Source organism: Aurantimonas sp. C2-5-R2 (assembly GCF_036549495.1).
Lineage (GTDB): Bacteria > Pseudomonadota > Alphaproteobacteria > Rhizobiales > Rhizobiaceae > Aurantimonas > Aurantimonas coralicida_A.
Window position 1 is genome coordinate 56,556 of sequence record NZ_JAZHLJ010000007.1, and the last position, 57,147, is coordinate 113,702.

Genomic DNA, 57,147 nt, shown 5'->3' on the forward strand with positions numbered 1-57,147 from the left:
CGGCCTGGCCACACGCCAGAAGGTCAAGCGCCAGCTGCTCGATGCTCTCGACGAAACCTATGATTTCGCCCTGCCGGAGAAGCTCGTCGAAGCCGAGTTCACCAATATCTGGACCCAGGTCGAAAACGAGCTGAAGCAGAACGGCAAGAGCTTCGAGGACGAGGACACGACCGAGGAGGACGCCAAGGCCGAGTATCGTCGCTTGGCCGAACGTCGCGTCCGGCTTGGCCTGGTTCTCTCGGAGATCGGCGAAAAGGCCGGCGTGCAGATCACCGACGAGGAACTGCAACGCGCGATGTTCGAGCAAGTCCGTCGCTATCCCGGGCAGGAGAAGGAGGTCTACGAGTACTTCCAGAAAACTCCGGACGCCGTGGCGAGCCTCAGGGCGCCGCTCTATGAGGAGAAGGTCGTCGATCATCTCCTCTCCGAGGTCGACGTCACCGACAAGACGGTCAGCAAGGAAGAGCTGATGGCCGAGGACGAAGACGACAAGGAAGCGGCTCTCGCCTCCTGATGCGCCCCGTGTGGTGAGGCGAAATGTCACGGGGGCCGGCGAAAGTCGGCCCCTTTTTGCGTCGCGCTGCCGGCTGCGGGCCTCAGTCTCGTCAAAGCCACGGGTGATAGACCGGCGCCGAGATTGGAAGGCGGCGGCTCGCGCCAAAGGACTTAGGCTATATCCGGCATGCAGCGATTTACGACGACCGGCATCATCGCATTGTTCATCGGCATTCTCGTTTGGGCGGGAACGAGCGCGGCCCAGATTCCCGGCCTTCCGAGCACCTCGTCAGCCGCCAACGATACTGGCGGGCAGGGCGGCGATACCGCCAATCTCGATGATCTGATCAAGATCCTGGAGAATGACGAGACCCGTGCCAAACTCGTCGAATCGCTGAAAGCCGCCGCCTACAAGGCGCCGGGAGGCGAGGGCGAGGACGGTGGGGATGCCGCCATCGTCCCAACGGGCGCGGAGGTTGTGCGGACGCTGCCCGGCGAGATCGCCGACTCCACGCGCGCACTGATCGGCGGCCTGTCGGAAACTTGGGAAACGCTGCGAACGAATACCGCCTCCGCGCTCGATATGCTGGCCGGCGTCGGCAGCATCGACCTGCCGAACGTCCTTGCGACGATACTGCCGGTCGCGCTCGTCGCCATCGTGGTGTTCCTGGTGCTGGCCGCAAGTCGGCTTGTAAAGGCACCAATTTTCCGCCGAATGGCCGAGCGCGCCGAGCATTCAGGCCCGCTGCGCAAGCTGATGCTGCTGGTCGTTTCGGCCCTCGTCGACGCTGCGTCGATCATTGTCAGCTGGGCGGGCGGCTATGTGGCCGCGACGATTTTCTTCGGCGGTCGGCCCGGCATCAATCAGGCTTTGTTCCTCAACGGCTTCTTGCTGATCGAGATGATCAAGGTCACCCTCGGGACTTTCGTCGCGCCGACCTATCCCAGGCTTCGCCTGACCCCGTTCTCGGACCGTCAGGCAAGTTATTGGTATTTCTGGATTTCGCGGCTGATCTCGATCCTGGGCTACACCTTCCTCTTCGTAGCCCCGATCATGCAGCGGTCTTCCGGGGCTGCGGCGGCCGACGCGACGCGCCTTATCGGCGTGGTGCTGTCGCTGATTCTGGCAGTCTGGCTCATTCTGAAGAACCGCGGCGTCGTACGCGAGCGTCTGAAGCGCGCCAGGCAACACGGCGACAAGAGCCTTGGCGCCCGCTTCAATGCGTTTGTCGGCCAGATCTGGTGGGCGCTCGCAATCGGGTTCGTGCTGACGCTGTTCGCGGTGTGGCTGCAGAGTCCCGAGATCGGCTTGACCTTCGTCGCCGTCTCGATACTCGAGTCAATCGCGGCGATGGCCTTGGGTGGTCTCGTCGTCTCGATTCTGTCCCGGTGGATCGCCAAAGGCGTTCCGATCCCCGATGACTGGAAAGAGCGGATTCCGCTTCTGGAAAGACGGGTGAACTCATTCATTCCGAAAATGCTCACCGTCTTTCGAGTCCTGGTGATGCTCGTCGTGCTCGGCGCGATCCTGCAAGCGTGGAATCTGTTCAGCTTCTCCGATGAATTTGGTCGACTGGCAGGCCAACGCTTCGTCGGCAGCCTCATCGGCGCTGGTGTGATCCTTGCCGTTGGCGTGGCGATCTATATCGGCATCTCGTCCTGGATCGAATATCGGATGAACCCGAATTTCGGCACCGTTCCGACGGCACGCGAACGCACCCTCCTGTCGCTGTTTCGCAACGCCTTCACCATCACCATGGTGGTGATCGTGTCGATGCTGGTCCTGTCGCAGGTCGGCATCGATATCGCGCCGCTTCTCGCCGGTGCCGGCGTCGTCGGTTTGGCGATCGGTTTCGGTGCCCAGAAGTTCGTTCAGGACATCATCACCGGCGCCTTCATCCAGATCCAGAATGCCATGAACGAGGGCGATATCGTCGAACTGAACGGCGTCTCCGGCGTGGTGGAACAGCTCACCGTGCGGTCCGTCGGACTGCGCTCGGTCGACGGAACATGGTATCTGATCCCGTTCTCTTCGGTCGATCAGGTCGCCAACTTTTCCAAGGATTTCGCTTACTACGTTGCCGATATCGGGGTGGCTTATCGAGAGAATGTCGAGGACGTGAAACAGATGATGCACGACGCCTTCGAGGAGCTGAAGCAAAGTTCGGTCGGTCCCAACCTGATCAGTGATCTCGATATGTGGGGCGTGCAGGAATTGGGCGATTCAGCTGTCGTCGTGCGTGCCCGTGTCATGACCAAGCCCAGCACTCAATGGGGCGTCGGCCGCGCCTATCGCGAGATCGTGAAGCGCCTTGCCGACGAACGCGGCATTGAAATTCCGTTCCCGCACATGACGGTCTGGTTCGGCGAGGACCGGGGTGGCAAGGCTCCGCCCGTTCGTATTGCGGAGGAGGATTCTACGGTGCCGCAGGGCCGCGTGATCGACGAGGCCGCCACGCCGAGCGAGGCGACGCGGGCGACGCGCGAAACAAGCGGCTCGGACTACGGCTCCACCGACGCGACCGGGCGGCCAATTCCCCCCAGCGGCGGCGACATTGATAGCGCCGGCGGAGACCGCGGCTGACGCCGGCAAGGGCGGTGGCGAGGCGGAATTCGGTCATATCCGCGGCATCGACGGACCGAACTGCGATAATGCCGTTGGCGGATGGCTTGCATAGGCCCTTTGCCAAGCCCTATCTACGGCGTCAGAAACGAGCATCGATTCTCACAGGCGGGGCCGTCCGGTACCGCTCCACCCGAGCAAGCAGCGAGACGACGACTGATGAAGCACCCCTTGGAAACCGCGATGAATCTCGTCCCGATGGTCGTCGAGCAGACCAATCGCGGCGAGCGCGCCTATGACATCTTCTCGCGTCTCCTTAAGGAGCGGGTGATCTTCATCACCGGTCCGATCGAGGATTCGATGGCGACGCTGGTTTGCGCCCAGCTGCTGTTCCTCGAGGCCGAGAACCCGAAAAAGGAGATCGCGCTCTACATTAACTCGCCGGGCGGCGTCGTCACCAGCGGCATGGCGATCTACGACACCATGCAGTTCATCCGGCCGGCGGTCTCGACGCTGTGCATCGGCCAGGCGGCCTCGATGGGCTCGTTGCTGCTTTGCGCCGGTCAGAAAGATATGCGGTTCGCGACGCCGAACGCGCGCATCATGGTGCATCAGCCCTCAGGCGGCTTCTCCGGGCAGGCCTCCGACATCGAGCGTCATGCGCAGGACATCATCAAGCTGAAGCGCCGTCTCAACGAGGTCTACGTCGAGCATACCGGCCAGGATTACGAGACCATTGACCGCACCCTCGACCGTGACCATTTCATGACGGCAGAAGAAGCCAAGGAATTCGGCCTGATCGACACGGTGTATTCGTCGCGGGCCTCGCTTGAAGCCGATGTAACTAAGTAGCGCATAGCATTTGCCACGTCGCGGCCACAGTCGGCGGTCGATAGTGGGAGGCGCCGCGTTAAGCGCTGCTCAAGCAATCGACGTTATGTCGGATGATGTGCATAGGTGCGTAGGACGCCTCTTCCGCGACCCGTGAGGGCCGAAGTCGCTTTGCCGACAGGCCTTATTGGGTTTACGCTCGGCGGAGATATCAAGAAACGGATCCCTGGAGGGGACCGGATCGGAAGGAAAGACGAATGAGCAAAACGAGCGGCGGCGATTCCAAGAACACGCTCTATTGCTCTTTCTGCGGAAAGAGCCAGCACGAAGTCCGTAAGCTGATCGCCGGGCCGACGGTATTCATTTGCGACGAATGCGTCGAATTGTGCATGGACATCATCCGGGAGGAAAACAAATCCTCCATGGTGAAGTCCCGCGAGGGCGTGCCGACTCCTCAGGAGATCATTGCGGTCCTGGACGACTACGTCATCGGTCAGGCTTTCGCCAAGAAGGTCCTGTCGGTCGCGGTGCATAACCACTACAAGCGCCTGGCCCACGCGGCCAAGAACAACGACGTCGAGCTGGCCAAGTCGAACATCCTGCTGATCGGTCCGACCGGCTGCGGCAAGACGTTGCTGGCCCAGACTCTGGCCCGCATCATCGACGTGCCGTTCACGATGGCGGACGCAACGACGCTGACCGAAGCCGGTTATGTCGGCGAGGATGTCGAGAACATCATCCTGAAGCTGCTGCAGTCGGCCGACTATAATGTCGAGCGGGCGCAGCGCGGCATCGTCTATATCGACGAGATCGACAAGATCAGCCGCAAGTCCGACAACCCCTCGATCACCCGCGATGTGTCGGGCGAGGGCGTGCAGCAGGCGCTGTTGAAGATCATGGAGGGCACGGTGGCTTCCGTGCCGCCGCAGGGCGGACGCAAGCATCCTCAGCAGGAATTCCTGCAGGTCGATACGGCGAACATTCTGTTCATCTGCGGTGGCGCCTTTGCCGGCCTCGACAAGATCATCTCCGATCGCGGCCGCAAGACCTCCATCGGCTTTGCCGCGAATGTCGCCGCGCCGGACGAGCGGCGCACCGGCGACGTGTTCCGCCAGGTGGAGCCCGAGGATCTGCTGAAATTCGGTCTGATCCCGGAATTCGTCGGCCGTCTGCCGGTTCTGGCCACGCTGGAGGACCTCGATGAGGTTGCCCTCGTCCAGATTCTGGAACAGCCGAAGAACGCTCTGGTCAAGCAGTACCAACGCTTGTTCGAGATGGAGAACGTCGAGCTGTCGTTCCATGAGGACGCGCTGAAGGCGATTGCCCGCAAGGCGATCGAGCGCAAGACCGGCGCGCGCGGACTGCGCTCGATCATGGAGGCAATGCTGCTCGACACGATGTTCGATCTGCCGACGCTGGAAGGCGTGCAGGAGGTCGTGATCTCCGAGGACGTGATCGATGGCAACGCGCGTCCGCTCTATATCTACGCCGAGCGTAACGGCGAGAAGGAAAACGTCAGCGCGTAACAGTCTCGATTTTCGGGGAATTGACGGACGGCATCAGAGCCCGTCCCGGCTTCCCGCCGGGGCGGGCTTTTTGTTATCGGGCGGGAATGTCGGGCAACCGCATTGCGGCTCGGTTGCAGTCCGAATCGCTTGAATTGCCGGACATTGACGCCCACATTGACGATCGATGAAGGCGTCGGCACCGAGTGCTTGAACAAGGCTCGAAGCGGACGGCCGTAGACGGCATATGCCGTGGAAAGGAATCTCATGACCCAGACGCCAGAACGCCAAGGAGCCGGAGAGGCTTTGCTGTATCCGGTCCTGCCGTTGCGCGATATCGTCGTGTTCCCGCACATGATCGTTCCGCTGTTCGTCGGTCGGGAAAAATCGATCAAGGCGCTTGAAGAGGTGATGGGCGCCGACAAGCAGATCCTGCTTGCGACGCAGAAGAATGCCAGCGACGAAGATCCGGCGCCCGACGCAATCTATGACGTCGGCACCGTCGCCAACGTCCTGCAGCTGCTGAAGCTGCCGGACGGGACGGTCAAGGTTCTCGTCGAGGGCATCGGCCGCGCGCACATCGACACCTTCACTCCCCGCACCGAGTGGCACGAGGCCTCCGCGCGCATCATTGAGGAGGCCGAGGAGGACCCCGTCGAGATCGAGGCGCTGGCGCGTTCGGTCGTGTCGGAGTTCGAGAACTACGTCAAACTGAACAAGAAAATCTCGCCCGAGGTCGTCGGAGCGGCCGGCCAGATCGAGGACTACTCGAAGCTCGCCGATACGGTGGCGTCGCATCTGGCGATCAAGATTTCCGAAAAGCAGGACATGCTGACCCTGGTCAGCGTGCGCGAGCGGCTGGAAAAAGCGCTCGGTTTCATGGAATCGGAAATTTCGGTGCTGCAGGTCGAAAAACGCATCCGCTCGCGCGTCAAGCGCCAGATGGAGAAGACCCAGCGCGAATATTACCTTAACGAGCAGATGAAGGCGATCCAGAAGGAGCTCGGCGACGGCGAGGAAGGCCGCGACGAGATGGCCGAACTGGAGGAGCGGATCAAGAAGACCAAGCTCTCCAAGGAGGCGCGCGAAAAAGCCAACGCCGAGATGAAGAAGCTCAAGCAGATGTCGCCGATGTCTGCCGAGTCGACCGTCGTGCGCAATTATCTCGACTGGCTGCTCGGTCTTCCGTGGGGCATCAAGTCGCGGGCCAAGATCGACCTGAAGAAGGCCGAGGAAATCCTCGACGGCGATCATTACGGGCTCGAAAAGGTCAAGGAGCGGATCGTCGAGTATCTCGCTGTGCAAAGCCGGCAGTCGAAGCTGAAGGGACCGATCCTTTGTCTCGTCGGCCCTCCGGGCGTCGGCAAGACCTCGCTCGCCAAGTCTATCGCCAAGGCGACTGGGCGCGAATATGTGCGCATGGCGCTCGGCGGCGTGCGCGACGAGGCCGAGATTCGCGGTCATCGGCGCACCTACATCGGCTCGATGCCCGGCAAGGTTATCCAGTCGATGAAGAAGGCCAAGAAGACCAATCCGCTGTTCCTCTTCGACGAAATCGACAAGATGGGCACCGATTTCCGCGGCGATCCGTCGTCGGCGCTTCTGGAGGTGCTCGATCCGGAGCAGAACTCGACCTTCATGGATCACTATCTCGAGGTGGAATATGACCTGTCCTCGACGATGTTCGTGACCACGGCGAACACGATGAATATTCCCGGTCCCCTGCTGGATCGCATGGAGGTCATCCGGATCGCCGGTTATACCGAGGACGAGAAGGTCGAGATCGCCCGGCGGCACCTGTTGCCGAAGGCGATTCGCGATCACGCGTTGAAGGAGGAGGAATTCTCCGTCAGCGCGGACGCCCTGCACGAGATCGCCAGGCGCTACACCCGTGAGGCCGGCGTTCGTAATTTCGAGCGCGAGCTGATGACGCTTGCCCGCAAGGCCGTGACGCAGATTCTCAAGGGCGAAGCCACCAAGGTGGAGGTCACCGCGGCCAACATCGGCGACTTCCTCGGCGTGCCGCGGTATCGTTACGGCGAAGCCGAGCTCGAGGATCAGGTCGGTGTGGTCACGGGGCTTGCCTGGACGGAGGTCGGTGGCGAATTGCTGACGATTGAGGGCGTGATGATGCCCGGCAAGGGCAAGATGACCGTGACCGGCAACCTCAAGGAGGTGATGAAGGAATCGATCTCCGCAGCCGCCTCCTATGTCCGCTCGCGGGCGCTGGATTACGGCATCAAGCCGCCCTTGTTCGAAAAGCGCGACATCCACGTCCACGTGCCGGAAGGCGCTACGCCGAAGGATGGCCCGTCGGCTGGCACGGCGATGGCGACCGCGATCGTCTCAGTGATGACCGGCATACCGGTTCGCAGGGATATCGCCATGACCGGCGAAATCACCCTGCGCGGCAGGGTGTTGCCGATCGGCGGCCTGAAGGAGAAGCTGTTGGCGGCGCTGCGCGGCGGCATCAAGAAGGTCTTGATACCGGAGGAGAACGCCAAAGACCTCGCGGAGATCCCGGACAACGTCAAGAATCAGCTCGAGATCGTGCCGGTTGCGCGGATGGGCGAGGTGCTGAAGCACGCGCTCGTCAGGGAGTTGACGCCGGTCGAATGGTCGGAGGTCGACGAGCCCATGACGGGCCGCGCCGACGTCGAGGACGGCGCCACGGCTGTTGCCCACTAGGCGCACCGTTAAGATTTGTTGAAAATGCCGCCAATTTTGGCGGCATTTTTTTTGCAAAGCCCGCGAAATCGGGCATCTTGCCGTTGCCGAAGGCGTTTCGATCCGCGAAGGTCGCGCACCGTGCTCACGGAGTCGTTATTGCCAAAGAATCAGGAGGGTATCCTAATGAACAAAAATGAACTCGTTTCTGCTGTCGCGGAAAAGTCTGAACTGTCTAAACAGCAGGCTAGCTCCGCAGTGGACGCTGTCTTCGAAGCTATTCAGGGGACGATGGCCAAAGGCGATGATATTCGTCTGGTCGGCTTCGGGACGTTTTCCGTGTCCCACCGCGCCGCATCGAAGGGGCGCAACCCGTCGACTGGCGCCGAGGTCGACATCCCGGCGCGCAACGTGCCGAAATTCGCGGCCGGCAAGGGTCTCAAGGACGCCGTCAACAACCGCTAACAATTACATCTCGAGATGTCTCAAATGTCGGCCGGGCGTCAGCGCCCGGCCGAAATGCGTTCGGGCCGTCGTGTGCGGTTGACGGACCAGTCCGATATTCAGGAATCGCGGGATGTGACTAAAGCGCTGCCGGTCATGCGGCGAGTCCGTCATCGCGTGACGATCGGGCTTCGCCTCAATCCTCGATCTCTCGGCGGAGCAGGGCAGGGGGCTCGCGACGGCGAAGCGGTGGGGGCCATGCCCGAATCGGACGGCTGCGTCTTGACGCGTCGGGAACCATGGTGGGCGATGAGAGACTCGAACTCCCGACATCCTCGGTGTAAACGAGGCGCTCTACCAACTGAGCTAATCGCCCGCCGACGCTTCGTCTAAGCGTTCGAGGTCTCGCTGGCAAGCAGGTCGGTGTGCGCGAACAGGCAAACGAGCCCGATAAAAGGGGTGATTTGACCTGTTCGTGGCCTGAGGCCGCAACAGCGGGAATGACCAGTATTGCGAGCGTCCCGAACTTCCTGCGAACTGCCCGAGAAACTTTGCCCGGTTCTGCTTGACAGCATAGGGGGATGCCCGTAAACGACCGCCTCACAAGCCGCATCGAGCGGCCGAGCGCGGGTGTAGCTCAGTCGGTTAGAGTGCCGGCCTGTCACGCCGGAGGTCGCGGGTTCGAGTCCCGTCACTCGCGCCATTTTTATTCAGAACAATCGAGATCGATGCCGAATCCCCTGATGGGAAATCGGCATTATGCTCGCCGCAGCGGTTCGCGCCGCCTCGGCGCTCAAATCCCCGATCCGGCCTCCTCCTGAAAATCGCTTTCGAGGGCCGGCTCCGGCCAGTCGACAGCGGGATCGCTTGCGGTTTTTCCAGACGGCGGCGCCGGCATCGGCATCCAGGCCAAGAGTTCGTCGTCCTGATAGGTGACCGGGAACTGGGGATCGCAATCCGTAGCGATCCAGCATTTTTCCGAGGCGTTGCGGGGCGTCGTCCAGCGCACCGTGTCGACTTCCGCCGGGCCTTGTTCGCTCGCCCGAAGCGTCACGAGAATGCGGTTGCCATCGCGTTGCGCGCTTCGCATCGACTGCCATTGCGGCGTCTCACCGGGGGTCATCGCTCTCTCCGTCGTTGCTGCGCCAGAAGTTTGCCGACGCACCTCGCATTCGGCCAGCCGCGCACCGCGACCGCCGGCCCGATCGCCAATCTAGCTTCTGCCTGGGCGTGAACACCAGAGGCCACACGCCCGCGCTTTCCACGCCTCAAGCGTTGATCGCCGGTTGCATCGCGATCGGTCCTCGACCATCGGGTCCAGAAGCCTTGCCTCGACAGAAGGAAGGCGATAATCCTCGCCGCAATGCGAAGAAGCGCCCGGTCTCTTCGCCGCATTGAACAGCGATCGGGAGGCATGATGCCGTGTGCCGCGGTGGCATCATGCGGTGGCGGTCGTCGTCAGGACCGTCGCGATTTTCAAGCTGTCCGTCAGGGATTGGAATATCGAGATGCCGGAGTTGCTTGCATCCTATCTGCCGATCGTCATCTTCGTCGGTGTCGCCCTCGTCATCGGTCTGGCGCTTCTGGTGTCGCCGTTTTTGCTCGCCTTCAAGGCGCCTGACGACGAAAAGCTCTCCGCCTACGAGTGCGGCTTCGACGCTTTCGATGATTCGCGAATGAAATTCGACGTGCGATTCTACCTCGTGTCGATCCTTTTCATCATCTTCGACCTGGAAGTGGCGTTCCTGTTTCCCTGGGCCGCGAGCTTCGGAACCCTCGGCTGGTTCGGCTTCTGGTCGATGATGGTCTTCCTCGGGGTGCTGACGGTTGGCTTCATTTACGAGTGGAAGAAGGGGGCCCTGGAATGGGATTGAGTGACGGTTTCCGGCCGCTCGTGGCGCACGCGCCGTCGACCGGGGTTGCGAGCGCGGGCGCCGTCGCCCCCACGCATGACCCGTTCGTCACCGACATCAACAATGAGTTGGCCGACAAGGGCTTTCTGGTCACCTCGACCGACGATCTCATCCAGTGGGCCCGGACCGGCTCGCTGATGTGGATGACCTTCGGGCTCGCCTGCTGCGCCGTCGAGATGATGCAGATGTCGATGCCGCGTTACGACGCCGAACGATTCGGCTTCGCGCCGCGCGCCTCGCCGCGTCAGTCCGATGTGATGATCGTCGCCGGCACGTTGACCAACAAGATGGCGCCCGCGCTGCGCAAGGTCTACGACCAGATGCCGGAGCCGCGTTATGTCATCTCGATGGGCTCCTGCGCCAATGGCGGGGGCTACTACCACTATTCCTATTCCGTGGTCCGCGGCTGCGACCGGATCGTGCCGGTCGACATTTACGTTCCCGGTTGTCCGCCGACCGCCGAGGCGCTGCTTTACGGCGTGCTTCTGCTGCAAAAGAAAATCCGCCGCACCGGCACCATCGAGCGCTGAGGTTGACGATTGTGATGCGCGAATTCGCGACCGAGGATTTGGCCGACTACGTGGCCGAAACGCTGGGCGAAAGCCTCGTGGAGCACCAGATGGCGTATGGCGAACTGACGCTGGTCGTCGCGCCCGGGGATATCTTGAGCGTGCTGACATTCCTGCGCGACGATCCGCAGACCCAGTTCGTCAATCTGACGGACATTTGCGGGGTGGATTATCCGGAGCGGGAAAAGCGTTTCGATGTCGTCTACCATCTGCTGTCGCCGCGGCAGAATCAGCGCATCCGGGTAAAGGTGCGGGTCGGGGAGGACGATCCCGTCCCGTCTATCTGCGACGTTTTCGCCGGGTCCGACTGGTTCGAGCGCGAGGCCTATGATTTCTACGGCATCCTGTTCACCGGTCATCCCGACCTTCGCCGCATCCTCACCGATTACGGCTTCGAGGGGCATCCGCTGCGCAAGGACTTCCCGCTGACCGGCTTCGTCGAGGTGCGTTACGACGAGGAGAAGAAGCAGGTAGTCTACGAGCCGGTCGAGCTCAGGCAGGAGTTTCGCAATTTCGACTTCCTCTCTCCGTGGGAGGGAACGGAATACGTCTTGCCGGGCGACGAGAAGGCTAAACCGAGCTGAGGCCGAAGATATGAGTGAGGCATTACCCGGCGGATGTCTGTGCGGCGCGGCGCGATTCTCGGCGGTTCCGCAAAAAATGGAAATGGATGTCTGTCATTGCCGCATGTGCCAGAAGTGGAGCGGTGGTGTTTTTATGGCCGTTCCTTGCACGGATGTGGCGATCGAGGACACGACGCAATTCGGCGTCTATGTTTCGTCGGACTGGGCCGAGCGTCTGTTCTGCAAGAGCTGCGGATCGAGTCTCCTCTGGCGACTGCGGGACGGCGGTCACGTGGCCGTTTCCATGCAGAGCTTCGACGATGCATCGCGCTTTGCGTTCACCGAGGAAATCTTTATCGACGAGAAGCCTGAGACTTACCGCTTCGCCGACGCGACGCGTAAGATGACCGGGGCGGAAGTCGTGGCAGCCTTCGCTGCCGGGCAGGATAGCTAGACATGGCCGAGATCGACGTCCGCAACTTCAACATCAATTTCGGGCCGCAGCACCCGGCCGCCCACGGCGTTCTCCGGCTGGTGCTGGAACTCGACGGCGAGGTGGTGAAGCGGGTCGATCCGCATATCGGGCTTTTGCATCGCGGCACCGAGAAGCTGATCGAACACAAGACCTATCTCCAGGCGATTCCCTATTTCGACCGGCTCGACTACGTCGCGCCGATGAACCAGGAGCATGCCTTCTGTCTCGCCATCGAGCGGCTGGCGGAAGTCAGTGTGCCCCGGCGCGGTCAGCTGATTCGGGTGCTCTATAGCGAAATCGGCCGCATTCTCTCGCATCTTCTCAACGTGACGACCCAGGCCATGGACGTCGGCGCACTGACGCCGCCGCTCTGGGGTTTCGAGGAGCGCGAGAAGCTGATGGTGTTCTATGAACGCGCGTCCGGCTCGCGCATGCATGCGGCCTATTTCCGGCCGGGCGGCGTGCACCAGGACTTGCCGCAGCAGCTCGTCGACGACATTGGTGCCTGGTGCGATCCGTTCCTGAAGGTCTGCGACGACATCGAAGGCCTGCTGACCGACAACCGCATCTTCAAGCAGCGCAATGTCGACATCGGCGTCATCGGCCTCGACGATGCCTGGGCGCTCGGCTTCTCTGGCGTGATGGTACGCGGCTCGGGCGCGGCTTGGGATTTGCGCAAGTCGCAGCCCTACGAGTGCTACGACGAGATGGATTTCGACATCCCCATCGGCAAGAACGGCGACTGCTACGACCGCTATCTCATTCGTATGGTCGAGATGCGCGAATCGGTGAAGATCATGAAGCAGTGCATCGAGCTGCTGTCGGGTCCCGAGCGAGTCGGCCCGGTCTCGTCGGCCGAAGGCAAAGTCGTCCCGCCGTCGCGTGGCCAGATGAAGCGTTCGATGGAGGCGCTCATCCATCACTTCAAGCTCTACACCGAGGGCTTTCATGTGCCGGCGGGCGAGGTCTATGCCGCAGTCGAGGCGCCAAAGGGCGAATTCGGCGTCTATCTGGTCGCGGACGGGAGCAACAAGCCGCATCGCTGCAAGATCAAGGCGCCGGGCTTCGCCCACCTCCAGGCGATGGACGTGATGTGCAGGGGGCACATGCTCGCCGATGTCTCGGCTATTCTCGGCTCGCTTGATATCGTCTTTGGTGAGGTCGACCGCTGATCACGATCGGGCACCGCCGATTGTCAGCGTCGAGCCACTTCTGGACATCTGAATCGTCGCCGCCCGGACAATCGGGCGACGGAGGAATCATACGGCTTAAAGCCACTGGCCTTTTGCCGATCGTGTGATAGAACGCACCGCAATATCGCATGTAGAACCGCTTCTAGAGCCGAGGTCCGATGTCTGTCAGACGTCTCGCGGAAGATGCCATCCAGCCCAAGAGCTTCGCCTTCACCGACGAAAACACGGCTTGGGCACAGGCGACGATCCGTAAATATCCGGAGGGTCGTCAGCAGTCGGCAGTGATTCCTCTTCTGATGCGCGCACAGGAACAAGAAGGCTGGGTCACCAAGTCCGCGATCGTCCATATCGCCGACATGCTGGCGATGCCCTTGATCCGCGTGCTCGAGGTCGCGACCTTCTACACTCAGTTTCAGTTGAAGCCGGTCGGAACAAGGGCGCATGTCCAGGTTTGCGGTACGACGCCCTGCATGTTGCGCGGCGCGGAGGATTTGAAAGCCGTCTGCCGGTCGAAGATCCATCCCGAACCCTTCCATGCCAACGAGTCGGGAACGCTTTCGTGGGAAGAGGTCGAGTGCCTCGGCGCCTGCGTCAACGCGCCGATGGTCATGGTCTCCGAGGATACGTATGAGGATCTGACACCGGAGCGACTTGAGGAGATCATCGATCTTTTCGAGGCGGGGCGCGGCGGGGAAGTCGAGCCGGGACCGCAGAACGGACGCCATCTGTCGGCTCCGATCGGCGGTCTGACGAGCCTGACTGGCGATTACGACGATCTGATCAAGGATTTGCCGGCTGATAAGCCTCGGGCGTCCGAGGCATCCGCGCCGGCGCGCGGTAAGGCGGGTGGGCAGGCTATCTCCACCGCCGCTTCCAATGCCGGCCGGCCGAACACGGACGCTGCGGAAACCGATCCGACCATCGCGGCCCCGGGCAAAGCCAGCGGCGACAAGACGCCGCCATCGGCCGAGAAGCATGTCAGTGACGATCTGGTCGCCAACGGCCATCGACCGGGCTCGGGCCGTACCGGCGGAGCCGTCGACGGCGCGACCGGAGAAGCCCAGCGAGACGCCGCCGAAGCCGATCAGGTTTCGGCTGACACGCCGGCAGCCACGGCGCCGACCGGCGGGACGCTCCGCCAGAAGGAAGCCGCTGCCCGCGCGGCGACGGTCCCGGACGTCGCGCTGACTCCGAGCGATAAGTCCAAAGAGCCGGGCGCCACAGACGCGACGATCGATCTCTCCGGAAAAGACGGCGGCGCAAAGCTGGAGGGCCAGCGCCGGACGACCTCCGATACCAGTTCCGGGCCCATGGATGGGGCCGCCGCAGGAATTGCCGCGCAGGCGAGCCAACCCGGCGAGAAGCCCGCAGGTCTCCTGAGCGCGCCGGAGGGCACGCCGGACGATCTGAAGCAGATCAAGGGCATCGGTCCGGTGATCGAGGCCAAGTTGAACGAACTCGGTGTCTTTCATCTCCGGCAGATCGCAAAATGGCGGGAGTCCGAGCTTGTCTGGGTCGACGATTATCTGAATTTCCGTGGCCGCGCCGTTCGTGACGGCTGGACCGCTCAGGCCAAGGCCTTACAGGCCGCGGCTGCGCGCGCTCCGGGCCGGGAATGATGCGGACGAGGAGACACTAGATGCTTCAGGACAAGGACCGCATTTTCACCAACATTTACGGCCTCAGGGACAAAAGCCTGAAGGCCGCGATGAAGCGCGGGCATTTCGACGGCACGGCCGACATCATCGGCAAGGGTCGCGACTGGATCATCAACGAGATGAAGGAATCGGGCCTGCGCGGGCGTGGCGGCGCCGGCTTCCCGACCGGTCTCAAATGGTCGTTCATGCCGAAGGAGCCCGGCGAGCGCCCGCATTATCTCGTCATCAACGCCGACGAATCCGAGCCCGGGACCTGCAAGGACCGGGAGATCATGCGGAACGACCCGTTCACGCTGATCGAGGGGTGCGTCATCGCCGGTTTCGCGATGGGCGCGCACGCCTGTTACATCTACGTTCGCGGCGAGTATATCCGCGAGCGTCAAGCGCTCCAGCGGGCCATCGATGAGTGCTACGAGGCCGGTCTGCTCGGCAAGAACAACAAATGCGACTGGGACTACGACATCATCGTCCATCACGGCGCCGGCGCCTACATCTGCGGTGAGGAAACCGCGCTGCTGGAAAGTCTGGAAGGCAAGAAGGGCCAGCCGCGCCTCAAGCCGCCGTTCCCGGCCAATGTCGGGCTGTACGGCTGCCCGACCACGGTGAACAACGTCGAGTCGATCGCGGTCGCGCCAACGATTCTTCGCCGCGGCGGTGGCTGGTTTGCCGGTATCGGCCGGCAGAACAACACCGGCACCAAGCTGTTCTGCGTCTCCGGCCATGTCGAACGGCCTTGCACGGTCGAGGAGGCGATGGGCATCTCCTTCCGCGAGCTGATCGAGAAGCATTGCGGCGGCGTTCGCGGCGGCTGGGCCAATCTCTTGGCGGTCATCCCCGGCGGATCATCCGTGCCGCTGGTTCCGGGCGAGGACATCATCGACGCGCCGATGGATTTCGACGGCCTGCGCGAGATCAAGACCTCGCTCGGCACCGCCGCCGTCATCGTCATGGATCGCTCCACCGACATCGTGAAGGCGATCGCCCGAATCTCGTATTTCTACAAGCATGAGAGCTGCGGCCAGTGTACGCCCTGCCGCGAGGGCACCGGCTGGATGTGGCGGGTGATGGAGCGCATGGTCACCGGCAATGCCCAGAAGCGCGAGATCGACATGCTGCTCGACGTGACCAAGCAGGTCGAGGGCCATACGATCTGTGCGCTTGGCGATGCGGCGGCCTGGCCGATCCAGGGGCTCGTGCGCCATTTCCGCGCCGAGATCGAGCGGCGGATCGACGAGTTCTCGCGCAATGCCGACGCCGATCGCCGGCCCGTGCTCGAAGCGGCGGAATAAGCAGGATAGGTCCATGACCAAACTCAAAGTCGACGGCAAAGAGATCGAGGTCCCGGACCACTACACGCTGCTGCAGGCGGCGGAGGAGGCGGGGGCCGAGATTCCGCGCTTCTGCTTCCATGAACGGCTGTCGATCGCCGGCAATTGCCGCATGTGCCTCGTCGAGGTGAAGGGCGGACCGCCGAAGCCCGCCGCCTCCTGCGCCATGGGTGTCCGCGATATGCGGCCGGGACCAAACGGCGAATTGCCGGAGGTCTTCACCAACACGCCGATGGTCAAGAAGGCCCGCGAAGGCGTGATGGAGTTCCTGCTGATCAACCATCCGCTGGACTGCCCGATCTGCGATCAGGGCGGCGAATGCGACCTGCAGGACCAGGCGATGGCCTTTGGTGTCGATTCGTCGCGCTATCGGGAGAACAAGCGCGCGGTCGAGGACAAATATATCGGCCCGCTGGTCAAGACGATCATGACGCGCTGCATCCACTGCACGCGCTGCGTCCGCTTCACCACCGAGGTCGCCGGCATTTCCGATCTGGGCCTCATCGGCCGCGGCGAGGATGCCGAGATCACCACCTTCCTCGAGCAGGCGATGACGTCGGAGCTGCAGGGCAACGTCATCGATCTGTGCCCGGTCGGCGCGCTGACCTCGCGGCCCTACGCATTCCAGGCGCGGCCGTGGGAGCTGACCAAGACCGAGACGATCGACGTGATGGATGCCGTCGGATCGGCGATCCGCGTCGATACGCGCGGTCGCGAGGTCATGCGGATTCTTCCGCGCATCAACGAGGAGATCAACGAGGAGTGGATCTCCGACAAGACCCGCTTCGTCTGGGACGGCCTGCGGACCCAGCGTCTCGACAAGCCCTATGTGCGCGAGAACGGCCGCCTGCGTCCGGCGAGCTGGCAGGAGGCCTTCGCCGCGATCAAGGCCAAGGTCGTTGGCGTCGAGGGTGCGCGACTCGGCGCGATCGCGGGCGATCTCGCCGCCGTCGAGGAGATGTGGGCGCTGAAGCGCCTGATCGGCGAGCTCGGCTCGACCAATCTCGACTGCCGCCAGGACGGCGCCAAGCTTAATCCGGCCGACGGCCGCGCCTCCTACCTGTTCAACACGACGATCGCCGGTATCGAGAATGCCGATGCATTGCTGATCGTCGGCGCCAATCCGCGCTTCGAGGCCTCCGTCCTCAACGCCCGCATCCGCAAGCGTTGGCGCATGGGCGACTTCCCCATCGGCGTGATCGGCGAGAATGTCGATCTGCGCTACGAAACCACCTATCTCGGCGCCGGCACCGAGACGTTGTCCGATCTGGGCGGCGCCAATCGCGGCTTCTTCGATACGCTGAAAGGCGCCGAGCGCCCGATGATCATCGTCGGTCAGGGCGCGCTCGCCGGCGAGAACGGTGCGGATGTGCTGGCCTCGATCGCCGCGCTGGCGCGCGAAATCGGAGCCATCACCGAGGGCTGGAACGGCTTCAACGTCCTGCATTCTGCGGCATCGCGGGTCGGCGGCCTCGATATCGGCTTCGTGCCGGGTGAGAGCGGCAAGACCACAGCCCAGATGGGCGATGGCGAGGTCGACGTGCTGTTCAATCTCGGTGCCGACGAGATCGAGATCGCAGCCGGGCCCTTCGTCGTCTACATCGGCACCCATGGGGATCGGGGCGCGCACCGCGCCGACGTGATCCTGCCGGGCGCGGCCTACACCGAGAAATCGGGGACCTGGGTCAATGTCGAGGGCAGGGCGCAGACTGGCAGCCGGGCATCCTTCCCGCCCGGCGACGCGCGCGAGGACTGGGCGATCATCCGGGCGCTGTCCGCCGTTCTCGGCAAAACGCTGCCGTTCGATTCGCTTGCGGCGCTGCGGCGCGAACTGTATCAGTCGCACGCCTTCATGCGGTCGGATCGGATCGAGTCGGCCGACCCGGCGGTCATCACCGGACTGGCCGATCGCGCGAAATCGCTGGGCACTGGAATGTTCGCGTCGAATATCGGCGACTTCTACCTGACCAACCCGATCGCCCGCGCGTCGAAGGTGATGGCCGAGTGCTCGCAGCTCGCAATCGCCGAGCACCTCGAAGCGGCAGAATAAAGGACGGCTGGCAGTGGCTGAATTCTTCTCCCTCTATGTCTGGCCGGGCCTGATCATTCTGGCGCAGAGCCTTCTGTTCCTCGTCGTTCTGCTCGTCCTGGTCGCCTATATCCTTTTGGCGGACCGCAAGATCTGGGCTGCGGTCCAGATGCGCCGCGGACCCAATGTCGTCGGTCCTTGGGGGCTGTTCCAGTCCTTCGCCGACCTGTTGAAATTCGTGCTGAAGGAACCGGTGATCCCGGCCAGCGCGGACAAGGTCGTGTTCCTGCTCGCGCCGCTGGTCGCCGTGACGCTGGCGCTTGCCACCTTCGCCGTGGTGCCGGTCGCCGAAGGCTGGGTGATCGCCGACATCAATATCGGCATCCTCTACGTCTTCGCGATCTCCTCGCTGGAGGTTTATGGCGTCATCATGGGCGGTTGGGCGTCGAACTCGAAATACGCCTTCCTCGGCGCGCTGCGGTCCGCCGCGCAGATGGTCTCCTATGAGGTCTCGATCGGCTTCGTCATTGTCACCGTGCTTTTGGCCGTCGGCTCGCTCAATCTCACCGACATCGTGTTGGCCCAGCAGACCGGTCTCGGCACCATGGCCGGCCTGCCGAACACCTTCCTCGACTGGCACTGGCTCGGCCTGTTCCCGATGTTCGTGGTGTTCTTCATCTCTGCGTTGGCCGAGACCAACCGGCCGCCCTTCGACCTGCCGGAGGCCGAATCGGAACTCGTCGCCGGCTTCATGGTCGAATACGGCTCGACCCCGTACATGATGTTCATGCTCGGCGAGTACGCGGCGATTACGCTGATGTGCGCGCTGACGACGATCCTCTTTCTCGGCGGGTGGCTACCGCCCTTCAACTTCGCGCCGTTCACCTGGGTGCCGGGCGTCATCTGGTTCCTGTCCAAGGTCGCGCTGGTCTTTTTCATGTTCGCGATGGTCAAGGCCTTCGTGCCCCGCTACCGCTACGACCAACTGATGCGGCTTGGCTGGAAGGTGTTCCTGCCGATCTCGCTCGCAATGGTGGTGATCGTCGCCTTCGTCGTGCAGTTCATGGGTTGGGGCGCCGCGGCCGCATGACCGATCCGGCGCTCATCGGTGCTCTGGTCGGCCTCGCCATCGGCCTCGCGGACTTCTTCGTGCTTGGCTATGTCATCGACGCTATGGCTCGGCGCCGGCCTTCCGAGCGCGTCGGAGCCGGGGCGGCGCTGAACATTGCCCGCGTTTCGCAGTTCGTTCTCTTCCCGGTTGTCGGCTGGTTCGCCGGCCCGGTCATCGCCTCGAACTTGGGAGGCTAGAGTCTCTTGAACGCCATCGCCCAGACCGTCAAATCCCTGTTCCTTATCGAGTTCATCAAGGCGTTCGGCCTGTCGATGCGCTATTTCTTCGCAGCGAAATCGACGGTGAACTACCCGTTCGAGAAGGGGCCGCAGAGTCCGCGTTTTCGTGGTGAGCACGCCTTGCGGCGCTATCCCAACGGCCAGGAGCGCTGCATTGCCTGCAAGCTTTGCGAGGCGATCTGCCCAGCCCAGGCGATCACCATCGAGGCCGGACCGCGACGCAATGACGGCACCCGCCGGACGGTGCGCTACGACATCGACATGGTGAAGTGCATTTATTGCGGCTTCTGCCAGGAGGCCTGCCCGGTCGACGCCATCGTCGAGGGCCCAAATTTCGAATTCGCGACCGAGACCCGCGAGGAGCTTTACTACGACAAGGAGCGGTTGCTCGCCAACGGCGATCGCTGGGAGCGGGAGATCGCGCGCAACATTGCGCTCGACGCGCCTTACCGCTAAGCGGGCAGGGATTTTTTCGGCCGGAGGATCGCCAGACCGGGCGCGAATCTCCGCCTGATTTGACAAGATCGAGGTGGCAGGGCGACGACCGTCAGGCCGCATCCGATACCACTACAAGGAGCCCGAGGATGCTGGGCCTTCAGGCACTGTTTTTCTACATCTTCGCGCTGATCGCAGTCGGCGCGGCGCTGATGGTCGTTTTCTCCAAGAATCCGGTCCATTCGGTGCTGTTTCTGATTACGACCTTTGTGAGCGCCGCCGGGTTGTTCCTGCTGACCGGTGCCGAATTCCTGGCGTTGATTCTCGTCGTCGTCTATGTGGGTGCCGTTGCCGTGCTCTTCCTGTTCGTCGTCATGATGCTCGACGTCGACTTCGCCAAGTTGAAGCGTGGCGCGCTGCAGTACGCGCCGTTTGGCGCGATCGTCGGAATCGTGCTGCTCGCCGAGCTGATCATCGCGGTCACCGGCAATTATTACGAGCCGCAGCTGTCCGTCGCGACGGCCATGCCGACGCCGCCATTGACCGAAATGTCGAACATCGAGGCGCTCGGGGCGGTGCTCTACACCCGCTACATTCTGTTTTTCCAGCTTGCAGGGCTGATCCTGTTCGTCGCGATGATCGGTGCGATCGTTCTGACCCTTCGCCACAAGGAAGGCATCCGGCGTCAGTCGATTCCGGCGCAGGTCGCGCGGAACCCGGCGACGGCGATCGAAATCCGCAAGGTCGAGAGCGGCAAGGGCATCTGAGAACGAGGAAATGAGCGCAATGGAAGTCGGTCTCGGACACTACCTTACGGTCGCGGCGATCCTGTTCGTCACGGGCGTTTTCGGCATCTTCATGAACCGCAAGAACATCATCACGATCCTGATGTCGGTCGAGTTGATTCTCTTGGCGGTGAACCTGAATTTCGTGGCGTTCTCGGCGTTTCTGAACGATCTGGTCGGGCAGGTCTTCGCGCTCTTCGTGTTGACCGTCGCAGCCGCTGAAGCGGCGATCGGCCTCGCCATCCTCGTCGTCTTCTTCCGCAATCGCGGCTCCATCGCCGTCGATGACGTCAACACGATGAAAGGCTGATCGGGCGTGTATCAGACCATCGTTATCCTGCCGCTCGCCGGCTTCCTGATCGCCGGCCTCTTCGGCAACGCGATCGGCGCCAAGGCGTCCGAATATATCACCTCCGGCTTTTTGATCATCGCGGCGATCATGTCGTGGATCGCCTTCATTTCCTTCGGCTTCGGCGAAGGCGAGACGCTGCGGTTGACGCTGTTTCAATGGATGCAATCCGGCGGCCTCGAGGTCGCCTGGTCGTTGCGGATCGACCGCCTGACCCTGGTCATGCTGGTCGTCGTCAACACGGTCTCCTCGCTCGTGCATGTCTATTCGATCGGCTACATGCATCACGATCCGTATCGGCCGCGCTTCTTCGCCTATCTGTCTCTGTTCACCTTCGCCATGCTGATGCTGGTGACGTCGAACAATCTCGTGCAGATGTTCTTCGGCTGGGAGGGCGTCGGCCTGGCCTCGTATCTCCTGATCGGCTTCTGGTACAAAAAGCCGTCGGCCAACGCGGCCGCGATGAAGGCCGTCATCGTCAACCGGGTCGGCGATTTCGGCTTCGTGCTCGGCATCTTTGGCATCTTCGTGCTGTTCGGCTCGCTCAATCTCGACACCATCTTCGCCGGCGCGGCCGATATCGCCGGCCAGATGGGCGGCGAGGCGGGCGAGGCTGCTCCCGCGCTCGGCGACACTGTCCTCAGCTTCGCCGGCTACTCGCTGTCGATGGGCGGCGCGCTCACCGTCATCTGCCTGCTCTTGTTCATGGGCGCCATGGGCAAATCGGCCCAGATCGGGCTCCACACCTGGCTGCCGGACGCGATGGAAGGCCCGACGCCGGTCTCCGCGCTGATCCATGCCGCCACGATGGTCACGGCTGGCGTCTTTCTGGTCGCCCGCATGTCACCACTGTTCGAGCTGAGCCAGACCGCATTGACCTTCGTCACTTTCATCGGCGCGACGACGGCGATCTTCGCCGCCACGGTCGGGCTGGTCCAGAACGACATCAAGCGGGTCATCGCCTATTCGACGTGTTCGCAGCTCGGCTACATGTTCGTCGCCCTCGGCGTCGGCGCCTACAGCGTGGCGATCTTTCACCTGTTTACCCACGCCTTCTTCAAGGCGCTCTTGTTCCTCGGCGCTGGCTCCGTGATCCACGCTGTCTCCGACGAGCAGGACATGCGGCGCATGGGTGGGCTCAAGAAGCATATCCCGGTCACTTACTGGTTGATGGTGATCGGCACGCTGGCGCTGACCGGCTTTCCGTTCACGGCGGGTTATTTCTCCAAGGACGCCGTCATCGAAGCGGCTTTCGTTGGCGATAATGCCTTCGCGACCTATGGCTGGGGTCTGACGGTTCTGGCGGCACTGTTGACCAGCTTCTATTCTTGGCGCCTGATTTTCATGACGTTTCACGGCAAGCCGCGTGCCTCCGCGGACGTCATGCATCATATCCACGAATCGCCGATGGTGATGCTGGTGCCGCTATTCGTGCTGGCCGCCGGCGCGCTGTTCGCCGGTCTCCTGTTCGAGGGCGCTTTCATCGGAGAGGGCTACGAGGAGTTCTGGCTTGCTTCGCTGTTTACCGGCGCCGGGAACGAAATTCTCCACGACATCCACGACGTGCCCTTTGCCATCGCATTCCTGCCGGCGGTCATGATGGCGATCGGCTTCGCCATCGCTTGGCTGTTCTACATCCGCTCGCCCGAACTGCCGCATCGACTGGCCGAGCGCCATCGCGGCCTCTACACGTTCCTCTTGAACAAATGGTATTTCGACGAGCTCTACGACTTCCTGTTCGTACGCCCGGCGAAGGCGCTCGGACGCTTCCTGTGGAAGACCGGCGACGGCAAGGTGATCGATGGGCTCGGGCCTGATGGTGTCTCGGCACGTGTTCTTGACGTCACCAATCGCGTGGTCCGTCTGCAGACCGGCTACCTCTATCACTACGCCTTCGCGATGCTCATCGGCGTCGCGGCGCTGGTCACCTGGACGATGCTCGGGGGGGCGAACTGATGAGCGACTGGCCGATCCTTTCGACCGTCACCTTCCTGCCGCTGGTCGGCGCGCTGCTGATCCTGTTCATCAAGGACAAGAGCGAACTGGCGCGCCGCAATATCCGCACCGTGGCGCTGCTGACCACGGTCTTCACCTTCGTCGTGTCGCTCTGGATCTGGATCGAATTCGACACGTCGAATCCCGACTTCCAGATGGTCGAGCGGCTGGACTGGCTCGGCAGCGGGATTACCTATCACATGGGTGTCGACGGCATCTCGATGTTGTTCGTGATCCTGACGACCTTCCTCATGCCGATCTGCATCCTCGCGAGCTTCGAGTCGGTGCAGACCCGCGTGAAGGAATACATGATCGCCTTCCTGGTGCTGGAGACGCTGGTGATCGGCGTTTTCTGCGCGCTCGATCTCGTGCTCTTCTACGTCTTCTTCGAAGGCGGCCTCATCCCGATGTTCCTGATCATCGGCGTGTGGGGCGGCAAGCGGCGGATCTACGCGAGCTACAAGTTCTTCCTCTACACCTTCCTCGGCTCGGTGCTGATGCTGATCGCCATCATGGCGATGTATTGGGACGCCGGCACCAGCTCGATACCGGAACTCCTGCAGCACAGCTTCCCGGCCTCGATGCAGCCTTGGCTTTGGTTCGCCTTCTTCGCCAGCTTCGCCGTGAAGATGCCGATGTGGCCGGTTCACACCTGGCTGCCTGACGCCCATGTCGAGGCGCCGACGGCGGGATCGGTGATCCTGGCCGGCATCCTCTTGAAGCTTGGCGGCTACGGCTTCCTGCGCTTTTCGCTACCGATGTTCCCGCTGGCCTCGGCCGATTTTGCGCCATTCGTCTTCACGCTGTCGGTCGTCGCGATCATCTACACCTCGCTGGTGGCGCTGATGCAGGAGGACATCAAGAAGCTGATTGCCTACTCGTCAGTCGCGCATATGGGCTTCGTGACGATGGGTATCTTCGCGGCCAACCAGCAGGGCGTCGAGGGGGCGATCTTCCAGATGCTCTCGCACGGGCTGGTGTCCGGGGCGCTGTTCCTTTGCGTGGGTGTCGTCTATGACCGCATGCACACCCGTGAGATCAGCGCCTATGGCGGTCTGGTCAACCGGATGCCGCATTACGCCACCGCGATGCTGATCTTCACCATGGCCAATGTCGGGCTGCCGGGGACGAGCGGCTTCGTCGGCGAGTTCCTGACTCTGGTCGGGGTGTTCCAGGTCAACAGCTGGGTGGCGATCTTTGCGGCCACCGGCGTCATCCTGTCGGCGGCCTATGCGTTGTGGCTCTATCGGCGGGTGATTTTCGGCGCGCTGGAGAAGGAGAGCCTGCGCGCGATCCTCGACCTGTCGCGGCGCGAGAAAATCCTGCTCTATCCGCTCGTCGCTCTCGTGATTTTCTTCGGCATCTATCCGATGCCGGTCTTCAATGTGACGGCGGCATCGGTCGAATCGATGCTCAATACCTACACCGCAGCCCTGGAGGCGGCCCAATCGGTCGCCCTGGCGCAGTAAAAGCGGGGATCGGACGCATATGTATTCGCAAATGGTCGCCTCGAGTCTGCCGATCGTCGGTCCAGAACTGATCATGGCGGGAGGCGCGATGGTCCTTCTGATGATCGGCGTCTTCGCCGGTGAGCGCAGCGCCCAGACGGTGACCGGCCTGTCGGTCGCGCTGATCATCATCGCCGGGCTCTGGCTCGTCTTCGTCACGCCCTACGGCGAAGCCTTTGGCGGCTCCTTCGTGCTCGATCCCTTTGCCGGATTCATGAAGGTTCTGGTGCTCGTCGGCTCGGCCGCCGCGGTGATCATGTCGGTCGGCTTCGCCGAAAGCGAGCGGTTCAACCGGTTCGAGTTTCCGGTGCTGATCGTGCTGTCGACGACCGGAATGATGGTCATGGTGTCGGCCGGCGACCTGATCACGCTCTATCTCGGGCTCGAGCTGCAGTCGTTGGCGATCTACGTTCTCGCCGCGATCAACCGGGATTCGGCCCGTTCGACCGAGGCTGGCCTGAAATATTTCGTCCTTGGCGCGTTGTCCTCGGGCATGCTGCTGTACGGCGCTTCGATGGTCTACGGCTTTACCGGCCAGATCGAGTTCGGCGCGATCGCATCGGCGATCACCAGCGAAGGACGCTCCCTCGGCCTCGTCGTTGGCCTGGTGTTCGTGCTCGCGGGCCTAGCCTTCAAGATTTCGGCGGTACCGTTCCACATGTGGACGCCCGACGTCTACGAGGGCGCGCCGACCCCGATCACCGCCTTCCTTGCCGGTGCGCCGAAGGTTGCGGCCATGGCGCTCATTACCCGCTTCACGGTGCAGGGCTTCGAGCCGTTGCAGGTGGATTGGCAGCAGATCATCGTCTTCATCTCGATCGCGTCGATGGCGTTCGGCGCCTTCGCGGCGATCGGCCAGCGTAATTTCAAGCGTCTGATGGCCTATTCCTCGATCGGCCATATGGGATTTGCCCTCGTGGGGCTCGCGGCAGCCAATGTCGAAGGCGTCCGCGGCGTCCTGATCTACATGACGATCTATCTGGCGATGACGCTGGGCACTTTTGCCGTGATCCTCGCCATGCGGCGCAAGGACGGGGTGGTCGAGGAAATCGAGGATCTGGCGGGTCTGTCGAAGACCAACCCGGTGATGGCGCTGTTCCTGACGATCTTGATGCTGTCGCTCGCCGGCTTGCCGCCACTGGCCGGTTTCTTCGCCAAATATTTCGTGTTCATGGCGGCGGTCGAGGCGGAACTTTACGCCTTGGCGGTCATCGGCGTACTGGCAAGCGTCGTCGGGCTTTACTATTATCTGAGGATCGTGAAGTTGATGTGGTTCGATGAACCATCGGCGGAGTTCGTGCCGATGGCCATGGAGTTGCGGCTGGTTCTGTGGGCTGCGGCGCTGTTCATCTTCCCCGTCTACCTTTTCATCGGGGGGCCGATCTTCACCGCTGCCGAGGCCGCGGCGCGGACGTTTTTCTGACGGTGCCGACGGGCACGAAAGCACCACGACGGCGCCTCGCCCTCGGCGAAGTCGCCTCGACGAATTCAGTGGCGTTGGAGGCCGCGCGCGCCGGCGATCCGGGGCCTTTGTGGATCACGGCTGAACGGCAGATGGCGGGACGCGGCCGCAGAGGCCGGGCGTGGGTCTCGGAGCCGGGAAACCTCTATGCGAGTTGGCTGGTCATCGACCCGGCGCCATTGGAGCATCTGTCGAACCTGCCGCTGGTCGCCTCGCTTGGCGTGCGGAACGCTCTCGCCAAGCTCACGGGCGCCGACGAAGATCTGGTTGCGGTCAAATGGCCGAATGACGTCCTCGTCAGGGGCCGCAAGGCGGTCGGCATTCTCCTGGAAAGCGAGCGTTTGCCGGATAGAAGGATGGCGGTTGTCATCGGCTGCGGGGTCAACGTCGCCCATGTGCCGGATGGCACGCCGTACGAGGTGACCAGCCTGGCGCGGGAGGGCGTGCGCTGCGACCTTGATGCCATCTTCGCGGCCGTCGCTGACGAGGTGGAACGCGCCCTTGCGATCTTCCGGCGCGGCGAGGGATTTGCCGCGATCAGGCGCGAATGGCTTGCCCATGCCGTGGGGCTCGGCCAGGCATGCCGGGTCAATCTTGCCGATAGCGCGCTGACGGGACGCTTCGAGGCGCTCGACGAGCGCGGTCGGCTGATATTGCGCGGTGATGACGGCGAGACCACCGCGGTTTCGGCCGGCGATCTGTTTTTTCTGGAGAGCGACGAGCGCATGGCGCCACCGGTCTCCGCCGTTTAGGGCGGCAATCGAACGACGACGAATGTAACTGAAACAAACTCGAATGAGCTGCGTGGGTCGATCATGACCGGGCGGGGCAAAGACACGAAAGAAGATAGAAGTTTGAACAAGCTAATGTTTGTGCCGCTCGGCGGCATCGGTGAGATCGGCATGAATCTCGCCATGTACGGCTATGGGCCGGATGATGATCGACAGTGGATCGTGGTCGACTGCGGCGTCTCTTTTGCCGGTCCCGACTTTCCTGGGGTCGATCTCGTTCTTCCCGACATCCGGTTTCTGGAAAAGCAGAAGAATGCGCTGAAAGGGATCGTCATCACCCATGCGCATGAGGACCACTATGGTGCTCTGCTCGATCTTTGGCCGAAGCTGAAGGTTCCGGTCTACGCAACCGCTTTCACCGCGGCGCTGCTGGCGGCCAAGCGGGAAGGGGAGCCGGGCGCGCCGAAGATTCCGGTGGAGCTGTTCGCGGCAGGTGATCGCTTCAACGTCGGTCCCTTCGAGATCGAGGCGATCAACGTCACGCACTCGATCCCCGAACCGGTGGCGCTGGCGATCCGTTCGCCGGCCGGCACCGTCGTCCACACCGGCGACTGGAAGATCGATCCGACGCCGGCGCTCGGCGCGCCGACCGACGAGAAGCGGTTGCGGGAGATCGGCGACGAAGGCGTCCTCGCCATCGTCGCCGATTCGACCAACGCGCTTCGGGAGGGCGACAGCCCCAGCGAGACAGCGGTCTCGGCGTCACTTGCCGAGATCATCCGTGGCGCCAAGGGCCGGGTCGCCGTCACCACCTTCTCCTCCAATGTCGGGCGCATCCGTTCGATTGCGGCGGCGGCTCGCGATGCCGGGCGGCAAGTGCTGCTGATGGGGCGCTCGATGCGGCGGATGATCGATGTCGCGACCGAGCTCGGCTATATGGACGGCATTCCGCCGTTCCTGGGCGAGCAGGATTTCGGCTACATCCCGCCTGAGAAGGCGGTGATCATCCTGACCGGTAGCCAGGGCGAGGCCCGCGCTGCGCTGGCGCGCATCGCGCGGGACGAGCACCCGAGCGTCGCGCTGTCGCGGGGCGACCTTGTGATCTTCTCCTCGCGCGCGATTCCCGGCAACGAAAAGCTCATCATCGACATCAAGAACGCGCTGATCGAACGCGGCGTCAAGGTGCTCGAGGATGGCGAGCAACTCGTCCACGTCTCCGGCCATCCGCGTCGCAGCGAGATGCGCCAGATGTATGAATGGGTGCGTCCGACGATCGCCATTCCGGCTCATGGAGAGGCGGCGCATCTGACCGCCCACGCGGCCCTCGCGCGGGAATTGGGGATCAAGCAGGTGGTCGAGGCGCGCAACGGACGCGCCGTCCAGCTGGCGCCTGGCGCCGCCCAGGTCGTCCATGAGGTTCCGGTCGGACGCCTCTACAAGGACGGCCGCCTGATCGGCACGGCCGAAGCCATGGGCATCAACGAGCGCCGCAGGCTGTCCTTCGTCGGCCACGTGGCGGTGCTGGTGGAATTGGATGGCAAGCTGGAATTGCGCGAGGATCCCGACCTCGTGGCGCTCGGCCTGCCGCAGGACGACGCGACCGGTGAGGAGATTGAGGATGTCCTGATCGACGCCGCCGCCGGTGCTGTCGAGAGCACGCCGCGCAACCGCCGCAAGGACCTCGACAAACTCGGCGAGTCGGTCCGCCGCGCGGTGCGCGGGGCCGCTTTCGAGGCGTGGGGTAAGAAGCCGATCGTCACGGTGTTCGTCACGCGGTCCTGAAACCCGTCGAGGGAAATGCCATGCTCGGTCGACTGAATCATGTGGCTCTGGCCGTTCCCGATCTTTCGGGAGCGGTGCGGCGCTATCGCGAGACGCTGGGGGCGACAGTGTCGGAGCCAAAGGCGTTGCCCGAGCACGGTGTCACGGTCGTCTTCGTGGAGCTCGACAACACCAAGGTCGAACTCCTCGAGCCGCTGGGCGAAGCGTCGCCCATCGCCGCGTTTCTCGCCAAGAATCCGAAGGGCGGCATGCACCATATCTGCTATGAGGTGTCCGACCTGAAAGCGGCGCGGGATCGGATGATCGCCGGTGGGGCGAGGGTGCTCGGCGATGGCGAGCCGAAGATCGGAGCGCATGGGCGGCCGGTGTTGTTCATCCATCCCGGTGACATGTTCGGCACGCTGACCGAACTGGAGGAGGTCTGACATTGGGCTGGGTATCGGCGCTCGCGATTTATTTCATCATCTGGTGGGTGTCGCTGTTTGTCATCTTGCCGCTGGGAGTACGCTCGCAGATCGAAGACGACGAAGTGATCCTCGGGACGGCGCATAGCGCGCCGACCCACGCCCGGATGGGGCGCAAGCTCGCGCAGACGACGCTACTCGCGACGGTGATTTTCGCGGTCTTCTACGTCGTGACGCAGGTCTACGGCTTCGGGCCGGACGATCTTCCGCACATTATTCCCGGCACCTGATACCCACCGACGCAGGAGCGCAGGCACAAAAAAAATGCAAGGCTTTCACCTTGCATTCTAGGTCGCGTGCCTGGATTTCCCGCCGGTGACTTTGACCGGGGCTGCGACGACTGCCGCACCGGAAACCACGTCCTCCCAAGACTAGACCGCAAATATGGCGCCTTACCGGCGCCTTTTTTGTGCAAGCGAAGGTTAGCCAGCACAGCGGCGATTGTCACGTGAATTTTGCGACTGTGTGATTTTTTGATCGCGCCGCCGTCACGGCGATGCCGTCGTCAGCCCGATTTGTCGCCGATGCGCGGATGGCGTGTTGCCGTCTTTCCAATCACGGATCAAGCGTTTAAGACGCGACCGTGCGGCCATGGCGCCGCGACACACCGATTTTACCGGAAACCTCATGCGCCTGTCGCGATATTTTCTGCCCATTCTCAAGGAAACCCCGAAGGAAGCGGAGATCGTTTCCCATCGGTTGATGCTGCGCGCCGGCATGATCCGTCAGCAGGCGGCTGGCCTCTACACCTTCCTGCCGCTCGGCAAGAAGGTGCTCGACAAGGTCTGCGGGATCATCCGCGAGGAGCAGGATCGCTCCGGGGCTATCGAGCTGTTGATGCCGACGATCCAGCCGGCCGATCTGTGGCGCGAGAGCGGCCGCTATGACGACTACGGCAAGGAGATGTTGCGGATTGAGGATCGCCACGAGCGCGATCTTTTGTTCGGGCCGACCAATGAGGAGATGGTGACCGACATTTTTCGGTCCTACGTGCGCTCCTACAAGGACCTGCCGCTCAATCTCTACCATATCCAGTGGAAGTTCAGGGACGAGGTGCGGCCCCGCTTCGGCGTCATGCGTTCCCGGGAATTCCTGATGAAGGACGCCTATTCCTTCGACATCGACTTCGAACGCGCCAAGACCGCCTACGACCGGATGTTTGTCTCCTATCTGCGGACCTTCCAGCGCTGCGGGCTGAAGGCGATCCCGATGCGGGCCGATACCGGACCGATCGGCGGCGATCTCAGCCACGAGTTTATCATTTTGGCTTCGACCGGCGAGAGCGAGGTGTTCTGTCACCGCGACTATCTCGATCTCGACGTGCCGGACGAAGGCGTCGATTTCGACGACGCGGCTGGTCTTGCCGAGATCGTCAAGTCCTGGACCACGCCATACGCGGCGACGGACGAGATGCATGACACCGCCGCCTGGGACACGCTGCCGGAGGACCAGAAGATCGCCGCGCGCGGTATCGAGGTCGGCCACATCTTCCATTTCGGGACGAAATATTCCGAGCCGATGAAGGCGGTCGTCACCGGCCCCGACGGCAAAGACGTGCCGGTCCACATGGGCTCCTACGGCATCGGGCCGAGCCGTCTCTTGGCGGCGATCATCGAGGCCTCGCACGACGAGAACGGCATCATTTGGCCGAAATCCGTCGCGCCTTTCGATGTCGGTCTCATCAACATGAAGCCGGGCGATGCCGCCTGCGACGCTGCCTGCGACGACCTCTATCGCCAGCTCCAGACCGCTGGCCTCGACGTCCTTTATGACGATCAGGACACGCGCGCCGGAGCCAAATTCGCCACCATGGACCTGATCGGCCTCCCGCTGCAGGTGATTGTCGGTCCGCGCGGCGCCAAGGCGGGGGAGGCGGAAGTCAAGGTGAGGGCGACCGGCGCGCGCGATACGATGCCGCTCACCGCCGTGGTCGAGCGGGTACTGGCGTGAGCGATACCCCTTTCGCAGCCCGTGCGGCGCCTGAGGGCCGCACCTCGACCCGGCCGTTCTCGCGCTTCGAATGGATGCTGGCTGGCCGCTATCTGAGGTCGCGGCGCCGCGATGCCGGGGTGTCGGTGATCGCCGGTTTCTCATTCGTCGGGATCATGCTGGGCGTGGCAGCGCTGATCATCGTGATGTCGGTGATGAACGGGTTTCGCGGCGAGCTGTTGACCCGCATTCTCGGCGTCAACGGTCATGTCATCATGTTTCCGATCGACCAGCCGCTCCGCGACTACGACGAGGTCACCAAGCGTATCGCGGCGGTGCCGGGTGTCGATTTTGCCATGCCTTTGGTGCAGGGGCAGGTCTTGGCCTCGGGCGCCGGAACATCGAACACCGGCGCGCTGGTCAAGGGCGTTCGCGGCGCCGATCTCGACGAACTCGCGCCCGTCTCGGAGAACATCCGGCAAGGCACGCTTTCTGAGTTCGACACCGGCGGCGGAGTGGCGATCGGCATCCGGTTGGCCGAGGCGCTCGGGCTGCGGCTGAACGACAACATCACCTTGATCTCGCCTGATGGCGACGTGACGCCGCTCGGCACGACGCCGCGCGTCAAGGCCTATCCGGTCACCGCAATCTTCGAGATCGGGCTGTCGGAGTATGACGCGGCCTATGTCTATATGCCTTTGTCGGAGGCGCAGCTGTTCTTCAATCAGGAGGACCAGGTGCAGTCGATCGAGATGTTCGTCGACGACCCGGACGCCGTTCGCGCGCTACAGCCGAAAGTGGAGGCGGCGGCCGACCGCCCGAACTACACCGTCACCTGGCAGGATCAGAACGCCTCGTTCTTCTCGGCGCTGGAAGTCGAGCGGAACGTCATGTTCATCATCCTCACGCTGATCATCCTGGTTGCTGCTCTCAACATCATCTCCGGCCTGTTCATGCTGGTGAAGGACAAGGGGCGGGATATCGCGATCCTGAGGACCATGGGGGCGACCAGGGGCGCCGTGATGCGCGTGTTCCTGATCACCGGCGCCTCGATCGGTCTCGCCGGCACGTTCGCCGGGCTGGTCTTGGGCGTACTGTTCGGTCTCAATATCGAGAACATCAGGCAGTTCTTTTCGTGGCTGTCCGGGACGGTGTTGTTCAATCCCGAATTCTATTTCCTTAGCCGGCTTCCCGCCGAGATCGACGCGACCGAGGTGGTGCTGGTCGTCGCGATGGCGGTCGGCCTGTCGTTTCTGGCAACGATCCTGCCGTCCTGGCAGGCGTCGCGGCTCGATCCGGTCGAAGCGTTGCGGTACGAATGATGGCTGAGACCTTTGCGCTGCGGCTCGATCAGGTCGAGCGGCACTACAAACAGGGCGATGACCGCCTGACCATTCTCGACGCGGCCGATGTCGGCATCAGCGCCGGCGAGATGGTGGCGCTGGTGGCGCCGTCCGGGGCGGGAAAGTCGACGCTTCTTCACATCGCCGGCCTGCTGGAACGGCCGGACGGCGGAGAAGTGTTTATCGATGGGCAGGCTTGCGGCAGTCTCGGCGATGACCGGCGGACCGAGATGCGCCGTCGCTCGATCGGTTTCGTCTACCAGTTCCACCATCTGTTGCCGGAGTTCTCCGCGCTCGAGAACGTCATGCTGCCCCAGATGATTCTCGGTCAGCGTCGTCCGGACGCTGTCGCGCGAGCGCAGGAGCTTCTCGACTACATGCGCATCGGCAAGCGGGCCGACCATCGCCCGGCCGAACTGTCGGGTGGTGAACAGCAGCGCGTCGCGATCGCCCGAGCGGTGGCCAACGCGCCGCATGTCCTGCTCGCCGACGAGCCGACCGGCAATCTCGATCCGACGACGGCGGGCTACGTGTTCGACGCACTGACGGCGCTGGTGCGCCAGTCCGGCGTGGCGGCCCTGATCGCGACCCACAATCATGAGCTTGCCGCGCGCATGGACAGGGCCGTCACCATCGAAGCCGGGAAGGTCGTTCCGCTGCAGATGGGTTGATGCCGCTCGCGCGGCTGCTGCCTTTGTCTGGGCGCCCTCGCTCCCATCGACGCAGGTGAGAAGGTGTTCGGCGAGCGGGCCGAACTGTTCGATGGAGGAGGCCAGCGCTTCCTTCCGCGAACGGGTAACAACGCGGTCGTCCGAGGCTTGGATAGGTTTTAAACTCTATTTCTCGGCCTTGCGATCGAATGCGCAAACTTGGTGCAAGGTTGGAGCCGGTTTCAGTCACAGTCGCCCGAGTTCGGACACTTTGCGATGCGATCGAACGTCATGGTTGAGGATGCGCACTGCTCCGCGAGATTGATGAATCTGCAGTGCAACACTCTCTAGCCGATGACGTCGACGTGAACATTTCAGGATGGACGGATTCGAACGAATCCAGTACCCGGATGCAGATGACGATCTCAAAGCTCCCCTTGCAAGCGATAGGCAGGCTGTTCGCCGCAGCGCTGTTCTGCGTGGCGGTGCTTTCGTCTCAATTGGCACACGCGTCGCCCCACACGGGTGACCGCGCGTTTGCAGCTTCGATCGTCGATCCATCAGTTGCTGAAGTTGCCGAGGATCATCTCGCTTCGGCCGCGAACGATGCCGCCAGCGACGCCAAGCCCTTGCCCAAGGCGACGGGCGACAAACACAACGATCACTGCCCGCCGGCTTCAATGCCGGACCTGTTGGTGGAATATCATCTGGACTGGCCCTCCAAGTGGGGTCTCGGTTGGCACGTGGTCGAATTGGTGGGAAGCCAGGTTCCGACTGGCAAAAGACCCCCGCGAGCGTGAACTGACGGCGCCGCCGCGCGCCCCATGATGTTCGCATACCGTCTCCGACGGATCGGACATCGTCACGGATGAGTCCTCCTCACGCCTAGAGCGTCAGGTGTTCTCGCTGCTCCACGTTTGGGAACTTCATCGTATCGACCGGCCCGTGAACGGCTGGCGAGCGGGAAAGTTCGCCCGTTAGGTCCTTTTCAATGATCCGCTTCATGATTGTCGGCTTGCCCGGCCTGCTTCTGGCTGGCTGCGCGACAAGCGAACCCATGGGTTTGCCGCAAGTTCTCACATACCCGTCCGCGGACGACCCGTCCGCTGCGTCCGGCGGCACCAATTACCGGTCGGTCATTGGTGGATATTCAAGGCGTAGTCCCGCCGAGCCAACCGGATGGCGGCGGACCGGCGTCGCGATGGCCCCGGTCGGCGCTGAAACTGCCACCGAAGATGAGGCGCCGAAATGATGCGTGTGTTTCGCAAGGCCGCGATGGCGGTTGTCCCCCTTTTCGTCTCCGGCTGCGTCGCGATCACCGAAGACTTTGATCCGAAGCTCGGCTTTGCGATCGTGCAGGATCAGACCGCGGCAACCCTCGGCAAGGAAACTGCCTGGGTTCAGAATCGGGCCGAGGCGGCCGCCGTCAACAAGCGTGTCAGCCAGCTTTTGGTGAACAAGACCGTCGGGGTCGAAACGGCGGTGCAAGTTGCGTTGCTGAACAACAAGAGCCTGCAGGCCGCCTATGCCGACATCGGCATGTCGGTTGCCGATCTCTGGCAGGAGAGCCTGCCGGTCAATCCCAATCTGGCGGTGAGCTATGCCGGCATCGGCGCGCTGCGAACCGTCGAGGGGCTGATCGCGGCCAACGTCATCCGGCTGATGACGCGCGAGCGGCGACTGGACGTCTCCGAGGTGCGTGTGCTTCAGGCGCGGTTGCGGGCTGTCGAGGCGACGCTCGCGCTGGCCGCGCAGACGCGGGCCGCATGGATCGAGGCGGTCGGCGCCTGGGAGACCGTGGCCTACATGAACCGGGCGAAGGTCGCGGCCGATGCGGCTGCCGAGCTTGCTACCGAACTCGGGAAGACGGGGGCCTTTCCGAAGATCGATCAGGCTCGTGAGCAGGTGTTCTATGCGGAATTGACCGGCCAGACCGCCGAGGCGCGACTAGCCGCGCAGCTCGCCAAGGAGCGGCTGATCCGGCTGATGGGGGTTTGGGGAGGGAACCTGTCCTTTGAGGTGCCGAACGCGCTGCCGAGCCTGCCACGCAATATCCAGACCCGCAACGCCATCGAGGCGGAGGCGTTGCGCGATCGCGTGGACCTGCAGGTGGCGCGGCTCGAACTGGATGCGCTGGCGCGTTCCTACGGCCTGACGAAGGCCACGCGCTACGTCTCCGATCTCGAATTGGCCGCCGGGCTCGAGCTTGAAGAGGAAGTCGAAGAGGGCGAGGACGGCAGTAAGAAAAGCACCAACCAGCTCTCGGGTATCCTTGAGGTCGGCCTGGAAATTCCGATCTTCGATAGCGGTCAGGCGCGGCTTCGCAAGGCTGAATTCGCGTATCTGCGGGCTGCGAACGTCTTGGCGGCAAAGGCCGTCGACATCCGCTCGGAAGCGCGCTCCGCCTACAAAGCGTACCGCTCCCGATACGATATCGCCAGGCACTATCGCTCGAACGTCGTACCGCTGCGGACGACGATCGAGAAGGAAGCGATCCTCACCTATAGCGGCATGATCTCGAACACGTTCGACCTTCTGGCCGACACCCGGGCCAAGCTCACCTCGATCATCCTCTCCGTCAACGCCAAGCGCGCCTTCTATCTCGCCGATGCCGGGCTGGCCTCCGCCGTCTATGGCGGCGGCGAGATCGAATCGGGTGGTGGTGTCGAGATGGCGGCCGGCGACGGCGACGGCGATTGAACGGAAGGAACCAGACAGATGTTTTCCAGAAGACAATTCATTGGTGCGGGCGCCGCGCTCGCCGGGACTGCGATGTGGTCGAAGACTTCGGCCATGGGCTTGCCGGAAGCTCCGATCATGGAAGAGGCGGCAACGCAGCCGCCGCTGATGCCAACGGCGGGGCCTGACTACAATCCTGTGGTGACCCTAAACGGCTGGTCGCTTCCGTTCCGCATGAACAACGGGATCAAGGAGTTCCATCTCGTGGCCGAGCCCGTCGAGCGGGAGATGGCCGATGGCATGACCGCCTATCTGTGGGGCTACAACGGTCAGTCGCCCGGCCCGACGATCGAATGCGTCGAGGGCGATCGAATCCGCATTTTCGTCTCCAACAAGCTTCCCGAGCATACGACCGTCCACTGGCACGGGTTGATCCTTCCCAACGGCATGGATGGCGTGGCCGGGTTGACGCAGCCGCCGATCCCGTCGGGCAAGACGTTCGTCTACGAGTTCGACGCGCTGAAGAGCGGCACCTTCATGTATCATCCGCATGGCGACGAGATGGTGCAGATGGCGATGGGGATGATGGGCTCCTTCGTCATCCACCCGAAGGACCCGTCCTTCATGCCCGTCGACCGCGACTTCGTCTTTCTCCTGTCGTCCTACGACATCGATCCGGGCTCCTACCTGCCGAAGGTCATGGAGATGACCGACTTCAACATGTGGACCATCAACAGCCGGATTTTTCCGGATGTGGCGCCGCTTATCGTGGCCAAGGACGACCGGGTGCGCGTGCGGGTCGGCAACCTGACTATGACCAACCATCCAATCCACATGCACGGCTACGATTTCGAGGTCACCTGCACGGATGGCGGTTGGGTGCGTCCGGAGGCACGCTGGCCGGAGGTCACCATTGATATCCCGGTGGGGGCGATGCGGGCCTACGAATTCGACGCGGTCCATCCGGGCGATTGGGCCCTGCACTGCCACAAGTCGCATCACACGATGAACGCGATGGGGCACGATGTCCCGACCTTCATCGGAGCCAACAAGACCAACGTCGCCCGCAAGATCCGCACGGTCCAGCCGGACTACATGCCGATGGGAACGAAGGGCATGGCGGATATGGCGGAAATGTCGATGCCGATCCCGGACAACACCATTCCGATGATGGCCGGCTGGGGACAGTTCGGCTCACTCGAAATGGGTGGCATGTTCACCGTGGTGAAGGTGCGGGAGGGGATCGAGGCCGGCGACTACGAAGATCCCGGCGACTATGAAAATCCCCCTGGAACGGTGGCCTACGAATGGACCGGATCGCTGCCCGACGCGACAGCGGCTCCCGCGTCCAGTGCGCAGGGCAGCGCGCTGCCATCGAAACCCAAGCGGCAGACGATGCCCAGTGGGGGAACGCATTCCGGCATGTAGCAAGGCTGGGAAAGCAAGGGACGCAAACACAAAACGAAACGAGGATAATTTATGCAGAAACGACTGTTCATCGCGACGGCATTCGCAGCCGCGCTCGTCGCCACATCGGCGTCGGCCGGCGGTAAGCATGGCGGCGGTCATGAGGACGAAGTGGCGATCGGCAAAGCCGGCAAGGCGGCGACCGCCGATCGGACCATCGAGATCACGATGCTGGAGACCGAGGACGGCGACATGCTGTTCGAACCTTCCAAGATCGAGGTCAAGAAGGGCGAAACCATCCGCTTCGTCATCGCCAATGACGGCGTGCTGGAGCACGAGTTCGTCATGGATACTTCGGAAGGGGTCCAGGAGCACAAGCTGCTCATGGAGAAATTCCCGGAGATGGAACATGCCGATCCCAACGCTATCCGTCTGCCCGCGGAGGAAGCCGGCGAAATCGTTTGGACTTTCACCAAGGCCGGCGACTTCCAATTCGCGTGTCTGATCCCCGGACACTACGACATGGGCATGCATGGCCCATTGACCGTCGCGTCGCGTTGAACGCGACACATCTCTCACCCTCACAATCAGGAAAAATCACATGACCAAGCTCATCAAAATCGCCGCGCTCTCGTTCCTTTCGCTCGCTCTGGCCAGTCCAGCCCTCGCGGTCGAATACACCAAGGGCCAGATCACCAAGATCGACGCCAAGCAGCAGAAGCTGACGATCAAGCACGGCGCGTTGAAGAACCTCGACATGCCGGCAATGACCATGGTCTTCAAGGTTTCTGACGAAAAGATGCTGACCAAAGCGAAGGAAGGCAAGAACATCGAGTTCGTCGCCGACCGCGTTAAAGGCAAGCTTACCGTCGTCGAGATGAAGTAGGGCTCGACACTCACGGCTCGGGGCGAATGGAGTTCGCCCCGAGCCGGTTCGCGACGACTATGCTGGTTGCGAATCGACTGAGAGAGCCGTCGATAAAGAAATATAATAATATTTATTTTTCTTTTTAATATAACATCGTATTATGATTGTCATCATAATGACAAAATTCGGTACTTTATATATATTGGCAGGAAGAATAAAATATTGCTACAGTATTTAATCAGATAAATCCCGCCATCGCATTCTTCCGACGAGAAGCGCTCGGGGACAACGTCCGCTGATTGGATCGATTGCGATCTTCGATCGGTGGACAGATCTCCCTCTACTGCAAACCGAGACGCGAGGCAGGCGTGAGAGCGCGTGTTCTTGCCGTCGTGCGCGCCGTCAACGTTGACTGCGACATCAAGGAATCAAAATGCCGAGGCAATCACCCCAATGGTAGCAATCGACTCGGGCCGCAGCGACATCGACGGAATGATCTTGGAGGTCGAGCGGCGTAACGAGCTGAGGACCGTCATCTGGCGCTTCCTCGCCCTTCTCGTCTTCGCCATCTCGGTGGCTCTCGAGCCGGACGTTATCAACCATCAGGCGCATATCGCGCTGTTGATCGCGTACGCCGCGACGTCGGTTCTGGCCGTGGCTCTCGTGGTGTCCGGGTTGTTCCGCTCGTGGCTGAATTGGCCCTACATCTGCATCGACGCCGCCTTGGTCGTTTATCTCGCGGCCGAGCACATGTTTATTCCCGGCTCGTCCTTCGTGGAAGCGCTGGCCACGCCCAGTCTGGCGATCGCATTTGTCCTTCTTTCCCATGCCAGCATGCGGATGCGCGCCGGTCCGGTGGCGGTTTTCGCTGCCCTCGTGACTCTGGGATCCGCCGCCGTCGCGGCGCTGTCCCTGTTCGACGACCCGTTCCAGATCGGGATGTCATCAGAGGAACTACAAGCGGCGAGCGTACGCCTTCTCGCCTTCGCGGCTGTCGCGGCCATCCAGGTCATGTTGGTGGTCGACATCAGGCGGCTCGTGCGCTTTGCTGTGTCGACGTCAAGTGAGCGCGCCAATCTTTCCCGGTTTTTCTCTCCGACGACGGCGGTGTTACTGGCATCGGGTGGGGCACATGTCGGACTTCAGCGAAACGAGGCGGCCGTCGTCTTTATCGACATCCGCGGCTTCACGGGGTTGTCGGAGCAAATGGCGCTGGAAGATGTCGCGTCGCTGCTGTCGGAATACCGTCAACGGGTGGTGGAAACGGTTTCGGAATGGGACGGACGGGTGGACAAGTTCATGGGCGACGGCGTCATGGCGGTGTTCGGCTTTCCCCACCCCGATGCCACGGACGCCGTGCGTGCGTTCGACTGTGCGTGCGACCTGATCCATCGCCTGGAGACATGGAGCGACATGAGGACCAATGACGGCAAGATCCCGCTCCAGTTCGGCGTCGGGATCCACCACGGCCATGTCATTGGCGGGGTCGTCCTCGGCGGCCGGCACAGCGAGTACACGGTACTCGGGGATGCGGTGAACCTTGCGCATCGCCTGCAGGAAATGTCGAAGACGCTTGGGGCCAAGATCGTCATTTCGCGGGAGATCCTGCGGCGATTGCCGTCAGGACGGCTCGGATTGAGCTGGCGATGGAGTCAAAACGTTCAGGTGCCTGGCCGAATGGAAGCCGCAGATGTTTTTTATCTTCCGATTGAACAGATGCTGAGCTGATCGCCGCAAGGTGATCTCCGCCGTAGCGGACCCTCTGGCGTAATGACGCAGCCCAAAATCATCAGGGCAGCAGCTCGGTCCCGATGAGCGGCGCCAGGATTACGTTCACCAACAGGCCGAGCAAGACGATGGCAATGGGCCCGGTGACCATCGCGACACCGGACCATGAGCCGAGCGTTGCCGGCTCGCTCAATGATTTGGCGAAGATCATCGGCGCGATGAAGCGCAGGTAATAGAACAGCGAGGCTACCGTGTTGGCCACAGCGGCCACCGCCAGCCACCCGTATCCGCCATCGATCGTCGCGAGGAACAGTTCGAGCTTGCCGACGAAGCCGATCAGCGGCGGGATGCCGACCAGGGATAAGAGCCCGATAATGATGGCGGTCGCTTCCAGTGGCCTGCTGCTGGCGAGGCCGGAGAAATCGGCGCGGTCGGTGCGGCCACGCAGATGCGTGATCGCGGCGAAGGTCGCGAGGTTGGCGGTGCTGTAGCCTAGAAGGAATATGATCAGGGCCGGCATCGCGGCGGGACTGAGCCCGACTACGGTGATCGCCATCAGCGCGTAGCCCGATTGCGAGACCGACGACCAGCCGAGCATCCGGCGCAGATCGTCCTGCCAGAGGGCAGCCAGGTTTCCGAGCGTCATGGTGATCAGCGCCAAGGCCGCTACCAAAGGCCGGACGGCGGCCGCGTCGATGGGAAACAGTGAGACAAGGCGGGCCAGCACGATCGCGGCTCCAATCTTCGGCACGACCGTGAGGAAGGCGGCGGATGGGGCCGGGGCGCCTTCGGCGACATCGGGCATCCAGGCGTGAGCAGGCGCGGCGCCGAGCTTGTAGCTCAGGCCGACGAGGACGAGGACAGTTCCCAGCAGCAGGACTGGCGACGATTCACCGGAGGCCAGCGTGGCTCTCATCCCTGTGAACCCCGTATCACCCAGCATACCGACCATCATGATGGCGCCGAGCATCAAGCTGGTATTGGCCAGCGCGCCGATCAGAAAGAACTTCATGCCGGCCTCGACCGACAAGGCCCAATCGCGATGATAGGCGGCGAGAACATAGCCGGTCGCCGAGGAGAGCAGGGCGCCGATGACGAGTTGGAGGATATCGACGGCGCCGGCCATCGCCATCGCGCCGAGCGCCGAGAACAGGAGGATGGCGTAGTATTCGCCATGCCGACAGTCGCGGTCGAACCAATCGGGCGACAAGACGACGACGAAGGCCGTCGCGCCGAGGATGAGCAGCCGCCCCCAAATGCTGGCCGCATCGAGCGCCCAGCTTCCCGAGAAGGTCAGCCGCTCCGAGCCGATCTGAAGTCCGCAAAGGAAGGCGGCAACGCCCAGCCCAAAGAGGGCGAGAGGCGCGCCGATCCACTGCCGCTGTTGTGGGGCGAAAGACGCGAACAGAAGAATAGCGACCGCCGTCACGATGACGGTGATCTCCGGGAGGATATCTCCAAGCGGCATCATGTCAGCCTTCGGTCCCCTGGAGAGGCAGGAAAGCCGAACCGGTTTCGATCATGGCAAGGAGCCAGCCGGGATAGATGCCGATCAGCACGACCAGGGCGAGAAGGAGCGCGAGAAATCCGACCTCGGTCCTGTTGAGATCGGTGAAGCCCTGACGCTGATCCGCAAGCTCGCCGAAGAAGATCTGCTGCAGCATCGACAGGAACAACGCGGCGGTGATGAGGATGCCGATCAGGCCGATCGCGGCGAGCCAAGGGTAGACGGCGAAGGTGCCGGCGAAAATCTGAAACTCCGCCACGAAGCCGGCCAGCGCGGGCAAGCCAAAACTGGCGAAGGCGGCCAAGAAAAATCCGATCATCAGTTTTGGCGCAACGCGGGCAAGCCCGCCATAGGCCGAAAGCTCGTAGGTTCCGGTTCGCTGCCAGAAGGAGCCGGCCATCAGAAAGAGGGCGCCGGTGATCAGGCCGTGCGCGACCATCTCGGTTATTGCACCGTTGAGCGCCAGGCTGCGTGCCGCGTCGCCGCCAATCGCCGCGCCGGCCGCGGCGATGCCGAGGACCGTATAGCCCATATGGTTGACCGAGGTGTAGGCGATTCGCCGCTTCAGATTGGTCTGGCCGAGGGCAACGATCGCGCCCCAAAGGATCGAGACGACGGCGACGATCGCCAAGGGAAGAGCGTACGCGGCAAAGGTTTCGCGCATCATCGAGAACGGAATCCGCACGATCCCGTAAGTGCCCATCTTGAGCAGAACGCCAGCCAGGATCGCCGAGGCCGGCCCCGGCGCTTCGACATGGGCGAGCGGCAGCCATGTGTGAAACGGCACGAGCGGCGTCTTGATTGCGAAGCCGACAAGAAATCCCAGGAGCACGAGGCTCGATCGAATATCCACTCCTTGCAGGGGCTGAGCGGCGATCAATTCGCGCATGTCGAAGGTCAGCGTATCGTTCGCCAGGACGAGACCGAGGATCGCCAGCAGGATCGCCAGCGATCCCGCGAGCGTATAGATGAAGAATTTGAGCGCCGCGTATTCCGCGTCGCCGTGGCCCCAGCGACCGATCAGAAAGTACATGCCGACCAGGCTGAGATCGAAGAAGACGTAGAAGACGAGCAGGTCGAGGGTCAGGAACAGACCGAGCGAGACCCCCTGCAGGAACAGGAACCAGGCATAGTACTGCCGCGCCCTGCCTTTGTAGTCGGCCGGCCACGCAAGGGCGCAGAGAAACAGCAGCCCGCTCATCAGGGAGATGGCGAGCGCCATGCCGTCGACGCCCACCCGCCAGGCGACGCCGAGCGTCGGAATCCATTGCAACTCGCCGACGGCCTGAAACGCTGGCGCGTCCGCGCCCGTGTCGAAGCCCATCCAGACGATGACCAGCATCAGCAGCGACAGACCCGACGCCGCCATCGCTATCAGGCGCGCCATCGTTTCGTTCCAGGCCGGTCGCACGGCCAGGGCAAGGGATGCGAAAAGCGGGAGCAGGATAGCGAGTGTCAGCATGGGTCAGGAAACAATCAGGAGGAACAGGAAGGCGAGGATCGCGCCGCCGGTGGCCAAGGCATAGTAATGGTGGGACATGCCCGTCTGCAGGCGCCGGGCATCGCGCCCGCTTTGCCCGACGATCAGGGCGGTGCCCTCGGCGAGGCCGTCGATCAGCCATTCGCCCGTGCGGTCGCTCGCCGAGGCGAGCCATGTGACAGCGCTGGCGCTGGCGGTGACTCCGCGGTCGAGGACGCGATCGTCCTTCCGACCGCCAAGCCGCGCGGCGCGAGCGCCACTATTGGCGATCAGCCGGACGCCGGCATCGATCACCCGATCGTCCACCGCCGCGGCCGCCACTGCCAAGCGTGTTACGGGACGGGTGATGGTCCGCTCGATCAGGTCCGGCAGGCCGAGCCAGTCGGCCGTCTCCGCGGATCGTCCCTCAACCCCAATCTCCGGAAAACGGCGGACCAGAAACACACCGACGAGAAGCCCGGCCGCGACGGCCGCAGTCGATAGGATAAAGGTCGCGAGGCTTGCCTCAAGGAGCTCGATTTCGAGCACCCGGCCGGTTGCTTCGCGCACCGACGGCACCCAGACGAGGGATGTTGCCAGCGTCAGCAGGGCGAGCGCCACGACGGCGCCTGTTTCGACCCGGCCGGGCTTGGCTTTGGGAGAATCCTGCTCCTGGCGTTCGACAAGCCCGAACGCTGACAGTTGAAACCGGGTCGCGTAGGCCGCACTGAGCCCGCCTGCCAGGATCACGCCCGCCGCAATCCAGACACTCCCATGCTCCGCAGCCGTGACGATAGCTTCCTTGGTCCAGGCACCGCCAAGTGGGGGGATGCCGGCCAGAGAGAGGGCGCTGATGGCGGTCATGGTCGCGACGAGGGGCAACGCCCGGCCAAACCCCATGAGATGCTGGCCATAGCTCCCCGCCCGTTCCCCCGCGATTCCGGCGGCCAGAAACAAGAGCGCCTTGAAGGCGGCGTGGGCGACGAGATGCAGGAAGGCGATGCCGGGATATCCGGACCCCACGGCGACGAACATCAGGCCATAGTGAGCCGACGTCGACGCGGCGAGCAGCTTCTTGGCGTGGTTTTGGAGGGTTGCCACCAGCCCGCCCGACAGAGCCGTCGCCAGTCCGATCGCAACAATCGTTTCAGGGACGCCCGGCACCGTCGCCAGGAATGGTTCAAGGCGGATGAGGATATAGGCGCCAGCGGCGACCATCGTTGCCGCGTGGAGGAGCGCGGAGACGGACGTTGGTCCCGCCATGGCGCGAAACAGCCAAGGGGAAAACGGGACCTGGCCGGATTTCGAAGCCGCCGAAAGCAAGAGGCCGAACGCGACGATGGCGGCGAGCGGGCCTGAGATGTTGCTCAGACCGTCGTAGGAGAACGAGCCCGTCGCGGCGTAGGCGGCCATGGCCGCCGCAAACAATCCGAGATCGCCGAAGCGTGTCATCAGGAAGGCGTAGAGGCCGGACGCGGCATTATCGGCATGACGCCAATCATGGGCAATGAGAAGATAGGAGCAGGCACCGACCAGCTCCCAGCCAATCAGAAGAGTCAGCAGATCGTCGGCGATCACCAGAAGCTCCATTCCGGCAACGAACAAGAGCAGGATCGCGACGAGCCGCCCGAGACCGGTCTCGTCTTCGTGGAAGGCGGCATAGGCCAGGATCGGCAGCGCGATCACGGGCACAAGCATCGCCATGGCGCCGGCGATTGGTGTCAGCACCGCGGTCAGGCGGAGGGGTCCCGACCAGACGATCGTTCCGGTCCAACCGCCCGCGGCGGCCAGCAACGCCAGAAGAAGAGTGAGCCCGAGACCGACCATCGCAACGACCATCAGCAGGCGACGGCTGGGGGCACCGGCGAGCTGGGATGTCAGCGGCACGGCGGCCGCGGCGACAATGGGCAGGAGGGCGACCAGGAACAGCATCAGTGCTTCATCGTCCCCAGGCTTTCGGTCGTGTCGGCCTGTCGTTTTCGATAGACGGCGGTGACGAGCGCGAAGCCAACGGCCATGTCGACGGCCATCACGGCCATGACGATGATCGCCAGAAGTTGCCCCTCCGGTGCTCCGCCGAGGCTGAACGACCAGAAGCCGATCACCGCGAGGAGGCCACCATTGAGCATCAGTTCCAGTCCCATCATCAGCATGACAAAGGACTGTTGGGACAGAGCGCCATATAGGCCGATGCCGATCAGGGCGCTGGCGACGATCAGGACGCTCACGAGACTCACGAGGGTGCCTCCGTTTTCGAGGTCATCGATCGGTCCCCGGCCGACCAATCGCTGCGCAGCGACGGCCGCCGCCCGCTTTCGCCGCCATCGGCGTCGTGACCGTCAGCCTCCGGATGTCCCTCCGCGTGTTCCGCGTCCTCATGTCCATCATGGGAACCGTGCATGTGATGATGGCCGTGACCGCTTGCCTTTTCGACCCGACGGCCGGCCGGCTCGCCGCCCACCTCCAGCCCTGGGGGGCGGGAGCCCTCGTCCGAGCGACCGAAACGCCCGGTTCGCGCCGACAGAACGACGGCGCCCACCATTGCGGCGAGAAGTGTGACGCCCGCGGTCTCGAAGATGAGCATCGACGGGCCGAGCATTTCCAGGCCCAGGTCGCGGATGACCTGCCGGCTCGGATCGACAGGGTCGATCGGGAAATCCGTCGCGAGGATGGCTGCGCTCAGCCCCACAAAGGCGACGATTCCGGCGCCGATCGCAAAGCGGTTCTGGTGAACCATCATCATGGGATTGAGTCCGGCCGGGTTCATCATGAACATCACCATGAAGAGGGCCATCACCATCATTTCCACCGCCATCATGAAGATGGTCGCGATGCCGATATAGGGTGCGGCCAGCATCAGGATGATCAGCCCAACCGCCGTGAAGGACAACAGCAGAAGAAACGAGGCGCGCACCATGGAATCGGTCGCGAACACGCGCCAGCCGGAGACGATCGCGACTGCGGAGAGCGCCAGGAAGGCGAGATCGATCAGCCCCATAACAACAGCTCCACACCGACGGCGACGAGCATGAGAAACGACAGCGGCAACAGCGCCAGCCAGATCAGGTTCATCATCCGGTCCGGCGGCAGCCGGGCGAAGACTTCGCCGGCGCCAACGAGGACGACGAGAACGAGACCTGTCTTCAGGACCAGCCAGACGAACCCGGGGAAGACCGGACCGAGATACCCGCCGAGGAAGACCGTCGCCGCCATCGCGGAAACCGAGACGAGCATGGCGAGCCGCGCCAGCCACCATGTCAAACGGGTCGTCCCGGAGATCTCGGCCGTCGTTCCACCGGCCAGATCGTAGGGATCGGCATAGTCGAAGGGGCCGCGAAGACTGAGCGACAGGCCCAGCATCAGAAAGAGGACGAACCCGGCGGGCTGGCGCACGATGTTCCAGACGCTCCGTTGCGCTTCGACGATGTCCGTGACGGCGAGAGACTGGGCCGGAAGCGCGGCCGCGATCAGCACGAACATGGACAGGAGCATGGCAGGAAGCCCGATCGCGACGTAGCGATAGGCGCCGATCAGGGGAAGCGGCGAGTTCGCAGACCAGCCATGCAGGAACACCGCGACGACGGTCAGCGATTCGCACGCGCCCCACAGGACGATGCCGGCATCGAGATCCGCGGCGACGACGCCCGGCGCGAAGGGAACGACGCTCAGACCGATGGCGGCCAGCGTGAAATACAGGAGGGGAGCGAGAATCCAGTTGACCTTGTCGGGATGTTCCGTCTCGCCGGTCTGGGCCATCGCCAACGATGCGGCGACTTTGATCGGGCTAACGAAGCTTGCTTTCAAGGATTGGCCGGCGACGAGGGTAGGCACTGTCCGGTCGAGCACGGCGGCTACGACGATGCCGGCCAAAAGAAACAGAGGCAGAACCAGGATCGCGAGCACTTGAGTCATGCGCCCGGCGCTCTGTGAGCGTGTGCGCCATGCGGGTTTCCAGCCCCATGCCCCTCATGATTCATCCGGTTTTCGTCCTTCCGGTCCTGATCGTCCGCCTCGGCATCCTCGGCTTCGACAGGCGCCAGGGAGATCAGCGTTTCGGTATCGAAGCTGTTGGCGATGAGAACGGCTTCGCACCACTCGCGCCCGCGCAGAAGGTGGACGAGACGAGCAGTTTTGAGGGGAGAGGTTGTCGCGGAATCATCGAACGTCCCGGGCTGGCTTTCGTCCAGCGCGGCCAGCCATCGCTCGACCCGCATCCGGACGTCGGCACCCTCGACTACGCCGATACCGGGAGGGATGGCGGCAAGCGCACCGGACCAGCGAAGCAGCTGCCTGATTTTGGTCAGCTCTATGGGTTTGCCGGCGCTCAAGGATCGAGCGGCCTCGAGACAGCGGACGGCTTGTGCGTCAAGGCCGAGGACCGGCAGGAAGCGCGCAAGAGCCCGTAAGGCGTTGACCTTCCGGTCGGCGGGTTTCGCCTGGGGAAAGGGCGGTCGCAAAAGCTTTGCGGTCTGAATGACGTCGCCCTGCAATGTCACCGACAGCTTCAGGCCCGGCGGGAGCATCGGCAGGAACGGGCCGAACGGCGCGGTATAGGCGTCGAGCGCCAATCCGTCGCGCAGATCATCGTCGGTCATCGCCATCGGCCGGCCATAAGGGGTTCCGCCCATCATCCCTTCGCCGCCCTGGCCGTAATCTCCCTTGCCGCGCCAGGGATTGGGCGGCTCGTCTGGCAGGATGTCCGGTTCGCTATCCCGTGTCCCGTCGATCAGCGCGCGGTGGATCGCCTCGAGAGCCGCGACGGGGTCGTCCTCGTCCGAAGTCGCCGGTTCAGCGAAGTCCGGCCCGGGATTCGACTTCCACCAGAGCGTCGCGCGAGGATGTAGCATCTGATCATGCAGGCGGCGGAGATCGTCCTGATCGGCCTCCCGTACCGGCCCCGCGACAAGCAGAATTCGGGCATGGCAGACGCTGTTTGTTCGAGTGATCCGGCTGTCGAGAAAAAGGTCGTCAGCCGCGGCGCGCATCCCGGCGCCGACAGCCGCGAAAACAGGGACGGGTGCCGCGCCCGCGAGGCGGCGAAGCAAGGCTATTGCCACCGGAAGATGCCCTCCCGCCACCCATAGACGATCCCGACGGAGAGGATGGCGAGGAACATCCCCATTTCTATCATCGCCTTGCCGCCCTCTTCGACGAAGACGACGGCCCAAGGATACATGAACATCATCTCCATCTCGAAGGCGACGAAGAGCAGCGTCATTGGGTAGTAGCGGACATGGTAGCGCTGCCAGGCATGGGTGTCCGGCGTCCCGCCGCCAAGAAACGGCGTCTTCTGGGGTTCGGTCAGGGAGGCGGCAAAACCGGAGGGCGCGAACCGGACCACAGCGGCGATCGATGCCGCGAAAAATGCAATGACAAGGGCGCCAGCCAAGCCTTCCAAAGCCATGTCCTTTTCGTGTCGGTCGCCTCTCTTGACCTGTGCAGTTCTCGGCGATCGTCAACCCGATCAGCAAAACCTTTCAGCCAGATCCAAGTCCTTGATCAGCGTTCCTCGTCGAGATGAACGGAGGGGCTTTCCACCGCGCTCGACTGTTCGGCGAGGGGAAACACGCCGATCGTCAGCGCCGCCAAGGCGGCCATGAGCACGACCCCAATGATGAATGCTTTCATGGTCCGCGCTCTCCCGGAGCGGCCTCGGCGGAGGAGGGCTCCTGCGTCCCGACCTCGCCCGTCATCTGGCAATACCAGATGCTGTGATGCTCCTTGGCCCAGTTGCGGTCCACCCATCCTGACCACATCGCCGCGAACGCCCCCTCCATCCCGATCGTGCCGATATAGATATGCCCGAAGATGAGCCCGATCATCAAAAGAGCGATGATCGCGTGCGAAAGCTGCGCCGTCTGCATCCCGCCATATCCGAACAGCAGAAACGGATACATGAGCAGGAGGCCCGACGCGAGCAGCGCGAAGCCGCCGAGGGTCACGCCCCAGAAGACGATCTTCTGACCGGCGTTGAACTTGCGGGCCGGTGGGTTCTTGCCGTCATCGCGAAGCATGCCGCCGCCGCGCTTGAGCCACTCCCAGTCTAGCCGTGTCGGAATGTTATGGAACAGCCAAAACACCACCATCATCGTCACGCCGATGACGAAAGGAACCGCGGATGCCATGTGGAGCCAGGCGCTGCCCCAGGCGAGATCGCCCAAGGCTGATTCGCCGATCAGCGGCAGCAACAGCGGCTTGCCATAGAGGATTACGAGACCGGTCAGCGCCATGACAACGAAGGCGGATGATGTCATCCAGTGATTGGCGCGCTCGGTCGCCGAGAAACGCTTGATCGTCGTGCCGGCTTTTCCTTCGGCTATCCTAACCCGGCCCCGAACGAAGAGAAACAGGCCGAGCGCGGCAAGTACGCCGAAGATGACCCAACTGCCGCCGTACCTCACCTGATCGTTGTGCAGGCTGCGCCAGGTGCGCCCGCCGGGCTGCTCGAAGGAGGCGGCGTTCTCGTAGGGCAGGGAGGATATGCCCTGGATGCGTCGCGCCTCGGGCAGGATAGGCGCTTCCTTTTCTCCGATCGTCAGCCATGAGGAGGTCAGTTGCCGAGGTGCGGCCACGCCGTCGCGGAACACGAGATTGGCGCGTCCTCCACCGTCCGTGTCCACACTCACGCCGCGGGTCTGGCCAGCTTCAACGCGGTCCCCGAGCAGATTGGATCGCCCGATCAGGGCCTCGGCGGCAACAACGGGGCTTGCCTCGCCCCCGCCAGACGCCCCCGCCACCGACACCTCGGGCTGCACGAGATTTTCGCTCATGAAGCTGAGAACGACCACCACACCGAGGAGGAGGCCGGCGAGCAGCGCAACGAGACCGCCCGCTATCCGTGCTGCTGACATGTCCTGTTCTCCTTTTCGCGATCAGGCCGCATCGCTGGCGTGGTAGGCGGTCGTCCAGCCCCACGCTCCCGAGCCATAGCCACGGTGTTCGGTCCGCTCTCGGTAGATGTCGGAGATGACGTCGCCGTCGCCGGCGAGCAGAGCGCGGGTCGAGCAGACCTCGGCGCAAAGCGGCAGCTTGCCTTCGGCGATCCGGTTGCGACCGTATTTTTCGAACTCGGCCTGGGAGCCAGTCTCCTCGGGACCGCCGGCGCAATAGGTGCATTTGTCCATCTTGCCGCGGGAGCCGAAATTGGTGTCGCGCGGATATTGCGGCGCTCCGAACGGGCAGGCGTAGTAGCAGTAGCCGCAGCCGATGCAGGTGTCCTTGTCGTGCAGGACGATGCCGATGTCGTTCTGATAGAGCGTGGAGACCGGACAGACCGCGATGCAGGGCGCGTCGGTGCAGTGCATGCAGGAGATCGCGATCGACTTCTCGCCGGGATTGCCGTCATTGATCGTGACGACCCGTCGGCGCACCATTCCCCACGGCACCTCGTTCTCGTTCTTGCACGCGGTCGCGCAGGCATTGCATTCGATGCAGCGGTCCGAGTCACAGAGAAATTTCATCCGAGCCATCTGCTACTCCTCAAGCGGGTTCGAGCCGGCACAGCGACGCCTTCGATTCCTGCATGAAGGTCACGACGTCGTAGCCGTAGGTCATGGCGGTATTGGCGGCTTCGCCGGTNCTACTCCTCAAGCGGGTTCGAGCCGGCACAGCGACGCCTTCGATTCCTGCATGAAGGTCACGACGTCGTAGCCGTAGGTCATGGCGGTATTTGCGGCTTCGCCGGTGACATAGGGAACCGTCCCGGACGGATAGCGGTCGGTAATGCTCTCTCCCATCCACATGCCCGCGAAATGGAAGGGCAGAAAGACCGTGCCCTCGTCCACTCGGTGGTGACCAGCGCGGCGACCCGGATGCGGGCGCCTTCGGGCGTCGCGACCCAGACCTGGCCGCCGTCCGAGACGCCGGCCCGCGCCGCGTCCGCCTGATTGATCTCGGCGAACATCTCCTGCTGGAATTCGGCAAGCCACTTGTTCGCCCGCGTTTCGTCGCCGCCGCCCTCGAATTCCACGAGGCGCCCGCTCGTCAGCACCAGCGGGAACTCCCGGCTGTAGTCGTTTTTCTGGATCGACCAATAGGCCGTCGGCAGCCGAAAATCGGTGCGGTCCTCGTAGGTCCTGTATTTCGGGATGAGGTCGCGGCGCGGCGTATACAGCGGCTCCCGGTGGACGGGAATCGCGTCGGGGAAATTCCACACGATCGCCCGCGCCTTGCCGTTGCCGAAGGGAGCCAGGCCATTGGCGATCGCCACCCGCTGAAGCCCGCCGGACAGATCGGTCTTCCAGTTGATGCGCAGGATCTTGTCGCGCAGCGGCTCCGTCTTCGAAAGATCCTGCTTGTCATTTGCGCCGGCCTGCTTCTTCGAGCCCGTGTCGCCCTTCTCTTTTTTCTTATGAGCGAGATAGGCGGCAATCGCCTGCTGAGCCTTGTCGGACATATCGGGAAACTGCTGGCGCACAGCCCGCGCTTCGGCCGCGGGGTCCACGTCCGATTGTTTCGGCTCTTCCATCTGGCTCAGCATTTGCCGGGCATCGGCGTCGCTCGTCTCCAGAAGCGAAGGATGGTAGTCGCCCATTGCTGTGGCGACGATGACGAGCTGCTCGCGCGGCGTGAGCTGGCCGAGGTAGCCTAGCTGCTCCAGGACAGCCACGGTCATTTCAGGATAGCCGTCTTGGATCGGCGACCCCTTAGGATAGCTGTCCTCGGCGAGAAGGTTCTGGCCGTCGTGCTCGACGCCCCACCGCGCCCGGAACGGCAGCCCGCCCTCCGCAATGGTCTTCGATTGGTCATAGAGGATGGGCGTGCCCGGATGCTTCATTTCCGGCGTGCCCCAGCACGGCCACGGAAGGCCGTAATATTCGCCCTTCACCGGCCCGCTCATGCCCATCAGCGTCGTGGGATGGAAAAGATGCTGGTATTGCATATGCAGTTTCAACCGCTCCGGGCTCTGCCCGCTATAGCCGACAGACCACATGCCGCGGTTGATTTCGCGAAGGATGTCTTCCGCCACTGGCACGCCGTCCTCGACGCCGATGTGCTTCAGCAACTGCTCGGCGAAGCCGAGCTTTTCCGCGAACAGCCGTGCGATCTCATAGTCGGTCTTCGCTTCGAACATTGGCTCAACGACCTTCTCGCGCCACTGCAGCGAGCGGTTCGAGTTGGTGACCGAACCGGCGCATTCCATCGTCGTGGCGGCGGGCAGAAGATAGACGCCGTCGGTCCGCTCACCCATTACCGCCGAGGCGGTCGGCACTGGATCGACGATCACCAGAAGATCGAGCTTCTCCAGGCCTTTTTTCAGATCGGGCCCGCGGGTCTGGGAGTTCGGCGCGTGACCCCAAAAGATCATGGCGCTCAGAGAGTTTGGTTGCTGGATGTTGTCTGCCGCTTCCAGCACGCCGTCGAACCAGCGCGAGACGGGCATGCCCTTCTGTTCCATCAGCTCCTTGGAAGTGAAGCGATCCCGCAGCCATTCGTAGTCGAGGTCCCAGACCCGGGCCCAATGCTTCCATGCGTCCTCGCTGAGTCCGTAATAGCCGGGCAGATCGTCGCAGGCGACGCCGAGGTCGGTTGCGCCCTGGACGTTGTCGTGCCCGCGAAAAATGTTCGCGCCGCCGCCCGGCTTGCCGATATTGCCGAGGGCCAACTGGAAGATCGAGGCAGCGCGCGTCTTGCTGCTGCCGATCGTCGACTGGGTCAGTCCCATGCACCAGACCAGGGTGCCCGGACGGTTCTGCGCGACGATCTCCGCCACACGCCGGATCTGGTCTTCCGGAATGCCGGTGATGTTGGTCACGACATCAAGGGGATAGTTTGCCACCTCCTTGCGGATGTCATCAAACCCGAACACCCGCTGGTTGATGTACTCCTCATCCTCCCATCCCTGCTCAAGAATATAGTTCAGCACTCCCCACAGAAACGCGACATCGGTTCCCGGGCGGATGCGCACATACTCGTCGGCATGGGCCGCGGTCCGGGTAAAGCGGGGGTCGACGACGATGAATTTGGCGCCGTTCTCCTTAGCCCGCAGCAGGTGCTGCATGGAGACGGGATGCGCCTCCGCAGGGTTGCCGCCGAGAAGGAAGATCGATTTTGAATTGTGGATGTCGTTGAAGGTGTTGGTCATGGCGCCGTATCCATAGGTGTTGGCGACGCCGGCGACCGTGGTCGAGTGACAAATACGGGCCTGATGATCGGTGTTGTTCGAGCCCCAAAGGGCGGCGAACTTGCGGTGCAGAAAGGCCATCTCGTTGGAAAATTTGGCGGACCCCAGCCAGTAGACCGAATCCGGTCCCTTTGCCTCGCGGATTTTCAGAATCCGGTCGCCGATCTCGTCGATCGCCTGTTCCCAACTGACCCGAACCCATTTGCCGTTTTCCAGCTTGGTCGGATATTTCAGCCTCCGCTCGCCGATCGCGAGTTCGCGAGTGGCGGCGCCTTTCGCACAGTGCGTACCGAGATTGATGGGGCTTTCGAAGGCGGGTTCCTGCCCGATCCAGACGCCGTTCTGGACCTCCGCCCAGATTGAGCAGCCTACCGAGCAAAACGGACAAATGGTTTTCTTGACCTGCGGATCCGCCGACCCGGGTGCGACTTCATCAGTTTGCGCGCGGACCATGCCGCTCCCCATCGCGCTGGCTCCGGCGAGGCCGGCCACGGCCAGCCCCGAATTGCGCAGAAAGCTGCGGCGGGAAACCGTCCCGGCGTCGGAACGGACCGTGGAAGCACGGTGCGCGCTGGCGACTGAAGTTTTTTTCCGTAGCAAGGCAACGATCCCTGTCTTGATGTCTCAGAAGCGGGAAAGCTCGTAGAAGCGACGGATATGGGCGTTCTCCCGATATCCCTCTTCGCCCCCGTCTCTAGGAGGCTCCTCAGCCCCCGCGTCGCCACCGACAACGAGAGCGCCCACCACCAAGCCGCTCCCAGAAATTCCGCGTAAAAAGGCGCGGCGGCTTCGCGACACGGCGGCAGCGCCGCGCTTCGGATTGTCCGGAAGATCGTCCATCGTAACCTCCACTCTGACCCACTCGGTCCGTGCGGACATATTGCTCCAGATTCGCATGTCTAGATTAGCGTTATGTAATGTGCTCGCTCCACCCCAACATGCCGCGATTTACGCGATGTTTGCGTTCAATTCGCGGGCCGGTCGGCGACGCAAAGTCGCCTGAAACGGTGGGGCAATCGGGGTGGGGAAGCCAATGTTGGCTGGCAGCCAAGCTAATCTAACTCACTGAAAGAAATGGTGGGCGCGACAGGGATTGAACCTGTGACCCCCTCGGTGTGAACGAGGTGCTCTCCCGCTGAGCTACGCGCCCCGCCTGGGCGACCGTGGCCGCCGGGAAGGTGCGGCGATATAGAGCCGTCGGGTCGTGCTCGTCAACATCCCGGAGGGGGACGGCGCCAGGATTTAGGCTACGTGAGTTTCCGAGCCGATCAGACGGCCGGCGAGCGCTGCGTCCAGGTGCGCGTAATCGTCGAGAATGAAGCTTGCCCGGGCGCGGGCCTTCGCATCCGGCGCATAGCCGAAATCCACGAGGATCGATGGGATGCCCGCCGCGGCGGCCGCGTCGATATCGGTCGACGTGTCGCCGATCATGATCGACGCGTCGCAGCGACCGCCGGCCCGTTCGATCGTCCCGATCAGATGCGAGGGGTCGGGCTTGCGCCGGGCAAAGGTATCCGATCCGCAAATCGCAGCGAAACGGTTGGCGAGGGCGATTTCGGACAAGAGCAACTGCGCGAGGCGCTCGTATTTGTTGGTACAGATGGCGAGCCTGAAGCCGGCTTCCGCCAGCCGGTCCATCGCTGCGACGGCGCCGGGAAACGGCACCGAGGTGACGGCGATGTTCGCCTCGTAATGCGCCAGAAACCGGGCGGTCTGCTCTTTCAGTTCCTCGTCAGCAAGAGGACGGCCGTCGCGTCGATAGGCTTCGTGCAGCATGATGCGGGCGCCGTGTCCGGCATAGGGACGGATCATGTCGAGGGACATCGCCGGCATCCGGGCTGCCGCAAGGCAGTGGTTGAGGCTCGCGGCGAGGTCCGGCGCGGTATCGACCAGCGTTCCGTCGAGATCGAAGACAGCGACTTTCACCATGAATGAATGACTCCTCACACATTTCCGGTCGCAACGTTTCCATCGTCGGCCACGCGGACCCTTCGCCTGACATGCTTCGGCGGTCAACCGGCTGCGCGGGGGCCGGTTGATCGACAGCCGAACCGATAAAGGCTAGAGCAGCCACCTGATCAAGGAGGAACCCAGGGCTGATGACGGAACCGGCGAAACTGAAGGCCATGGCGGGCGAGGCGGCTCTCGGCCATGTCGAGGATGGCATGCGCCTGGGTATCGGCACGGGATCGACGGCCGAGGCCTTCGTCCGGGTTCTCGCCGATCGTGTACATGCTGGACTTGACGTGATCGGCGTCACGACATCGGACCGCACGGAAGCGCTTTGCCGTGAACTCGGTGTGCCGACCGCAACGCTGGAGACCGTGCCGCAGCTCGATCTGACCATCGACGGCGCCGATGAAGTCGACGGCCGGTTGCGGCTCATCAAGGGCGGCGGCGGGGCACTGTTGCGCGAGAAGATCGTTGCGGCCGCGTCCGATCGGATGCTGGTGATCGCCGATGCTTCCAAGAAAGTCGAAACCCTTGGCGCCTTTCCGCTGCCGATCGAAATCAACGGCTTCGGAATGATGGCAACCTATCTCGCCATCCAGAAGGTCGCGGCCAGCCTCGGGCTCGAGGGCGACATGATCCTTCGGCGGCGCGGCGCGGATCCCTTCATCACGGACAGCGGGCATTTGATTCTCGACGCATCTTTTGGCCGCATTCCCGATCCAGAAGCGCTCTCACAGGCGCTGCACCAGGTTCCTGGTGTCGTCGAGCACGGCCTCTTCATCGGTTTGGCGAGCGAGGCGATCCTTGCGTCCGAACGCGGGATCGAGACCCTGACCGCGTAAGCCGTCTCGCCATGCGGCCGGCGGCCGCCCTTGCCAGAACGGGCTGAAATCCAATACTCAAGCGCCAGACGCGGCAGCCGGATCGGCGCGCGAGAGAAATCGAACGGAGACATAGGTTTCATGATCTTCAGCGAATTGACGCGCCGGACCCGCCTGATGGTCGCGGCTGTGATCTTGATGCTGCCGGCAACGGCGCTTGCGCAGGACATCTCGGACTCGCACCTCGCCGCCGCCCGCGCGGCGCTTGAGGCAATTGCCGCGACGGACCAGTTCGACAATATCCTTCTCAACGCCGCGACGCAGATCAAGTCTGAATTGATCGGCAATAATCCCGACCGCCAGACCGAGATATCCGACATGGTGGACGAAAGGGCACTGGCGCTCGCGCCGCGGCGCGGCGATCTCGAGAACGAGGTCGCGCGCGTCTATGCCAAGCTGTTCACCGAGGAGGAATTGCAGCAGATCGCTCAGTTCTACAACTCGGAAGCCGGCAAGAAGCTGTTGGCGCAAGGGCCTGCGGCGACACGCGAAATGGTCGGCGCCGCCGAGGTCTGGAGCAATGGCATCGTGCGGGATCTGCGCGAGAGCGCGATCGAGGGCATACGCCAGATCGCCCCGACGGCGGATGCGGCTCCGGCCGCAGCGGGTGCGGATGCTGCGACCCCGGCCCAGTAATAGAGAGCCGCGCCCTTCGAGGGCTTCACGAAAACGGCAACGGGCCGATGATGCGAAAAGGGTGGTCATTTGGCCGCCCTTTTTGCTAACGGCAATGCAGGACCGGCGCCGCGGCCGACCGAATCTTTTCTCGCGCCGGCTGGTGACGCTCGATCCGGCGATGGTTGCAACAGACGGAATTCACGCGTGACCCAGACATCATATGACTACGACCTCTTCGTCATTGGCGGTGGCTCGGGCGGCGTTCGCGCCGCGCGCCTTGCCGCCCAGATGGGACATCGGGTGGCCGTCGCCGAATATGACGATCTCGGTGGAACCTGCGTCAATCGCGGCTGCGTGCCAAAGAAGCTGATGGTCTATGCTGGCGAATACGCCGAACATTTCGAAGACGCCGCCGGCTATGGCTGGACGATTGGCGAGACTTCTTTCGACTGGAACGTGCTGAAGCGGAACCGCGATGCCGAGGTTCGCCGCCTCAATGGCATCTACCAGGCCAACCTGGAAAAGGCCGGCGTTGAAATTCTCCGCGACACTGCGGTGTTCGACGATGCCCACACGATTCGCCTGGTCAATGCGGATCGTACGGTCACCGCCGACAAGGTGTTGATCGCCGTCGGCGGTTACCCCAATCCGCATGATGCGCTGGAGGGGCACGAACTCTGCATCACTTCGGATGCGGCCTTCGATCTTGCCGAATTGCCGAAGAAGATCATCATTGCCGGCGGCGGCTATATCGCCATCGAGTTCGCCTGCATTTTTAACGCCCTCGGCGTTGAGGTCACGGTGCTCTACCGGGGGCTGGAAATTCTGCAGCACTTCGACATGGATGTGCGCCGCCTGTTGCACGCCGAGCTTGAGAACAAGGGCATCAAGATCATCACCAAGACGGT

54 protein-coding genes and 3 tRNA genes (2 of these 57 running past the window's edge) are annotated in these 57,147 nt (G+C 62.9%); 39 read left to right on the plus strand and 18 right to left on the minus strand.

Annotation, left to right across the window (positions count from 1 at the left end):
• The 6 genes from tig to hupB form a co-directional block, all read left to right on the plus strand.
• Positions 1 to 514, plus strand: partial view of a trigger factor gene (tig, locus tag VQ044_RS05375; RefSeq protein WP_327645785.1) — the 3' portion only. Its footprint begins 851 nt before the window's first position; 514 of the gene's 1,365 nt are visible here — the last part of the coding sequence; its start codon lies off the left edge, out of view; it ends in the stop codon at positions 512 to 514.
• A 168-nt stretch (positions 515 to 682) separates the two neighbouring features.
• Positions 683 to 3,079 carry a mechanosensitive ion channel domain-containing protein gene (locus VQ044_RS05380; RefSeq protein ID WP_327645784.1) on the plus strand — a complete coding sequence of 799 codons (2,397 nt, stop codon included), beginning with the start codon at positions 683 to 685 and terminating at the stop codon, positions 3,077 to 3,079.
• Between the two features lie 198 nt (positions 3,080 to 3,277).
• Entirely contained in the window at positions 3,278 to 3,910 is a 633-nt protein-coding gene (locus VQ044_RS05385; protein WP_327622902.1) for an ATP-dependent Clp protease proteolytic subunit, read from the plus strand.
• Positions 3,911 to 4,146: 236 nt separating this feature from the next.
• On the plus strand, positions 4,147 to 5,415 hold the full coding sequence (clpX, locus tag VQ044_RS05390; protein WP_327645782.1) for an ATP-dependent Clp protease ATP-binding subunit ClpX: 1,269 nt from the start codon (positions 4,147 to 4,149) through the stop codon (positions 5,413 to 5,415).
• A 246-nt stretch (positions 5,416 to 5,661) separates the two neighbouring features.
• Complete coding sequence (lon, locus tag VQ044_RS05395) at positions 5,662 to 8,082, plus strand: endopeptidase La (protein WP_327622900.1); 2,421 nt, start codon at positions 5,662 to 5,664, stop codon at positions 8,080 to 8,082.
• Positions 8,083 to 8,220: 138 nt separating this feature from the next.
• A complete protein-coding gene (hupB, locus tag VQ044_RS05400) occupies positions 8,221 to 8,526 on the plus strand; it encodes a DNA-binding protein HupB (protein WP_327645780.1) in 306 nt (101 codons plus the stop codon).
• Between the two features lie 279 nt (positions 8,527 to 8,805).
• Here hupB and VQ044_RS05405 read toward each other — a convergent pair.
• Positions 8,806 to 8,881 (minus strand) — tRNA-Val (locus tag VQ044_RS05405).
• A gap of 250 nt (positions 8,882 to 9,131) precedes the next feature.
• On the opposite strand from VQ044_RS05405, the gene VQ044_RS05410 reads away from it, so the two are divergent.
• Positions 9,132 to 9,208 (plus strand) — tRNA-Asp (locus tag VQ044_RS05410).
• Positions 9,209 to 9,298: 90 nt separating this feature from the next.
• Here the strand turns inward: VQ044_RS05410 and VQ044_RS05415 are convergent.
• Entirely contained in the window at positions 9,299 to 9,628 is a 330-nt protein-coding gene (locus VQ044_RS05415; RefSeq protein ID WP_327622898.1) for a hypothetical protein, read from the minus strand.
• 385 nt (positions 9,629 to 10,013) lie between these two features.
• On the opposite strand from VQ044_RS05415, the gene VQ044_RS05420 reads away from it, so the two are divergent.
• The 28 genes from VQ044_RS05420 to VQ044_RS05555 all read left to right on the plus strand — a co-directional run bounded on the left by VQ044_RS05420 (position 10,014) and on the right by VQ044_RS05555 (position 37,988).
• On the plus strand, positions 10,014 to 10,379 hold the full coding sequence (locus tag VQ044_RS05420) for an NADH-quinone oxidoreductase subunit A (RefSeq protein WP_206454294.1): 366 nt from the start codon (positions 10,014 to 10,016) through the stop codon (positions 10,377 to 10,379).
• The gene (locus tag VQ044_RS05425) at positions 10,370 to 10,948 is read left to right on the plus strand and encodes a NuoB/complex I 20 kDa subunit family protein (protein ID WP_327622897.1); all 579 of its coding nucleotides are present in this window, start codon (positions 10,370 to 10,372) and stop codon (positions 10,946 to 10,948) included. Before VQ044_RS05420 ends, VQ044_RS05425 begins: the two co-directional genes overlap by 10 nt.
• A 14-nt stretch (positions 10,949 to 10,962) precedes the next feature.
• A complete protein-coding gene (locus tag VQ044_RS05430; protein ID WP_327645779.1) occupies positions 10,963 to 11,571 on the plus strand; it encodes an NADH-quinone oxidoreductase subunit C in 609 nt (202 codons plus the stop codon).
• 10 nt (positions 11,572 to 11,581) lie between these two features.
• Positions 11,582 to 12,004, plus strand: a complete 423-nt coding sequence (locus VQ044_RS05435; RefSeq protein WP_327622896.1) for a GFA family protein — start codon at positions 11,582 to 11,584, stop codon at positions 12,002 to 12,004.
• A 2-nt stretch (positions 12,005 to 12,006) separates the two neighbouring features.
• Positions 12,007 to 13,197, plus strand: coding sequence for an NADH-quinone oxidoreductase subunit D (locus VQ044_RS05440; RefSeq protein WP_327645778.1), 1,191 nt, complete (start codon positions 12,007 to 12,009; stop codon positions 13,195 to 13,197).
• A gap of 179 nt (positions 13,198 to 13,376) precedes the next feature.
• On the plus strand, positions 13,377 to 14,837 hold the full coding sequence (gene nuoE, locus VQ044_RS05445; RefSeq protein ID WP_327645777.1) for an NADH-quinone oxidoreductase subunit NuoE: 1,461 nt from the start codon (positions 13,377 to 13,379) through the stop codon (positions 14,835 to 14,837).
• A 20-nt stretch (positions 14,838 to 14,857) separates the two neighbouring features.
• Positions 14,858 to 16,165 carry an NADH-quinone oxidoreductase subunit NuoF gene (nuoF, locus tag VQ044_RS05450; RefSeq protein ID WP_327645776.1) on the plus strand — a complete coding sequence of 436 codons (1,308 nt, stop codon included), beginning with the start codon at positions 14,858 to 14,860 and terminating at the stop codon, positions 16,163 to 16,165.
• A 13-nt stretch (positions 16,166 to 16,178) separates the two neighbouring features.
• Positions 16,179 to 18,254 (plus strand): NADH-quinone oxidoreductase subunit NuoG, encoded by a 2,076-nt coding sequence (gene nuoG / locus VQ044_RS05455; RefSeq protein WP_327645774.1) that lies wholly within the window; start codon positions 16,179 to 16,181, stop codon positions 18,252 to 18,254.
• A 13-nt stretch (positions 18,255 to 18,267) separates the two neighbouring features.
• Positions 18,268 to 19,323: an NADH-quinone oxidoreductase subunit NuoH gene (gene nuoH, locus VQ044_RS05460; RefSeq protein ID WP_327645772.1), complete on the plus strand. Its 1,056-nt coding sequence runs from the start codon at positions 18,268 to 18,270 to the stop codon at positions 19,321 to 19,323.
• Positions 19,320 to 19,541: a hypothetical protein gene (locus VQ044_RS05465; RefSeq protein WP_327645770.1), complete on the plus strand. Its 222-nt coding sequence runs from the start codon at positions 19,320 to 19,322 to the stop codon at positions 19,539 to 19,541. Before nuoH ends, VQ044_RS05465 begins: the two co-directional genes overlap by 4 nt.
• Before the next feature lie 6 nt (positions 19,542 to 19,547).
• The gene (gene nuoI / locus VQ044_RS05470; RefSeq protein WP_327645769.1) at positions 19,548 to 20,039 is read left to right on the plus strand and encodes an NADH-quinone oxidoreductase subunit NuoI; all 492 of its coding nucleotides are present in this window, start codon (positions 19,548 to 19,550) and stop codon (positions 20,037 to 20,039) included.
• Between the two features lie 128 nt (positions 20,040 to 20,167).
• A complete protein-coding gene (locus VQ044_RS05475; protein WP_327645768.1) occupies positions 20,168 to 20,785 on the plus strand; it encodes an NADH-quinone oxidoreductase subunit J in 618 nt (205 codons plus the stop codon).
• Between the two features lie 19 nt (positions 20,786 to 20,804).
• Positions 20,805 to 21,113, plus strand: coding sequence for an NADH-quinone oxidoreductase subunit NuoK (gene nuoK / locus VQ044_RS05480; RefSeq protein WP_206454386.1), 309 nt, complete (start codon positions 20,805 to 20,807; stop codon positions 21,111 to 21,113).
• Between the two features lie 6 nt (positions 21,114 to 21,119).
• Complete coding sequence (gene nuoL / locus VQ044_RS05485) at positions 21,120 to 23,108, plus strand: NADH-quinone oxidoreductase subunit L (RefSeq protein ID WP_327645766.1); 1,989 nt, start codon at positions 21,120 to 21,122, stop codon at positions 23,106 to 23,108.
• A complete protein-coding gene (locus tag VQ044_RS05490) occupies positions 23,108 to 24,616 on the plus strand; it encodes an NADH-quinone oxidoreductase subunit M (protein WP_327645765.1) in 1,509 nt (502 codons plus the stop codon). Before nuoL ends, VQ044_RS05490 begins: the two co-directional genes overlap by 1 nt.
• 19 nt (positions 24,617 to 24,635) lie before the next feature.
• On the plus strand, positions 24,636 to 26,078 hold the full coding sequence (nuoN, locus tag VQ044_RS05495; RefSeq protein WP_327622885.1) for an NADH-quinone oxidoreductase subunit NuoN: 1,443 nt from the start codon (positions 24,636 to 24,638) through the stop codon (positions 26,076 to 26,078).
• 2 nt (positions 26,079 to 26,080) lie between these two features.
• Entirely contained in the window at positions 26,081 to 26,869 is a 789-nt protein-coding gene (locus tag VQ044_RS05500) for a biotin--[acetyl-CoA-carboxylase] ligase (RefSeq protein WP_327645764.1), read from the plus strand.
• Between the two features lie 63 nt (positions 26,870 to 26,932).
• Positions 26,933 to 28,630 (plus strand): ribonuclease J, encoded by a 1,698-nt coding sequence (locus VQ044_RS05505; RefSeq protein ID WP_442872860.1) that lies wholly within the window; start codon positions 26,933 to 26,935, stop codon positions 28,628 to 28,630.
• A gap of 20 nt (positions 28,631 to 28,650) precedes the next feature.
• Positions 28,651 to 29,055 carry a methylmalonyl-CoA epimerase gene (gene mce, locus VQ044_RS05510; RefSeq protein ID WP_327622883.1) on the plus strand — a complete coding sequence of 135 codons (405 nt, stop codon included), beginning with the start codon at positions 28,651 to 28,653 and terminating at the stop codon, positions 29,053 to 29,055.
• A gap of 2 nt (positions 29,056 to 29,057) precedes the next feature.
• Positions 29,058 to 29,324 (plus strand): DUF1467 family protein, encoded by a 267-nt coding sequence (locus tag VQ044_RS05515; protein WP_327645763.1) that lies wholly within the window; start codon positions 29,058 to 29,060, stop codon positions 29,322 to 29,324.
• Positions 29,325 to 29,721: 397 nt separating this feature from the next.
• Positions 29,722 to 31,044: a proline--tRNA ligase gene (proS, locus tag VQ044_RS05520; protein WP_327645761.1), complete on the plus strand. Its 1,323-nt coding sequence runs from the start codon at positions 29,722 to 29,724 to the stop codon at positions 31,042 to 31,044.
• A 74-nt stretch (positions 31,045 to 31,118) separates the two neighbouring features.
• Entirely contained in the window at positions 31,119 to 32,345 is a 1,227-nt protein-coding gene (locus VQ044_RS05525) for a lipoprotein-releasing ABC transporter permease subunit (protein ID WP_327645837.1), read from the plus strand.
• Entirely contained in the window at positions 32,345 to 33,037 is a 693-nt protein-coding gene (locus VQ044_RS05530; protein WP_327645759.1) for an ABC transporter ATP-binding protein, read from the plus strand. Before VQ044_RS05525 ends, VQ044_RS05530 begins: the two co-directional genes overlap by 1 nt.
• Before the next feature lie 389 nt (positions 33,038 to 33,426).
• A complete protein-coding gene (locus VQ044_RS05535; RefSeq protein WP_327645758.1) occupies positions 33,427 to 33,816 on the plus strand; it encodes a hypothetical protein in 390 nt (129 codons plus the stop codon).
• A 448-nt stretch (positions 33,817 to 34,264) separates the two neighbouring features.
• Complete coding sequence (locus tag VQ044_RS05540; RefSeq protein WP_327645757.1) at positions 34,265 to 35,716, plus strand: TolC family protein; 1,452 nt, start codon at positions 34,265 to 34,267, stop codon at positions 35,714 to 35,716.
• 18 nt (positions 35,717 to 35,734) lie between these two features.
• Complete coding sequence (locus VQ044_RS05545; protein ID WP_327622877.1) at positions 35,735 to 37,123, plus strand: multicopper oxidase family protein; 1,389 nt, start codon at positions 35,735 to 35,737, stop codon at positions 37,121 to 37,123.
• Positions 37,124 to 37,174: 51 nt separating this feature from the next.
• A complete protein-coding gene (locus tag VQ044_RS05550; RefSeq protein WP_327645756.1) occupies positions 37,175 to 37,663 on the plus strand; it encodes a cupredoxin domain-containing protein in 489 nt (162 codons plus the stop codon).
• A 40-nt stretch (positions 37,664 to 37,703) separates the two neighbouring features.
• Positions 37,704 to 37,988 carry a copper-binding protein gene (locus VQ044_RS05555; RefSeq protein WP_327622875.1) on the plus strand — a complete coding sequence of 95 codons (285 nt, stop codon included), beginning with the start codon at positions 37,704 to 37,706 and terminating at the stop codon, positions 37,986 to 37,988.
• A gap of 402 nt (positions 37,989 to 38,390) precedes the next feature.
• Here the strand turns inward: VQ044_RS05555 and VQ044_RS05560 are convergent, their stop codons facing one another.
• The gene (locus VQ044_RS05560) at positions 38,391 to 38,720 is read right to left on the minus strand and encodes a hypothetical protein (protein WP_327645755.1); all 330 of its coding nucleotides are present in this window, start codon (positions 38,718 to 38,720) and stop codon (positions 38,391 to 38,393) included.
• A 24-nt stretch (positions 38,721 to 38,744) separates the two neighbouring features.
• Between VQ044_RS05560 and VQ044_RS05565 the strand changes: the two genes are divergently transcribed.
• Entirely contained in the window at positions 38,745 to 39,698 is a 954-nt protein-coding gene (locus VQ044_RS05565) for an adenylate/guanylate cyclase domain-containing protein (protein ID WP_327645754.1), read from the plus strand.
• A 61-nt stretch (positions 39,699 to 39,759) separates the two neighbouring features.
• Here the strand turns inward: VQ044_RS05565 and VQ044_RS05570 are convergent, their stop codons facing one another.
• From VQ044_RS05570 to VQ044_RS05640, 15 genes are all read right to left on the minus strand, one after another.
• Positions 39,760 to 41,169, minus strand: a complete 1,410-nt coding sequence (locus tag VQ044_RS05570; protein ID WP_327645752.1) for an NADH-quinone oxidoreductase subunit N — start codon at positions 41,167 to 41,169, stop codon at positions 39,760 to 39,762.
• A 1-nt stretch (position 41,170) separates the two neighbouring features.
• On the minus strand, positions 41,171 to 42,667 hold the full coding sequence (locus VQ044_RS05575; RefSeq protein ID WP_327645750.1) for a complex I subunit 4 family protein: 1,497 nt from the start codon (positions 42,665 to 42,667) through the stop codon (positions 41,171 to 41,173).
• Positions 42,668 to 42,670: 3 nt separating this feature from the next.
• Positions 42,671 to 44,596: an NADH-quinone oxidoreductase subunit 5 family protein gene (locus VQ044_RS05580; protein WP_327645749.1), complete on the minus strand. Its 1,926-nt coding sequence runs from the start codon at positions 44,594 to 44,596 to the stop codon at positions 42,671 to 42,673.
• A complete protein-coding gene (gene nuoK / locus VQ044_RS05585; RefSeq protein ID WP_187389396.1) occupies positions 44,596 to 44,901 on the minus strand; it encodes an NADH-quinone oxidoreductase subunit NuoK in 306 nt (101 codons plus the stop codon). Before nuoK (VQ044_RS05585) ends, VQ044_RS05580 begins: the two co-directional genes overlap by 1 nt.
• Positions 44,898 to 45,662: an NADH-quinone oxidoreductase subunit J family protein gene (locus tag VQ044_RS05590; RefSeq protein ID WP_327645748.1), complete on the minus strand. Its 765-nt coding sequence runs from the start codon at positions 45,660 to 45,662 to the stop codon at positions 44,898 to 44,900. The genes nuoK (VQ044_RS05585) and VQ044_RS05590 overlap by 4 nt, the downstream gene beginning before the upstream one ends.
• On the minus strand, positions 45,653 to 46,576 hold the full coding sequence (locus tag VQ044_RS05595; RefSeq protein ID WP_327645747.1) for an NADH-quinone oxidoreductase subunit H: 924 nt from the start codon (positions 46,574 to 46,576) through the stop codon (positions 45,653 to 45,655). The genes VQ044_RS05590 and VQ044_RS05595 overlap by 10 nt, the downstream gene beginning before the upstream one ends.
• Entirely contained in the window at positions 46,573 to 47,721 is a 1,149-nt protein-coding gene (locus VQ044_RS05600) for a hypothetical protein (protein WP_327645746.1), read from the minus strand. Before VQ044_RS05600 ends, VQ044_RS05595 begins: the two co-directional genes overlap by 4 nt.
• Positions 47,712 to 48,068, minus strand: coding sequence for an NADH-quinone oxidoreductase subunit A (locus VQ044_RS05605; protein WP_327622867.1), 357 nt, complete (start codon positions 48,066 to 48,068; stop codon positions 47,712 to 47,714). The genes VQ044_RS05600 and VQ044_RS05605 overlap by 10 nt, the downstream gene beginning before the upstream one ends.
• Positions 48,069 to 48,163: 95 nt before the next feature.
• Positions 48,164 to 48,292, minus strand: coding sequence for a hypothetical protein (locus VQ044_RS05610; protein WP_327622866.1), 129 nt, complete (start codon positions 48,290 to 48,292; stop codon positions 48,164 to 48,166).
• The gene (locus VQ044_RS05615) at positions 48,289 to 49,515 is read right to left on the minus strand and encodes a formate dehydrogenase subunit gamma (RefSeq protein WP_327645744.1); all 1,227 of its coding nucleotides are present in this window, start codon (positions 49,513 to 49,515) and stop codon (positions 48,289 to 48,291) included. Before VQ044_RS05615 ends, VQ044_RS05610 begins: the two co-directional genes overlap by 4 nt.
• A 21-nt stretch (positions 49,516 to 49,536) precedes the next feature.
• Entirely contained in the window at positions 49,537 to 50,133 is a 597-nt protein-coding gene (fdh3B, locus tag VQ044_RS05620; RefSeq protein ID WP_327645742.1) for a formate dehydrogenase FDH3 subunit beta, read from the minus strand.
• A gap of 188 nt (positions 50,134 to 50,321) precedes the next feature.
• Positions 50,322 to 53,387 (minus strand): molybdopterin-dependent oxidoreductase, encoded by a 3,066-nt coding sequence (locus VQ044_RS05625; protein WP_327645740.1) that lies wholly within the window; start codon positions 53,385 to 53,387, stop codon positions 50,322 to 50,324.
• 24 nt (positions 53,388 to 53,411) lie between these two features.
• The gene (locus VQ044_RS05630; RefSeq protein WP_327645738.1) at positions 53,412 to 53,627 is read right to left on the minus strand and encodes a formate dehydrogenase; all 216 of its coding nucleotides are present in this window, start codon (positions 53,625 to 53,627) and stop codon (positions 53,412 to 53,414) included.
• 235 nt (positions 53,628 to 53,862) lie between these two features.
• Positions 53,863 to 53,937, minus strand: a tRNA-Val gene (locus VQ044_RS05635).
• 92 nt (positions 53,938 to 54,029) lie between these two features.
• Positions 54,030 to 54,716: an HAD-IA family hydrolase gene (locus tag VQ044_RS05640; RefSeq protein ID WP_327645736.1), complete on the minus strand. Its 687-nt coding sequence runs from the start codon at positions 54,714 to 54,716 to the stop codon at positions 54,030 to 54,032.
• Between the two features lie 170 nt (positions 54,717 to 54,886).
• Between VQ044_RS05640 and rpiA the strand changes: the two genes are divergently transcribed.
• The 3 genes from rpiA to gor form a co-directional block, all read left to right on the plus strand.
• The gene (gene rpiA / locus VQ044_RS05645; protein WP_327645734.1) at positions 54,887 to 55,582 is read left to right on the plus strand and encodes a ribose-5-phosphate isomerase RpiA; all 696 of its coding nucleotides are present in this window, start codon (positions 54,887 to 54,889) and stop codon (positions 55,580 to 55,582) included.
• 120 nt (positions 55,583 to 55,702) lie between these two features.
• On the plus strand, positions 55,703 to 56,257 hold the full coding sequence (locus VQ044_RS05650) for a DUF2059 domain-containing protein (RefSeq protein ID WP_327645733.1): 555 nt from the start codon (positions 55,703 to 55,705) through the stop codon (positions 56,255 to 56,257).
• Between the two features lie 186 nt (positions 56,258 to 56,443).
• Positions 56,444 to 57,147, plus strand: the 5' portion of a protein-coding gene (gene gor / locus VQ044_RS05655; RefSeq protein ID WP_327645731.1) for a glutathione-disulfide reductase. The gene runs 697 nt beyond the window's last position; only the first 704 of its 1,401 coding nucleotides appear in the window; its start codon is at positions 56,444 to 56,446; the stop codon falls past the right edge of the window.

What these genes read in the sequence shown, in the direction of transcription:
- VQ044_RS05640 (WP_327645736.1), bottom strand. Translation starts at nt 54,716, where the DNA reads ATGGTGAAAGTCGCTGTCTTCGATCTCGACGGAACGCTGGTCGATACC.
- VQ044_RS05590 (WP_327645748.1), bottom strand. Translation starts at nt 45,662, where the DNA reads ATGGGGCTGATCGATCTCGCCTTCCTGGCGCTCTCCGCAGTCGCGATC.
- VQ044_RS05435 (WP_327622896.1), top strand. Translation starts at nt 11,582, where the DNA reads ATGAGTGAGGCATTACCCGGCGGATGTCTGTGCGGCGCGGCGCGATTC.
- VQ044_RS05440 (WP_327645778.1), top strand. Translation starts at nt 12,007, where the DNA reads ATGGCCGAGATCGACGTCCGCAACTTCAACATCAATTTCGGGCCGCAG.
- VQ044_RS05595 (WP_327645747.1), bottom strand. Translation starts at nt 46,576, where the DNA reads ATGACTCAAGTGCTCGCGATCCTGGTTCTGCCTCTGTTTCTTTTGGCC.
- VQ044_RS05490 (WP_327645765.1), top strand. Translation starts at nt 23,108, where the DNA reads ATGAGCGACTGGCCGATCCTTTCGACCGTCACCTTCCTGCCGCTGGTC.
- VQ044_RS05630 (WP_327645738.1), bottom strand. Translation starts at nt 53,627, where the DNA reads ATGGACGATCTTCCGGACAATCCGAAGCGCGGCGCTGCCGCCGTGTCG.
- VQ044_RS05605 (WP_327622867.1), bottom strand. Translation starts at nt 48,068, where the DNA reads ATGGCTTTGGAAGGCTTGGCTGGCGCCCTTGTCATTGCATTTTTCGCG.
- VQ044_RS05430 (WP_327645779.1), top strand. Translation starts at nt 10,963, where the DNA reads ATGCGCGAATTCGCGACCGAGGATTTGGCCGACTACGTGGCCGAAACG.
- VQ044_RS05505 (WP_442872860.1), top strand. Translation starts at nt 26,933, where the DNA reads ATGACCGGGCGGGGCAAAGACACGAAAGAAGATAGAAGTTTGAACAAG.
- VQ044_RS05465 (WP_327645770.1), top strand. Translation starts at nt 19,320, where the DNA reads ATGACCGATCCGGCGCTCATCGGTGCTCTGGTCGGCCTCGCCATCGGC.
- VQ044_RS05650 (WP_327645733.1), top strand. Translation starts at nt 55,703, where the DNA reads ATGATCTTCAGCGAATTGACGCGCCGGACCCGCCTGATGGTCGCGGCT.
- nuoK (WP_206454386.1), top strand. Translation starts at nt 20,805, where the DNA reads ATGGAAGTCGGTCTCGGACACTACCTTACGGTCGCGGCGATCCTGTTC.
- mce (WP_327622883.1), top strand. Translation starts at nt 28,651, where the DNA reads ATGCTCGGTCGACTGAATCATGTGGCTCTGGCCGTTCCCGATCTTTCG.
- VQ044_RS05550 (WP_327645756.1), top strand. Translation starts at nt 37,175, where the DNA reads ATGCAGAAACGACTGTTCATCGCGACGGCATTCGCAGCCGCGCTCGTC.
- VQ044_RS05580 (WP_327645749.1), bottom strand. Translation starts at nt 44,596, where the DNA reads ATGCTGTTCCTGGTCGCCCTCCTGCCCATTGTCGCCGCGGCCGCCGTG.
- rpiA (WP_327645734.1), top strand. Translation starts at nt 54,887, where the DNA reads ATGACGGAACCGGCGAAACTGAAGGCCATGGCGGGCGAGGCGGCTCTC.
- VQ044_RS05610 (WP_327622866.1), bottom strand. Translation starts at nt 48,292, where the DNA reads ATGAAAGCATTCATCATTGGGGTCGTGCTCATGGCCGCCTTGGCGGCG.
- clpX (WP_327645782.1), top strand. Translation starts at nt 4,147, where the DNA reads ATGAGCAAAACGAGCGGCGGCGATTCCAAGAACACGCTCTATTGCTCT.
- VQ044_RS05380 (WP_327645784.1), top strand. Translation starts at nt 683, where the DNA reads ATGCAGCGATTTACGACGACCGGCATCATCGCATTGTTCATCGGCATT.
- VQ044_RS05385 (WP_327622902.1), top strand. Translation starts at nt 3,278, where the DNA reads ATGAAGCACCCCTTGGAAACCGCGATGAATCTCGTCCCGATGGTCGTC.
- VQ044_RS05425 (WP_327622897.1), top strand. Translation starts at nt 10,370, where the DNA reads ATGGGATTGAGTGACGGTTTCCGGCCGCTCGTGGCGCACGCGCCGTCG.
- fdh3B (WP_327645742.1), bottom strand. Translation starts at nt 50,133, where the DNA reads ATGGCTCGGATGAAATTTCTCTGTGACTCGGACCGCTGCATCGAATGC.
- nuoG (WP_327645774.1), top strand. Translation starts at nt 16,179, where the DNA reads ATGACCAAACTCAAAGTCGACGGCAAAGAGATCGAGGTCCCGGACCAC.
- proS (WP_327645761.1), top strand. Translation starts at nt 29,722, where the DNA reads ATGCGCCTGTCGCGATATTTTCTGCCCATTCTCAAGGAAACCCCGAAG.
- VQ044_RS05535 (WP_327645758.1), top strand. Translation starts at nt 33,427, where the DNA reads ATGCAGATGACGATCTCAAAGCTCCCCTTGCAAGCGATAGGCAGGCTG.
- VQ044_RS05575 (WP_327645750.1), bottom strand. Translation starts at nt 42,667, where the DNA reads ATGCTGACACTCGCTATCCTGCTCCCGCTTTTCGCATCCCTTGCCCTG.
- VQ044_RS05525 (WP_327645837.1), top strand. Translation starts at nt 31,119, where the DNA reads ATGCTGGCTGGCCGCTATCTGAGGTCGCGGCGCCGCGATGCCGGGGTG.
- VQ044_RS05530 (WP_327645759.1), top strand. Translation starts at nt 32,345, where the DNA reads ATGGCTGAGACCTTTGCGCTGCGGCTCGATCAGGTCGAGCGGCACTAC.
- VQ044_RS05545 (WP_327622877.1), top strand. Translation starts at nt 35,735, where the DNA reads ATGTTTTCCAGAAGACAATTCATTGGTGCGGGCGCCGCGCTCGCCGGG.
- nuoN (WP_327622885.1), top strand. Translation starts at nt 24,636, where the DNA reads ATGTATTCGCAAATGGTCGCCTCGAGTCTGCCGATCGTCGGTCCAGAA.
- VQ044_RS05415 (WP_327622898.1), bottom strand. Translation starts at nt 9,628, where the DNA reads ATGACCCCCGGTGAGACGCCGCAATGGCAGTCGATGCGAAGCGCGCAA.
- VQ044_RS05475 (WP_327645768.1), top strand. Translation starts at nt 20,168, where the DNA reads ATGCTGGGCCTTCAGGCACTGTTTTTCTACATCTTCGCGCTGATCGCA.
- VQ044_RS05540 (WP_327645757.1), top strand. Translation starts at nt 34,265, where the DNA reads ATGATGCGTGTGTTTCGCAAGGCCGCGATGGCGGTTGTCCCCCTTTTC.
- VQ044_RS05615 (WP_327645744.1), bottom strand. Translation starts at nt 49,515, where the DNA reads ATGTCAGCAGCACGGATAGCGGGCGGTCTCGTTGCGCTGCTCGCCGGC.
- VQ044_RS05570 (WP_327645752.1), bottom strand. Translation starts at nt 41,169, where the DNA reads ATGATGCCGCTTGGAGATATCCTCCCGGAGATCACCGTCATCGTGACG.
- nuoF (WP_327645776.1), top strand. Translation starts at nt 14,858, where the DNA reads ATGCTTCAGGACAAGGACCGCATTTTCACCAACATTTACGGCCTCAGG.
- VQ044_RS05420 (WP_206454294.1), top strand. Translation starts at nt 10,014, where the DNA reads ATGCCGGAGTTGCTTGCATCCTATCTGCCGATCGTCATCTTCGTCGGT.
- nuoE (WP_327645777.1), top strand. Translation starts at nt 13,377, where the DNA reads ATGTCTGTCAGACGTCTCGCGGAAGATGCCATCCAGCCCAAGAGCTTC.
- lon (WP_327622900.1), top strand. Translation starts at nt 5,662, where the DNA reads ATGACCCAGACGCCAGAACGCCAAGGAGCCGGAGAGGCTTTGCTGTAT.
- VQ044_RS05555 (WP_327622875.1), top strand. Translation starts at nt 37,704, where the DNA reads ATGACCAAGCTCATCAAAATCGCCGCGCTCTCGTTCCTTTCGCTCGCT.